This window comes from Pseudomonas sp. 37 R 15 (assembly GCF_900004865.1).
Classification (GTDB): domain Bacteria; phylum Pseudomonadota; class Gammaproteobacteria; order Pseudomonadales; family Pseudomonadaceae; genus Aquipseudomonas; species Aquipseudomonas fluorescens_AM.
Genome location: NZ_CVTV01000037.1, coordinates 1 through 56686, shown reverse-complemented (window position 1 = coordinate 56686; position 56686 = coordinate 1). Strand labels below are relative to the sequence as shown.

The 56686-nt window shown below is 62.0% G+C and carries 50 protein-coding genes (1 of these 50 cut by a window edge); 31 read left to right on the top strand and 19 right to left on the bottom strand.

The window, feature by feature from the left end; translation table 11 throughout:
• Positions 1-428 carry the end of an MFS transporter gene (locus BFQ04_RS28545; RefSeq protein ID WP_083217969.1) on the top strand. The gene continues 901 nt to the left of window position 1, outside the view, so the window shows 428 of its 1329 coding nt (coding positions 902-1329); the start codon falls outside the window, past its left edge; its stop codon occupies positions 426-428.
• A 161-nt stretch (positions 429-589) separates the two neighbouring features.
• Here the strand turns inward: BFQ04_RS28545 and BFQ04_RS11900 are convergent, their stop codons facing one another.
• Positions 590-1192 carry a LuxR C-terminal-related transcriptional regulator gene (locus BFQ04_RS11900; protein WP_065950996.1) on the bottom strand — a complete coding sequence of 201 codons (603 nt, stop codon included), beginning with the start codon at positions 1190-1192 and terminating at the stop codon, positions 590-592.
• 112 nt (positions 1193-1304) lie between these two features.
• Here BFQ04_RS11900 and BFQ04_RS11895 point away from each other — a divergent pair, with 112 nt between their 5' ends.
• A complete protein-coding gene (locus BFQ04_RS11895) occupies positions 1305-2918 on the top strand; it encodes an ATP-binding response regulator (protein ID WP_065950995.1) in 1614 nt (537 codons plus the stop codon).
• Here BFQ04_RS11895 and BFQ04_RS11890 read toward each other — a convergent pair.
• Positions 2908-3243 carry a hypothetical protein gene (locus BFQ04_RS11890; protein ID WP_065950994.1) on the bottom strand — a complete coding sequence of 112 codons (336 nt, stop codon included), beginning with the start codon at positions 3241-3243 and terminating at the stop codon, positions 2908-2910. The genes BFQ04_RS11895 and BFQ04_RS11890 overlap by 11 nt on opposite strands.
• 175 nt (positions 3244-3418) lie before the next feature.
• Between BFQ04_RS11890 and BFQ04_RS11885 the strand changes: the two genes are divergently transcribed.
• Positions 3419-3901 carry a GNAT family N-acetyltransferase gene (locus BFQ04_RS11885; RefSeq protein WP_065950993.1) on the top strand — a complete coding sequence of 161 codons (483 nt, stop codon included), beginning with the start codon at positions 3419-3421 and terminating at the stop codon, positions 3899-3901.
• Between the two features lie 114 nt (positions 3902-4015).
• Here BFQ04_RS11885 and BFQ04_RS11880 read toward each other — a convergent pair whose 3' ends face one another.
• Together BFQ04_RS11880 and BFQ04_RS11875 are read right to left on the bottom strand one after the other, a co-directional pair.
• Positions 4016-4498 (bottom strand): copper chaperone PCu(A)C, encoded by a 483-nt coding sequence (locus BFQ04_RS11880; RefSeq protein ID WP_065950992.1) that lies wholly within the window; start codon positions 4496-4498, stop codon positions 4016-4018.
• Positions 4498-5106 carry an SCO family protein gene (locus BFQ04_RS11875; protein WP_065950991.1) on the bottom strand — a complete coding sequence of 203 codons (609 nt, stop codon included), beginning with the start codon at positions 5104-5106 and terminating at the stop codon, positions 4498-4500. Before BFQ04_RS11875 ends, BFQ04_RS11880 begins: the two co-directional genes overlap by 1 nt.
• A gap of 180 nt (positions 5107-5286) precedes the next feature.
• Between BFQ04_RS11875 and BFQ04_RS11870 the strand changes: the two genes are divergently transcribed.
• On the top strand, positions 5287-5670 hold the full coding sequence (locus BFQ04_RS11870; RefSeq protein WP_065950990.1) for a DUF2946 domain-containing protein: 384 nt from the start codon (positions 5287-5289) through the stop codon (positions 5668-5670).
• A 62-nt stretch (positions 5671-5732) separates the two neighbouring features.
• On the top strand, positions 5733-6278 hold the full coding sequence (locus tag BFQ04_RS11865; RefSeq protein ID WP_065950989.1) for a putative natural product biosynthesis protein: 546 nt from the start codon (positions 5733-5735) through the stop codon (positions 6276-6278).
• Positions 6279-6379: 101 nt separating this feature from the next.
• Here BFQ04_RS11865 and BFQ04_RS11860 read toward each other — a convergent pair whose 3' ends face one another.
• Positions 6380-6856: a hemerythrin domain-containing protein gene (locus BFQ04_RS11860; RefSeq protein ID WP_065950988.1), complete on the bottom strand. Its 477-nt coding sequence runs from the start codon at positions 6854-6856 to the stop codon at positions 6380-6382.
• A 279-nt stretch (positions 6857-7135) separates the two neighbouring features.
• On the opposite strand from BFQ04_RS11860, the gene BFQ04_RS11855 reads away from it, so the two are divergent.
• Entirely contained in the window at positions 7136-7342 is a 207-nt protein-coding gene (locus BFQ04_RS11855) for a hypothetical protein (protein ID WP_065950987.1), read from the top strand.
• A gap of 62 nt (positions 7343-7404) precedes the next feature.
• Here BFQ04_RS11855 and BFQ04_RS11850 read toward each other — a convergent pair whose 3' ends face one another.
• Both BFQ04_RS11850 and BFQ04_RS11845 read right to left on the bottom strand, forming a co-directional pair.
• Positions 7405-7965: a type 1 glutamine amidotransferase domain-containing protein gene (locus tag BFQ04_RS11850; protein ID WP_065950986.1), complete on the bottom strand. Its 561-nt coding sequence runs from the start codon at positions 7963-7965 to the stop codon at positions 7405-7407.
• A gap of 26 nt (positions 7966-7991) precedes the next feature.
• Positions 7992-8495, bottom strand: a complete 504-nt coding sequence (locus BFQ04_RS11845) for a DUF4142 domain-containing protein (RefSeq protein WP_065950985.1) — start codon at positions 8493-8495, stop codon at positions 7992-7994.
• A 196-nt stretch (positions 8496-8691) separates the two neighbouring features.
• Between BFQ04_RS11845 and BFQ04_RS11840 the strand changes: the two genes are divergently transcribed.
• Genes BFQ04_RS11840 through BFQ04_RS11830 form a run of 3 tightly spaced genes read left to right on the top strand, consistent with a single transcriptional unit; the run spans position 8692 to position 10060 of the window.
• Complete coding sequence (locus BFQ04_RS11840) at positions 8692-8901, top strand: hypothetical protein (protein WP_065950984.1); 210 nt, start codon at positions 8692-8694, stop codon at positions 8899-8901.
• A gap of 2 nt (positions 8902-8903) precedes the next feature.
• Positions 8904-9335, top strand: coding sequence for a DNA methylase (locus tag BFQ04_RS11835; RefSeq protein WP_065950983.1), 432 nt, complete (start codon positions 8904-8906; stop codon positions 9333-9335).
• Positions 9332-10060, top strand: coding sequence for a DUF72 domain-containing protein (locus BFQ04_RS11830; RefSeq protein ID WP_232790602.1), 729 nt, complete (start codon positions 9332-9334; stop codon positions 10058-10060). The genes BFQ04_RS11835 and BFQ04_RS11830 overlap by 4 nt, the downstream gene beginning before the upstream one ends.
• Here the strand turns inward: BFQ04_RS11830 and BFQ04_RS11825 are convergent.
• Positions 10028-10810 carry a DeoR/GlpR family DNA-binding transcription regulator gene (locus tag BFQ04_RS11825; RefSeq protein ID WP_065950982.1) on the bottom strand — a complete coding sequence of 261 codons (783 nt, stop codon included), beginning with the start codon at positions 10808-10810 and terminating at the stop codon, positions 10028-10030. The two genes, BFQ04_RS11830 and BFQ04_RS11825, sit on opposite strands and share 33 nt — an antisense overlap.
• 120 nt (positions 10811-10930) lie before the next feature.
• Here BFQ04_RS11825 and BFQ04_RS11820 point away from each other — a divergent pair, with 120 nt between their 5' ends.
• On the top strand, positions 10931-12088 hold the full coding sequence (locus tag BFQ04_RS11820) for an alpha-hydroxy acid oxidase (RefSeq protein ID WP_065950981.1): 1158 nt from the start codon (positions 10931-10933) through the stop codon (positions 12086-12088).
• A gap of 195 nt (positions 12089-12283) precedes the next feature.
• Here BFQ04_RS11820 and BFQ04_RS11815 read toward each other — a convergent pair whose 3' ends face one another.
• The gene (locus BFQ04_RS11815; RefSeq protein WP_065950980.1) at positions 12284-13210 is read right to left on the bottom strand and encodes an alpha/beta hydrolase; all 927 of its coding nucleotides are present in this window, start codon (positions 13208-13210) and stop codon (positions 12284-12286) included.
• Positions 13211-13390: 180 nt separating this feature from the next.
• Here BFQ04_RS11815 and BFQ04_RS11810 point away from each other — a divergent pair, with 180 nt between their 5' ends.
• Positions 13391-13978, top strand: coding sequence for an NUDIX domain-containing protein (locus BFQ04_RS11810; protein WP_065950979.1), 588 nt, complete (start codon positions 13391-13393; stop codon positions 13976-13978).
• A 550-nt stretch (positions 13979-14528) separates the two neighbouring features.
• Here BFQ04_RS11810 and BFQ04_RS11800 read toward each other — a convergent pair.
• The gene (locus BFQ04_RS11800; RefSeq protein ID WP_065950977.1) at positions 14529-15101 is read right to left on the bottom strand and encodes a LuxR C-terminal-related transcriptional regulator; all 573 of its coding nucleotides are present in this window, start codon (positions 15099-15101) and stop codon (positions 14529-14531) included.
• Positions 15102-15247: 146 nt separating this feature from the next.
• Here BFQ04_RS11800 and BFQ04_RS11795 point away from each other — a divergent pair, with 146 nt between their 5' ends.
• The 6 genes from BFQ04_RS11795 to BFQ04_RS11770 all read left to right on the top strand — a co-directional run bounded on the left by BFQ04_RS11795 (position 15248) and on the right by BFQ04_RS11770 (position 21478).
• Positions 15248-16426 (top strand): acetyl-CoA acetyltransferase, encoded by a 1179-nt coding sequence (locus BFQ04_RS11795; protein ID WP_065950976.1) that lies wholly within the window; start codon positions 15248-15250, stop codon positions 16424-16426.
• A gap of 3 nt (positions 16427-16429) precedes the next feature.
• Positions 16430-17959: a class I adenylate-forming enzyme family protein gene (locus tag BFQ04_RS11790; protein ID WP_065950975.1), complete on the top strand. Its 1530-nt coding sequence runs from the start codon at positions 16430-16432 to the stop codon at positions 17957-17959.
• Positions 17960-17992: 33 nt separating this feature from the next.
• Positions 17993-19312, top strand: a complete 1320-nt coding sequence (locus tag BFQ04_RS11785; RefSeq protein WP_065950974.1) for an MFS transporter — start codon at positions 17993-17995, stop codon at positions 19310-19312.
• Positions 19313-19390: 78 nt separating this feature from the next.
• Positions 19391-19945: a histidine phosphatase family protein gene (locus BFQ04_RS11780; RefSeq protein WP_065950973.1), complete on the top strand. Its 555-nt coding sequence runs from the start codon at positions 19391-19393 to the stop codon at positions 19943-19945.
• Between the two features lie 45 nt (positions 19946-19990).
• Positions 19991-20746 (top strand): precorrin-6A synthase (deacetylating), encoded by a 756-nt coding sequence (cobF, locus tag BFQ04_RS11775; RefSeq protein ID WP_065950972.1) that lies wholly within the window; start codon positions 19991-19993, stop codon positions 20744-20746.
• A 12-nt stretch (positions 20747-20758) separates the two neighbouring features.
• Positions 20759-21478, top strand: coding sequence for an alpha/beta hydrolase (locus BFQ04_RS11770; RefSeq protein ID WP_065950971.1), 720 nt, complete (start codon positions 20759-20761; stop codon positions 21476-21478).
• Positions 21479-21609: 131 nt separating this feature from the next.
• Here the strand turns inward: BFQ04_RS11770 and BFQ04_RS11765 are convergent, their stop codons facing one another.
• On the bottom strand, positions 21610-22164 hold the full coding sequence (locus tag BFQ04_RS11765; protein WP_065950970.1) for a hypothetical protein: 555 nt from the start codon (positions 22162-22164) through the stop codon (positions 21610-21612).
• 72 nt (positions 22165-22236) lie between these two features.
• Positions 22237-24045: a monovalent cation:proton antiporter-2 (CPA2) family protein gene (locus tag BFQ04_RS11760; RefSeq protein ID WP_065950969.1), complete on the bottom strand. Its 1809-nt coding sequence runs from the start codon at positions 24043-24045 to the stop codon at positions 22237-22239.
• A gap of 255 nt (positions 24046-24300) precedes the next feature.
• On the opposite strand from BFQ04_RS11760, the gene BFQ04_RS11755 reads away from it, so the two are divergent.
• Together BFQ04_RS11755 and BFQ04_RS11750 are read left to right on the top strand one after the other, a co-directional pair.
• A complete protein-coding gene (locus tag BFQ04_RS11755; protein ID WP_065950968.1) occupies positions 24301-25857 on the top strand; it encodes a DUF726 domain-containing protein in 1557 nt (518 codons plus the stop codon).
• Positions 25858-25895: 38 nt separating this feature from the next.
• Complete coding sequence (locus tag BFQ04_RS11750; protein ID WP_065950967.1) at positions 25896-27215, top strand: Nramp family divalent metal transporter; 1320 nt, start codon at positions 25896-25898, stop codon at positions 27213-27215.
• A 212-nt stretch (positions 27216-27427) separates the two neighbouring features.
• Here BFQ04_RS11750 and BFQ04_RS11745 read toward each other — a convergent pair whose 3' ends face one another.
• Entirely contained in the window at positions 27428-28360 is a 933-nt protein-coding gene (locus tag BFQ04_RS11745) for a LysR family transcriptional regulator (RefSeq protein WP_065950966.1), read from the bottom strand.
• Positions 28361-28475: 115 nt separating this feature from the next.
• Between BFQ04_RS11745 and BFQ04_RS11740 the strand changes: the two genes are divergently transcribed.
• From BFQ04_RS11740 to BFQ04_RS28535, 3 genes are all read left to right on the top strand, one after another.
• Positions 28476-28964 (top strand): DMT family transporter, encoded by a 489-nt coding sequence (locus tag BFQ04_RS11740; protein WP_065950965.1) that lies wholly within the window; start codon positions 28476-28478, stop codon positions 28962-28964.
• 4 nt (positions 28965-28968) lie between these two features.
• The gene (locus BFQ04_RS11735; protein WP_065950964.1) at positions 28969-29424 is read left to right on the top strand and encodes a DMT family transporter; all 456 of its coding nucleotides are present in this window, start codon (positions 28969-28971) and stop codon (positions 29422-29424) included.
• 89 nt (positions 29425-29513) lie between these two features.
• A complete protein-coding gene (locus tag BFQ04_RS28535) occupies positions 29514-29687 on the top strand; it encodes a metallothionein (RefSeq protein ID WP_083217968.1) in 174 nt (57 codons plus the stop codon).
• Between the two features lie 108 nt (positions 29688-29795).
• Here the strand turns inward: BFQ04_RS28535 and BFQ04_RS11730 are convergent, their stop codons facing one another.
• The 3 genes from BFQ04_RS11730 to BFQ04_RS11720 all read right to left on the bottom strand — a co-directional run bounded on the left by BFQ04_RS11730 (position 29796) and on the right by BFQ04_RS11720 (position 32879).
• A complete protein-coding gene (locus BFQ04_RS11730) occupies positions 29796-30824 on the bottom strand; it encodes a purine-nucleoside phosphorylase (RefSeq protein ID WP_065950963.1) in 1029 nt (342 codons plus the stop codon).
• A gap of 14 nt (positions 30825-30838) precedes the next feature.
• Positions 30839-31789, bottom strand: a complete 951-nt coding sequence (locus tag BFQ04_RS11725; protein ID WP_065950962.1) for a nucleoside-specific channel-forming protein Tsx — start codon at positions 31787-31789, stop codon at positions 30839-30841.
• A gap of 172 nt (positions 31790-31961) precedes the next feature.
• Positions 31962-32879, bottom strand: a complete 918-nt coding sequence (locus BFQ04_RS11720; protein WP_065950961.1) for a helix-turn-helix domain-containing protein — start codon at positions 32877-32879, stop codon at positions 31962-31964.
• A gap of 214 nt (positions 32880-33093) precedes the next feature.
• On the opposite strand from BFQ04_RS11720, the gene BFQ04_RS11715 reads away from it, so the two are divergent.
• The gene (locus tag BFQ04_RS11715; RefSeq protein ID WP_065951029.1) at positions 33094-33867 is read left to right on the top strand and encodes an L-iditol 2-dehydrogenase; all 774 of its coding nucleotides are present in this window, start codon (positions 33094-33096) and stop codon (positions 33865-33867) included.
• 66 nt (positions 33868-33933) lie between these two features.
• On the opposite strand, the gene BFQ04_RS11710 is transcribed toward BFQ04_RS11715, so the two are convergent.
• On the bottom strand, positions 33934-34626 hold the full coding sequence (locus tag BFQ04_RS11710) for an NUDIX hydrolase (protein WP_065950960.1): 693 nt from the start codon (positions 34624-34626) through the stop codon (positions 33934-33936).
• 145 nt (positions 34627-34771) lie between these two features.
• Here BFQ04_RS11710 and BFQ04_RS11705 point away from each other — a divergent pair, with 145 nt between their 5' ends.
• The 7 genes from BFQ04_RS11705 (at position 34772) to BFQ04_RS11675 (ending at position 42350) form a co-directional block, all read left to right on the top strand.
• Entirely contained in the window at positions 34772-35419 is a 648-nt protein-coding gene (locus BFQ04_RS11705) for an isochorismatase family protein (RefSeq protein WP_065950959.1), read from the top strand.
• A gap of 11 nt (positions 35420-35430) precedes the next feature.
• Positions 35431-36648, top strand: a complete 1218-nt coding sequence (gene pncB / locus BFQ04_RS11700) for a nicotinate phosphoribosyltransferase (protein ID WP_065950958.1) — start codon at positions 35431-35433, stop codon at positions 36646-36648.
• 1 nt (position 36649) lies between these two features.
• Positions 36650-37465, top strand: a complete 816-nt coding sequence (nadE, locus tag BFQ04_RS11695) for an ammonia-dependent NAD(+) synthetase (protein ID WP_065950957.1) — start codon at positions 36650-36652, stop codon at positions 37463-37465.
• Between the two features lie 117 nt (positions 37466-37582).
• A complete protein-coding gene (locus tag BFQ04_RS11690) occupies positions 37583-38053 on the top strand; it encodes a hypothetical protein (protein WP_065950956.1) in 471 nt (156 codons plus the stop codon).
• A gap of 173 nt (positions 38054-38226) precedes the next feature.
• On the top strand, positions 38227-39588 hold the full coding sequence (locus BFQ04_RS29660; RefSeq protein ID WP_175413279.1) for a hypothetical protein: 1362 nt from the start codon (positions 38227-38229) through the stop codon (positions 39586-39588).
• 172 nt (positions 39589-39760) lie between these two features.
• On the top strand, positions 39761-41116 hold the full coding sequence (locus tag BFQ04_RS11680) for an MATE family efflux transporter (protein WP_065950955.1): 1356 nt from the start codon (positions 39761-39763) through the stop codon (positions 41114-41116).
• Positions 41117-41156: 40 nt separating this feature from the next.
• Complete coding sequence (locus BFQ04_RS11675; protein ID WP_065950954.1) at positions 41157-42350, top strand: MFS transporter; 1194 nt, start codon at positions 41157-41159, stop codon at positions 42348-42350.
• On the opposite strand, the gene BFQ04_RS11670 is transcribed toward BFQ04_RS11675, so the two are convergent.
• Both BFQ04_RS11670 and BFQ04_RS11665 read right to left on the bottom strand, forming a co-directional pair.
• Complete coding sequence (locus BFQ04_RS11670; protein WP_065950953.1) at positions 42329-42682, bottom strand: type II toxin-antitoxin system HicB family antitoxin; 354 nt, start codon at positions 42680-42682, stop codon at positions 42329-42331. The genes BFQ04_RS11675 and BFQ04_RS11670 overlap by 22 nt on opposite strands.
• Positions 42679-42930 carry a type II toxin-antitoxin system HicA family toxin gene (locus BFQ04_RS11665; RefSeq protein ID WP_065950952.1) on the bottom strand — a complete coding sequence of 84 codons (252 nt, stop codon included), beginning with the start codon at positions 42928-42930 and terminating at the stop codon, positions 42679-42681. The genes BFQ04_RS11670 and BFQ04_RS11665 overlap by 4 nt, the downstream gene beginning before the upstream one ends.
• A 209-nt stretch (positions 42931-43139) precedes the next feature.
• On the opposite strand from BFQ04_RS11665, the gene BFQ04_RS11660 reads away from it, so the two are divergent.
• Positions 43140-56686 (top strand): non-ribosomal peptide synthase/polyketide synthase (locus tag BFQ04_RS11660; protein WP_065950951.1); only part of this gene is annotated, 13547 nt, incomplete at its 3' end.

Below are 56686 nucleotides of genomic sequence, written 5' to 3'. Positions count from 1 at the left end.
GGCTCGTCCCGTTCTTGACGAGAAAATTCGCTGACATAGCGTTGCTTTTCATTTCCTATTTTAGCGTGGCGTCGCTGTCTTTTTTGGCATGGCTTGGCTGTTATTATGAATATCAATTGCTTTCTTTAATTGTTTTTGTTCTTTTTTTTCGTGCATTTCTTACGCTGGGTCAAAATATCATCCAGTCAACCGTTCTTGTGATGCTTCCGGAAAATAATCGTGCCACTGCTCTGAGTGCGATACAGGTAATTGTGATAATTATTTATGCTTCTTATTCTCTCTACTTGACATTTGTAGGTATTGAAAGCCCTCCGGAAATACTCATGGAGGTACTGGTGCTTAGTATGTGCTGCCTGTTAGTTGCTCTGATTGTGTATGTTTGCTGTGGTCAATTTAATTTCAAGGATTTAGCGGGTGACTCGGTATGATATGCAGTTGTTTTTCTGATTTCATCCGGCATTAATGTGCCACTGGTATTTGCTCCATTGACGGTCCACCCAAGCATTCTATAAATACAAAGTCCCGCACCCGTCCGGATATTGATCTGCATCAATCGCAACTCACGTTGAGGCATGCGTCACGCAGACGCCTAGAACTCCCCGGAGTATTTCACCGCCGCCGCTGCCCGCGTTGTGACCTTCAAGCTGCGCAGCAACGACGACACATGAATGCGCACGGTAAACGGCGAAATATCCAGGGCCTTGGCGATTTCCTTGTTGGTCTTGCCTTGGGCAATCAGGCGCAGCACGTCCTGCTGGCGGGGTGTGAGCGTATGGGTGTCCAGCGGCAGCAGGCCGGAGGGAGCGAACTTGACCAGCACTTCACCGTCGCGGATCGCCAGCAGGGCCTGGCCGATCTCGTCGGGGGCGATGTTCTTGCCGATAAAGCCGTCGACGCCCAGGGTCATGACCTGTTCGATCAGTGCCGGATCATCCACCATCGATACAACGATTAATGTGGTACGCCGCAGTTGCCGGCGCAGGTCGGCGAGCTGGCTGATGCAGGTCAGGCCGGGAAAGCGCAGGTCGAGGATCAGGGTATCGATGTCGCTTGGGTCGAGCAGCAACCCATGCACCGCATCCAGGTCACCGGCTTCCTGTACCCGGGCCTCGGGCAGCAGGCGTTGCACAGTGCGCGCCATGGCCTCGCGAAACATCGGATGGTCGTCGGCGATGATAATCCGGCCGGTCATGGTGAGCTCCTTGCTGGGCATGGCTGTGTGCAGGCATGCTGTTTTATTATCGGGCCCAATGCCCGCCTCGCTCGTACAAAGGGCCAGGGTTATGACAACAAGGACGTAACCCATGGGTCTCGAGACCAACTCCGAACTCGACCAGGCTAACCTGCGCATTGTGGTGGCAACTATCGCCATTGTGTATATAAGCGTGCTGGGTTTTTTGCCTGGGCATTCGCTGGACACCTTCCTGCCGGTGATCCTGTATATCTTCCTGTTTCTGCTGGCGTCCATTGCCTTGCGCCAGGTGATCGCGCGTTGGCCCGGGCATTACCCGGCGCGACGGATTTTCGGCATGCTCCACGACTACACCGGCACTTCGTTCGGCCTGGTGGTGGGCGGTGAGGCGGCGTTGCCGCTGTATGCTGTGATGGTGTGGGTCAACCTCGGCAACGGCATGCGCTACGGATCGCGCTACCTGGCGATTGCCACGGGGCTGGCGTTGCTGGCGCTGTTGATCGTATACCAGCTCACGCCGTGGTGGCAGGCACAGCCCTTCATGGTGCTGATGCTGATGATCACCAGCACGGTGATTCCGGTATACGCGCATATCCTGCTGGAGCGCACGCGCAAGGCCTCCGAGCAAGCCATCGCCGCCAACCTGGAAAAATCCCGCTTTCTCGCCCAGGCCAGTCATGACCTGCGCCAGCCGATCCACTCCATCGGTCTGTTCACCGCCTGCCTGCGCGAAGCCCGCCTGGGCGATGACGAGCGGCGTCTGGTGGACAATATCGATCGCTCGCTGCTCAATGTCTCGCAGTTGTTCCGTTCCATTCTCGACCTCTACACCCTGGACAACGGGCGTCTGCTGCCCAAACACCAAGTGATCCACTTGGGCGATTTTCTCGCCGACCTGGTACGCCAGAACGCCGAAGCCGCACGCTGGGCGGGCGTGGAGTTGCGCTTGCGACCTTGCGCCCACTGGGTGCTGGTGGATCCGGGGATGCTGGCGACCATGGTGCAAAACCTGCTCTCCAATTGCTTCAAGTATGGCGCGCAACGGCCAGTGCTGATCGGTGCGCGTATTCGTGATAACCGCCTGGTGGTGGAGGTGCATGACCAGGGGCGGGGGATTGCGGGGGAGCATCTGGCCAAGGTCTTCGAAGAGTTCTATCGCGTGCGGCAACTGCGCGACAAGGACGTCGAGGGCGTTGGCCTGGGGCTGTCCATCGTCAAGCGCCTGGGGCAGTTGATGGGGCTGCAGGTGAGCCTGCGTTCGCGGGTGGGCCGTGGCACGTCGGTAAGTCTGCATGGCCTGGCCCTGGCCACTGCGCCGGCTCAACCGGCATTGCGTGACGACGCACGCCAGGCTGGCCTGCTCAGCGGTTTGAAAGTGTGCCTGGTGGAAGATGACCATAACGTGCTGCTGGCCACCCAGGCCCTGCTCGAACGCTGGGGTTGCGAGGTGCAGGCCGAGTCCACGGGACAGGGCTTGGTCAGCGACTGCGACATCATCGTCGCCGACTATGACCTGGGCAACCACGCCACCGGCATCGAATGCATCGACCACCTGCGCCGGCAACGCGGCTGGGCGGTGCCGGCGCTGATCCTCACCGGGCACGACGTGGAGAAAATCCAGGCGGCGTTGCACGACCGTCAGATCGCCATTTTGTCCAAACCGGTGCGCCCTGCGGAACTGCGCGGCGCCCTGCGTGAGCTCAGTCAGGGAAAAACTATTGCATGAATGGCGTCAACCCATTGCCTCGCGCACCCTTGGGCATGCAATAGGCTGCGGGTTTCATCAGGCCAAAGCTGGCAATCGCAAACAAGCCGCCGCTTGCACCGCTAGGCACTGAGCAGTTGTACTCGCCGGACGCAGTGTTGGCCACGTAGTAGGTGCTCATGGAGTCGCTGCGTACATTGGAGACACGTTTGACCGGTTCGCCCAGGTTGGTCTCTGAGAGCTTCTTGAGATGGTCCTCGGTGGGTTTGATATTGCTGCATCCGGCGACAACGATGATCAAGGCGCCGAGCAGAGCAAGGCGCGTTACAGGGGATGAGGGTTTCATAATGCTTCTTCCTTGGGATTGTTTTGGTTTTTCCAGCGCGCAACGACCCCTCGCGCATTGAAGGCGCGGTGTTGGCTGAGCGTTGGAAGTGCCGGGGAATATAGCGCCGGTGGAGGGGCGGGTCGATTAGCACACATGGGCTAATGGCACATTGAGGTCATGGAAGGAGAGAGCTGTGTTGCAGATAAAACGAGCTACGCCAGATGATGCCGACAGCGCGTTCGAGATTCGTCGTGAGGCCATTCTCGGCCAATGCATCGGCGCCTACACCGCAGAGCAAATGGCGCTATGGACGCGTGGCAGTGCGAGCGATGGTTACAGCGTGCTGATGGAAAAGCACTTCTACCTGGGCTGTGTGAACGGCGAGCCAGTCGCCACCGGCATGCTCGATCTTGCCAACCATGAAGTCGGCGCCTTGTTTGTACGCCCCGCATTCACTGGACGAGGGTATGGCAAGGCAATGCTCGATCACTTGGAGACGGTCGCGCGTCACATCGCTGTTGAAGAAGTGGTGTTGGATGCGACGCTCAATGCGGTGAGTTTCTACAAGGCATGCGGGTATGTCGGGGATGAGCAGGCGGTGTATCGCTCGCCGTCGGGGTTGGTGTTGGCGTGTGTGCCGATGGTGAAGCGCCTGCGGCTCATGAGTCAGTCTTGAACCAAATGTGGGAGGGGGCTTGCCCCCGATAGCAGGGTGCCAGTCACCGTATAGGTGGCTGATATATCGCCATCGGGGGCAAGCCCCCTCCCACATTTCTGACCGACCTGGGCTTCAATGCATCTTGCTATGGTCCATTTGGCTATGATCCATCCCATCCAAACCACGCGCTGGCGCCTTCACTTCAATGGTCTGCTCAGCGCCCTTGGCGTCTTTCACCACAAGGGTCAGCGGCACCTGGTCGCCTTCCTTGATCTGGCCGGTCAGGCCCATCAGCATCACGTGGTAGCCATTCGGATCGAGCTTGACGGCTTTGCCTGCGGGCAGGGCTACCGAGTCCACCGGGCCCATGCGCATCACGTCGTCCTGCATGCTCATTTCATGGATCTGCACGTCCTTGGCCACCGGTGATGCCACGCGCAGCAATTGGCTGTCGCTGTCGGCGGTGATGGTCATGAACGCGCCGCTGGAAGGCTGGCCCGGCACGGTGGCACGCACCCAGGCGTCGCTCACTTGCACCTGGGCGCTGGCGTGGGCGGCGAGACCCAGCAGGGTGAGGCCGAGGGTGAGACGCTTGAAGTGTTGAACAGCAGTCATTAGCAGACCTCCATGACGGTGAGCAGGTCTTCTGCGCACTCTTTAGCGGTAAGGGGTGCCTGCAAGCCAAGGCGCAGGTTGCCACGGGTATCGAACACGAAGCTGGTGGCGGTGTGGGACAGGGTGTAGGTGTCGCCGGCGGGAATCTTTTCATAAAAGATCCCGAACTCCTTGGCGGCCACGGCGATTTCTTCCGGGGTGCCGTAGAGGGCTTCGAAACTGGGGTCGAAGGCCTTGACGTATTTGTCGAGTATCTCGGGGGTGTCGCGCTCGGGGTCCAGGGTGATGAACACCACCTGCATGATTTCACCGTCGCGGCCCATCAGCTTCTTGGCCTGGGCGGCGCGCGCCAGGGTGGTCGGGCAGACCGCCGGGCACTGGGTGAAGCCGAAGAACACCACGGGCATCAGGCCACGGTACGAGCTCAGGGTGACGGTTTCGCCGTCGGTGTTCTTGAGCTTGAAGGTGCGCCCCATGATCTTGTCACTGAGGTCCTTGCCGTACTTGAAATTCAGCTTGGGGCTGTAGTCACAGCCGCCCAGCAGGCTGCCCAGGCCCAACAGGCCCATACCGGTCAGCACTTTGCGGCGGGTGAATAACGTACTCATCAACTGTGCATCCTGTGAAACGCCTGAATGGCTCTGGAGTTGCCCACCCGGCTTTGAAAAGGAGTAACGAGAAGGGTGCAGAGTCTAGCAACCCTGGGCACCTCGCGTAATCTGCGACGTTCTGCCACAGGGGCGCGCTGCGCTTCATCCTTTTGTGGCTTCGGTGGTAGAGTCGCGGCCATGAAATCGAGCTGCCCCGACCGTGCGCTGATTGCCTGGGCCCTGTACTTCTGCGTACTGGTGAACCTGTTCGTATGCGGTTTGGGACACGGGCAGATGATGGGCCAACAGCTCAATGGGATCGGTGGTCAGTTCTGTTCGGTGGACGGCGGCCAGCCGGCAGTTTCCGACAAAGGGTTGGCTGACCCGTCTACCAGCAACATCTCGAACTACTTTGCCTGCCCGATGTGCAGCGCCGTTACGGTCGCCGTCGTATTTCTGATCGGCCTGGCGTGGTTGCTGAGCCTCAAGCAACGCCCGCGTCCTGCCCATGAGCGGCGCAATAAGGCACCGCCGCGTTATACCTGGCCATCGGCCAATCCCCGCGCTTCCCCCACCGTCTGACGTGTGTCCTGGGCCTCCTGTAACCGGGAGGCATTCTATCGTCACGACTGTGAGTGCGTTCCATGAACCATCAGTTGCCAGCGCGCGCCCGTCGCTTGGTCAGCAAGGCCGCCGGGCGTTCGCGTGCGGAACCGGCGCTGCCTGACTACCCGAGTAATGCGCGCTGTTTCGTGCATCTGGATGCACGCTTGCTACCCCACTGGCACACCGTGTTCGATGTGTGCCCGGCATTGCTCAAGCTTGATCCACCGGAGGGCTTGAACCTGTTCCGCAGTTTCATGACCTGGGCCTATCGCCACCAGCTACCCCTGGATTGGACTTATCATTTGAACCTGTGCCGCTGGCTGCTGAGTTCACCCTACCGCGCTCGGATCGCTGCTGAATTTATCGACGCCTTGATGGCCGCCGCTGCCGCGCGCTGGGTCCTCACGGACGACAGTGAGGCGGCGGGGATCGTCCTGAGCTGGCGAGGTTCGTTCGTGTTCGATTGGAAAGGGCTCGTCCCGGGCGCTGCAGAGCAGCCCGCGTTACCCGCACCTGGCTGGGATTTCGCCTGGTGTGCCTTGAGTGAGCGAGGGACGTTTAGTAGGTGGTTGCCGGTGCCGTGAAGCGGCCCGCGCTTGGCAGTTGCGATGGATAACGCGACAGGGCCTGTAAACAGGCCCTGTCGCTTGCGCCGATCAAGCGCAGATAAAGCCGCCAATAGGCCCTACGCAGCCAACGGCTTACTCGTCATGGCCTTTTTATGGGCCGCTTTCATCGCTTCCATTTCAGCCCCGAGATCATCCAGCATTGCCTTGCCCAGCAGTTTCCTGGCCTGGGGAAACATCTCGGTTTCTTCTTCTTCGATATGGTGTTCCAGCAGTTCCTTCACCACTTTGACGCGACCGGAAAACTCGGTGGTGGACGGGTCGGTCTGCTTCAGGTCGGGCAGCACCAATGAGTCGACGGTGCGGTGCTCTTCCTTGGCTTCGTGGTACATGATGTCCTGTTCCTTGCCGCCGGCTTTTCTGAAAGCAGGGTAGAGAATTTCCTCTTCCAGCCTGGTGTGCAAAGTGATTTCCATCTCCAGCTTGGCCAGCAACTCGGTACGTTTTTTCACCCCACGTTCGGTGGATTCGCTCAGTTGGGTCAGCAGGGTCTTGACGCGTTCATGGTCAGCTTTGAGAAGGTCGATGGCATTCATGTGGAACCTCACGGGTAATGGTCGGGCATGTCGAAACGCACGCCTCGTGAGTAAGCACAGTGCATCACGCGTACCAACTTTTGCGTATGATAAATTATGTTTAAAATCAAATTGATAGCGTGCTGTCGTCGGTTCGCTGTCGTGCAGCTTGCATGATCGGACATTGCAGGGATTGCACAACGCACAACCGCCGCGACGGGCGAAGTGCGCTGCTGAACAATCCGATGGAACCCCTGACGCATTTACTTGACCTAACCCTTAGACTTCAGGAGGTGAAGCATGCAAATTGAATATATCTGGATCGTACTGGCGGTGATTCTGCTGCTGCTGGAACTGTGGGCCATCAACATCGTGTTGCGCAGTACCGGTGGCTGGGAAACCAAGGGGCTGTGGTTGGTGGTGCTGGTCTTCGTACCGTTGCTGGGGCTGATCGCCTGGGCGATGTTCGGGCCCAAGCGGGAGATGGCGCAACAACGCAAACACTGAAGTATTGAGCTAAAAAAAAACAGGCGCCCCATGGGGCGCCTGTTTTTATTTCGGTGCAGAGATCAGCCCGCGACAGCCTGGGCAATCGCCTCATTGAACGCGGGTAAATCGTCCGGCGTGCGTGAGGTGATCAAGGTCCAGCCATTGGCCTTGCATTCCTGCACCTGGGCGTCGACCACGCTGGCGGCGCCGGCGTTTTCCAGGTCGATACGCACGCTTTTAAACGCGGTCAGGGTCTTGCCTTTGACCACGCCCGCGTCGATCAGCGTCCACGGGCCGTGGCAGATCGCCGCAATGGTCTTGCCGGCCTGGGCGAACTCGCTGATCAAGCGCAGCGCGGCGCTATCCTGGCGCAGGGTGTCGGCATTTACGGTGCCGCCGGGGATGACCAGCGCATCGAAGTCGGCGCCGACCACGTCTGACAGTTGCACGTCGGACGCCACGGTCTGGTCCTTTTCCGTATCGCCCACGAAGGTCTGGGTGATGCCGCCTTTGCTGGAGGCGTGCGTCACGGTCGCGCCGTAGCCACGCAGGGCTTGCAGAGGCTTGAGCAGCTCATCGCGCTCGATACCGGTGTTGGAGGTGATGATCAGGATTTTCTTACCGTTGAGTTGCGCACTCATAAGCGGATATCTCCTGTAGAGGTGGGTTACTTGGCGTATTTGCTTTGCAGCGCCTTGGCCTTTTCCAAGTGAGCTTCAAGGGTCGGCAGGGTCTTGGTGGCGAAAGCCTTCAACTCGGCGTTGTCCGAGGACTCTGCTTCCTTCTTGAACAGTGCGACGGTTTTCTCATGGGCGTCCACTTGGTTGTTGGCGTAGGCCTTGTCGAACGATTCATCGCGCATTTCCAGAATGGCTTTCTTCGCCTTGTCAGTCAGGGCAGCGTCATCCGGCACTTCGATATCGAGTTTTTTCGCCAGCGCCATCAGGTCCTGATTGGCCTTGGTATGGTCAGTAATCATGTGTTGCGCGAAGGTTTTCACATCCGCCGAGCCGCTTTTTTCCAGTGCCAGCTTGCCGGCTTCCACTTCGGTGATACCGCCCTGGGCGGCATTCTCGACAAAGTCGTTGGAGGTGGCGGCCATCGCGGTGGAAATCGAGCCTGCAACCAGTGCGAATGTCAGGCCCATGTGTTTCATCAGTCGAGTCGTCATGGTGTCTCTCCTTGGAAATGGCGTGATGCCGTTACGTGACTGTTGAACCGATGCCCGGGCAAAAGGTTTAAATTTTTTTTACGCGCAGTGACTGAACGGCAGGTGTGGCAATTTCCTTGAACTAATCCAAATTCGCCGGGTTCTGCTGCATAGGGTCGCCGCTGTTGGTGACCTGCCATTACCAGGAGATTGCACTGTGACTGATCACACACCCGCCGATAAGACCCCCGAACCCATCAGTTCCGAAGACGCGCAAAAGGGCAATGCCGACGGCACCAAAGGGCCGACCCTGGAACGTCCGAACCCCAAGACCGAAACCATCGACAAAGTGGTGACACCGACTTCGATCAAGGACCTTGAGCGCCAGACAAACGCCATCAACGAGAAGCTCAGCAAGGGACAGTGAGCATGGCCCGTTCCATCAGCGCGTCGGAACTGGGGATCGAGCTCCAGCCTGACGACGACGGCAGCCTGTTCAAGTGGTTTATCGCCAGTTTCCTGATGGGCAAGCGCATTCAGGCGCCCATTGCCGCCCACGCCTACAAGGTGATCGTTGAAGAGGAGGGCCGCGACACGCCGCGTAAGCTGCAGCACTGCACGTCGCGGGAGCTGGTCGCCATGTTGGGACGCGCGCATTACGTACGTTACGACGAAACCACGGCACAGCGTCTGTTGGACCTGAGTGCGAAACTCAATGCTGATTACGGCGGCAAGATGACACGGATTGTGCAGTTCAGCGATGACCGCCAGGCGTTCGAAAAGCGCCTGGGTGAGTTCGATGGCGTCGGGCCCAAGACCATCGAGATTTTCATGCGCGATGCCGCCACGGTGTTGTTTTGACCGCAGCGCTGTATGTGGGCTGTGCCGGCTGGAGCCTGCCCCGCGAACAGTGGCCGGCCTTCGTTGAACAAGGCACGCATTTGCAGCGCTACGCCTCGCGTTTCAGCGCGGTAGAAATCAACAGCTCATTTTACCGGCCCCACTTGCCAAGAACCTATGAGCGCTGGCGGGAGTCGGTGCCTGCGGGGTTTCGCTTTTCGGTCAAGATGCCCAAGCGGATCACCCACGAGCTGCGCTTGCAGCAGTGCAGCACCGCCCTGGACGAGTTTCTTGCGCAATGCCTGCAACTGGACGAAAAGCTCGGTTGCCTGTTGGTTCAACTGCCGCCGTCCCTGAGTTATGAGCCGCTGGTGGCCGGCGCCTTTTTCGACGCGCTGCGTCAGCGTTTTGCCGGTGCCGTGGTGCTGGAGCCGCGCAATGCCAGCTGGCTCGCGGCTGGGAGTCTGCTGCAGGCATTCGAGATCGGTTGGGTCAACGCCGACCCCGCGGTGATCGCAGCAGGCGATGCCTGGCACGGCGTGCGTTATTGGCGCCTGCACGGCTCGCCCCGCATTTATCACAGCGCCTACGGGCCCGCGCGGGTGCAGGCATATTCCCAGTTGTTGCGCCAATCGATTGAAGAGGGTATTCCCACCTGGTGCATCTTCGATAACACCGCCAGCGGCCATGCGGTCGCCGATGCTCTCGACTTGCTAGACCTCCACCCGGCGCACCTCCAGCCCTAATTGCTCATAAGCCTCCACGTTCGGCGCATCCCATTCGGTAATCAGCGTATGGATACGGCTGCACGGCGCCACCACGAACGGTTCCACCGCGCCAAGTTTGTCCGAGGTGGTCACGGCCACCACGTGGGACGCGCTGTCGAGCAAGGCTTGCTTGACCGCCACTTCAGTAAAATGCAGGGACGTCATGCCCACTTGCGGGTGCAATGCGCACACGCCGGTGAACAACAGGTCGGCCTTGATGCTCTGGATCAGACGTAGCGCTTCATGGCCGCCGGTGGAAAGTGTGGTGGGGTTGAGTTGGCCCCCCGCCAGAATCACGGTCACATGTGGGTGGTCCGCCAGGGCGATAGCGATCATCGGCGAGGGGCTGATCACGGTCAGGTGGAGTGAGTGCGGCAATGAGCGGGCGATCTGCAGGGTGGTGGAGCCGGAGTCGAACAGTACGATCTGGCCATCCTCGACTTGATCCGCAGCCAACTGTGCCAGGCGGCGCTTGGCCTCATTGGTCTGGTCGACACGGGTGAAGAAGTCCTTGCCAGTGTCCCTGGGCCGGGGCAGGGCGCCGCCGTGCACGCGTTGCAACAGACCGGCGGCGGCGAGTTCGCCGAGGTCGCGGCGGATGGTGTCCGGGGACACGGCGAAATGCTCGACCAGCTCGGATGCCGTGACCTTGCCGTCGCGCTCAAGCAGCAACAGGATCTTTTGTTTGCGCAGGGAAGGCAGGTCGATGGCGTGATGGGTGCTTTGCATGTTTGTGCGCTTTGTTGCGGGTTTTTGCGAGATTAAGCGTCGGTCGATATAAACGCAATGGCTGGTTGCCTTGGCGATCGCCGGTTACTCTCTGGGTTCAGTTCAGGGAGAGGTGACCCGATGTCGTTGATCACAACCATCGAAGACTTACGCAAGCTTGCGCAAAAACGTGTGCCGCGCATGTTTTACGACTACGCCGATTCCGGCTCCTGGACTGAGAGCACCTACCGGGCCAATGAAAGCGACTTTGCCCGCATCAAGTTCCGTCAGCGCGTGGCGCGCAATATCGATGAACGTTCGATCCGCGCCAGCATGATCGGCCAGGACATGGCCATGCCGGTGGCCCTGGCACCTACCGGCCTTGCAGGCATGCAGCACGCCGATGGCGAGATCCTGACCGCGCGCGCCGCTGCGGCTTTTGGCCTGCGCTATACCTTGTCGACCATGAGCATCTGTTCGCTGGAAGACATCGCCGAGCACGTCGGCCAGCCCTTCTGGTTCCAGTTGTATGTGATGCGCGACCGCGGCTTTATCGAGCGCTTGATCGAGCGCGCCAAGGCGGCGGGCGTTGATGCGTTGGTGTTGACGCTGGACCTGCAGATCCTCGGGCAGCGTCACAAAGACTTGATCAATGGCCTGTCGGCGCCGCCCAGGCTGACCCTGCCGAACATCCTCAATATGATGACCAAGCCGCGCTGGGTGATGGGCATGCTCGGCACCCAGCGTCGTGGTTTCGGCAATATCGTCGGGCACGTGAAGGGCGTGGCCGACATGAGTTCGCTGTCGGCGTGGACCGCCCAACAATTCGACCCGCGCCTGAGCTGGGACGATGTGGAGTGGATCAAGAAGTGCTGGGGCGGCAAGCTGATCATCAAGGGTATCCTCGATGTGGAAGACGCACGCCTGGCGGCCAATACCGGCGCCGATGCGTTGGTGGTGAGCAACCACGGTGGCCGTCAGCTCGATGGCGCGCCGTCGAGCGTCAGCCAATTGCCGGCGATTGTGGAGGCGGTGGGCAATCGGATTGAGGTGTGGCTCGATGGGGGCATTCGCTCCGGCCAGGACGTACTCAAGGCCATGGCGCTGGGCGCCAGGGGCACGATGATCGGACGCCCGCATCTGTATGGCCTGGGGGCGATGGGCGAAGCGGGCGTGACCAAAGCGCTGGAGATCATCGCCCGTGAGTTGGAGGTGTCGATGGCGCTGTGTGGCTATAACGATATACGCGATGTGAATCGCGAGATCCTGCTGCCGGGCACCTTTCCTGACGGCGTTTGATGCGCAAAAAAAAACAGGAAAAGTAAAAAGAGTTGTCCACGGAAACCGTGGGTATCTCTGTGGATAACTTTGCAAGGCCCCGGCAGCATTGGCGATTTAACCTGCGATCAATATTTGATCAACTTTCAATGACGGCCAATATGGCCAGGGTTTGCGCTTGACAGGCCTTGGCGAAGCCAGTGCCGAAAAGTGCATTTATGAGTCACCGCCTCTGCCTGTGGAGGGGGTGACCACCGGTGACGGCATCGTCGCTTGCATCAGCTTGTCCAGCGCCACGCCATAATTGCGCCCGGCCAGGCTCATGCTGTTGTTATGGCCGGCACCCGGCACCAGTAACAGCCGCTTGGGTTCCTGGGCGGCTTCGAATAATTGCTCGCTGAAGCGCGGTGGAACGTAGCGGTCATCAAGGCCATGCACCACCAGCAGTGGCATGTGAATATCGGCCATCTTGTCGATGGAATCGAATTTCTGCGACAGCAACCAGCGCACCGGCAGTGAGGTATTGGCAACGGCGGTGGCGACATCCCCCAGGGACGTGAACGTGGATTCGATCACCAGCCCGCGCACCGGCAACGGTACCTGCCTGCTCAACTGCGCGGCGAGGTCGATGGCCACCGCGCCACCCAGGGAATGGCCGTAGATCAGGCGTTTGCCGGGGTCCGGTTGCAAGGTTTGAAAGCGCTCCCAGGCGATGCGCGCGTCCTCATACACCGTGGTTTCCGAAGGCAGGTCGCCCCGGCTTTTGCCAAAACCGCGATAGTCGATGGCCAAGACCGAATAGCCCAGCGCGTGCAGCTGTTCGATGCGAAACAGCTGGCCGGTGAGGTTCCAGCGCACGCCGTGCAGATAGAGGATGGCAGGCGCATCCTTGCGTGCGGCCGGGTACCACCAGCCATGGATATTCTGACCGGATTTGAACGTGGCCGGCTTGATATCGAACTCCTGAACGGCGCTGGGCAGGCCGGTGTACCAGCCCGCGGTGCCCGGCTCGATGCGAAACACCAGTTCGCGCTCCTTGTGTTGCAGCACGGCGCAGCCGACCGGCAGGCCGACGATCAACAGGGCCATGCACAGCAGCACAAACCGGCGCAGGCCGCGGCGGGGTATGGAAAAAGATGACATGAAGGTTCCAGTACAAGGGCCAAGTACGGGTTGTACCAGATGCCCCGGGCAGAGCAGAAATTAATGCGACGGCCGTGACGCAGGATTGCTTGCAAAGTGTTGCGGCGAGCTCGGGGGCAACCGGCTTGACGCTGCATGGCCTGCACGAGATGCTCCGCTTCTTTGAGCAAAGGCCCGACCATGGACAACAGCCCCGTGCGCATCACCGCCGAAGAAACCCTTTCGGACAACTGGTACCTCTTGAAGAAATACAGCTTCGATCTGCGCCGTCGCGACGGCAGCTGGCAAGCCCAGACCCGCGAAGTGTATGACCGGGGCAACGGTGCGACCATCCTGTTGTACAACCGCGAGCAGCGCACGGTGCTGCTGATCCGCCAGTTCCGCATGCCGACTTTCGTCAACGACCACGAAGGCTACCTGATCGAAGCGGCGGCCGGGTTGCTCGACAATGCCAGCCCCGAAGAGCGCATCCGCCTGGAAGCCGAGGAAGAGACCGGCTATCGCGTGGGGCATGTCGAAAAAGTCTATGCGGCCTTCATGAGCCCGGGGTCGGTGACCGAGCGTATTCACTTCTTTATCGGCGAGTACCAAGCGGGCGACCGGGTTGGCGCCGGCGGCGGCCTGGTGGAAGAGGGCGAGGATATCGAAGTGCTGGAACTGGGGTTCGAGCAGGCGCTGGGGATGGTGGCCAGTGGGGAGATCGTGGATGGCAAGACCATCATGCTGTTGCAGCACTTGGAACTGCGGATGTTGAAAGAGCGCTGGTAGAGGCATCGCACCTGATGAGCAAAATGTGGGAGGGGCGGTGCGACGATTCGACTTGCCCCCGATCGCCATAGCTATCTACACAACGCTGTAGCGCCCAACCATAACCACGATGCGCAGCGAGCCGCTCTTGATCTGGCTTTTGATCTTGATCTGCTTTTGATCTAGGCGCCCCGTTAAACCACGCTGGCCGAACGCAGGCTTGAATCCGTGGGTAACCCGGCAGGACGCCGGGTTAGCCGCACTGGGCCAGGGATGGCCCATTGCGGCGGCCCACGGATTCAAGCCTGCGTTCGGGCACACCGAGCCTGGGCGAGGTGCCGAGTGGTGGGGCAAGAGCGTTTTGCTTACTTTTGCGCTTTTCAAAAGTGAGCCGCCGTAAGGGCGGAACCCATAGCAGCCGTGACCACAGAAACGGATATGTACTCGGTCCAATCCAACATCCTGGTCGGCCCTGAGGCCGCCATCGGGGGCAAGCCCCCTCCCACATTTGGACCTCGGAGTGTCAGGTAGATACGCGTTGGCTGTTCGGCCGTCACGAGGGCAAGCCCCCTCACGCCACCATAATAATCTTCGACACCAACTCCACCACTGTCTTGGCCTGCAGCTTCCTCATCAACCGCGCCCGATGCACTTCCACCGTGCGGTGGGAAATCCCCAGGCGCAGGGCGATTTCCTTGGATTTGAGCCCGTTCACGATGTGCATGGCAATCTCCCGCTCCCGCGGCGTCAGGTCTCCGGTGCCCTGGTGACAGCGGTCCAGGCGTTCGAAGTGCCAGATCATCAGCTTGAACGGGTCCCTGGGCGTGAGGGTGTAGCCATGGGATTTGGCCCAGAACACCTCGCCGTTGCGATGCTGCATGAAGCGCTCGTCGGAATAAAAACCGTTGTCGCTGTCGAGCAACCAGTCATGGCTGCGCTTGCCGATGGCGTGGTAGTCGGCCTGGGACGGGTAGATCAGCAAGGTCAACTGATTGACCAACGTCTCGCGGGCATAGCCGAACAGTTTCAGGAAGGCGTCGTTGCAGTCGAGTATTACGCGGTTGCTGGTCACCAACTGCGGAGCGGGGGACAGTTTGAACGCCAGGCGTTCGAGGTCTTGCAATGGCTGGGTAAACACGGTCATGGGCATCCTGCCTCGTTGTTCAACTCACTGGCGAATACTTATCCATGTAAAACTACTTATCCATGTAAGTAGTTACACGAATTGGCGTGCGGCCAGAGCTGGGTCATTGTAAGGAAAGTCCGGTTGAAGAACAGAAGAAATTGATTATGCCTGTTGATTGCGTGTCTATCGTTGCCGCTGGTCATTCGCGTTTTGGTCGTCTGGAAGGCACCACGCTGGAGGATCTGATTGTTCAGGTCACGCGTGAGGCCCTCAGCGACGCCGACCTCGAGGCGTCGCAAATCGACGCGCTGTTCCTCGGCCACTTCAATGCCGGGCTGGTGCCCGACGGCTTTGCCGCGTCATTGCTGCTGCAGGCCGACCCCGGGCTGCGCTTCAAGCCGGCCACGCGCTGTGAAAACGCTTGTGCTTCCGGTTCGGCGGCGATTCAGGCCGGGGTCAATGCGATTCTTTCCGGCAGCGCGGAGTTGGTGCTGGTGGTGGGCGCCGAAAAAATGACCCACACCTCCACGGCCGCCGTCACCCAGGCGCTGGCCGGTGCCGGTTACCAGAACGATGCCGCCGAAGCCGGCCTGAGTTTCCCGCAGCTGTTCGGCCGCGCCGCGCGTCAATACGCCGAGCGCTACCACAGCCCGCTGGGCTCGATGGCGGCGATTGCCACCAAGAACCACTCCAATGCCATGGCCAACCCGTTGGCGCAGATGCACCGCGAGATGAATTTCGAGCACTGCAACAACGTGTCCCAGAGCAACCCGTTCGTGGCCGAGTCGCTGCGCCTCACCGATTGCTCGCTGATCAGCGACGGTGCTGCGGCGATCATCCTGGCTTCACCCAAGCGGGCGCGGGCGTTTCGCCGCGATGTGCAGATTCGCGCGATGACCCAGGTCAACGACACCTTGCCCATTGCCCAGCGCGACATCCTTGCGTTTGAAGGCCCGCAGCGGGCGATTCATGCGGCGCTGCGCGGGGCGAATGTAACCCTGGCCGATCTGAGTTTCGCCGAGGTGCATGATTGCTTCACCATCGCCGAACTGCTGATCTACGAAGCCATGGGCCTGGCGCCCAAAGGTGAGGGGCACCGTGTGCTTGACAGCGGTGTGGTGCGTGCGGGCGGGCGCTTGCCGGTGAACCTTTCCGGTGGGCTCAAGGCCAAGGGCCATCCCGTCGGCGCGACCGGTGTCTCGATGCATGCGCTGGCGTTCCGGCAATTGACCGGCGAGCCAATCGGCCTGGCGGTGCCCAACGCGGAGTTCGGGCTGGTGTTCAACATGGGTGGAATGGCGGTGGCCAACTACGCCTCGGTCCTGCACGCGCGCCGGTATTGAGCCATGAACATTGCCAACTGGTTGCACGACACCCAGCGTCGCAGCCCGCAACGTCCGGCGTTGTTCGACGGCTCGCGGCAAGTGGCCGACTACGCCACCTTCGCCGCCCATGTGCGCCAGCGCGCCGCGCACCTGGTAGACCAGCACGGCGTGCAGCCAGGGGATGCGGTGGCGGTGCTGATGAAAAACAGCTGCGACTACCTGGAGCTGCTCTATGCCATCTGGTGGATGGGGGCGGTGGCGGTGCCGATCAATGCCAAGCTGCACCCGACCGAGGCGGCGTGGATCGCCGATAACGCCCAGGCCCGCTTGATCTTTACCGATGGCGGCCGGGTGTTTTCGTCGCATGACCTGCCCCTGTGCTGCGCAGAGCTCGATGGCCATGCGCTGGCGCCGGACCGGGGCTGGCCAACCCTGGAGCAACCGGTGCCGCGCCAGGCCGACGACCTCGCCTGGCTGTTCTACACCTCAGGCACCACCGGGCGTTCCAAGGGGGTGATGCTGTCCCATGGCAACCTGATCGCCATGTCGTTGTGTTACGCCACCGATGTCGACCCGGTGAGCGCCGACGATGCGGCGCTGTATGCCGCGCCGATGTCTCATGGCGCCGGGCTCTATAACTTTATTCACGTACGCTGCGGCGCGCGGCATGTGGTGCCGGCGTCCAACGGGTTTGACGCCGCCGAGCTGTTTGGCCTGGCGGCCGAGCTGGGCGGTGTTTCGCTGTTTGCCGCGCCGACCATGGTCAAGCGCATGGTCGAGCAGGCGCGACGCCAGGGTTACAGTGGCGAAGGCATCAAGACCATGGTCTACGGCGGTGGCCCGATGTACCTGGCCGACTTGCGCGACGCCGTCGACACATTCGGCGCCCGCCTGGTGCAGATCTACGGCCAGGGCGAGAGCCCGATGACCATCAGCGTGCTGCCCCGTGGGCTGATTGCCGACCGCCAGCGCCCCGACTGGGCGACCCTGGCCGCGTCCGTTGGCCATGCGCAAGCCTGCGTGGAAATCCGCATTCTCGATACCGAGCACCAATCGCTGCCCACGGGAACGCGCGGCGAAATTGCCGTACGTGGCGCCACGGTGATGCAGGGCTATTGGCGTAACCCCGAGGCCACGCGCCAGGCCTTGGTCGATGGCTGGTTGCTGACCGGAGATATCGGTTTTCTCGACCCCGCCGGCTACCTGACCCTCACGGATCGCTCCAAGGACGTGATCATCAGCGGCGGCAGCAATGTATACCCGCGCGAAGTCGAGGAAGTGCTGGCCCAGCATCCCGAGGTGTTTGAAGTGTGCGTGGTGGGCGAGCCGGACCCGCAATGGGGCGAGTCGGTGGTGGCATTTGTGGTGACGCGCAGCGGCCAGTCCCTCGACGAAGCCGAGCTGACGGCATGGTTCCTGGCGCGCATGGCATCGTTCAAGAAACCAAAAAAATATGTGTGGCGCAGCGAATTGCCCAAAAACAGCTACGGCAAAATCCTCAAGACCGACTTGCGACAATGGCTCAAAGCGGCGAGTATCGCCGCGCTCTAGCACGGATCGATAAACAGACAAGGAGTCCCCTCGATGGGCAATCACGCGCAAGACACTGTCCGCAAACGCCGCCGTGCGTTTCTCGGTGCCACCTCCGGCCACTTGATCGAGTGGTACGACTACGGCGTCTACGGCTTTCTTGCCGTCTATATCGGCCAGGCGTTCTTCGTCTCCGACGACCCTACCACCAGCCTGCTGGCCAGCTTCGCCGCGTTTGCCCTGAGCTTCTTCATCCGGCCGCTGGGCGGGCTGTTCTTCGGCCCGCTGGCGGACAAGATCGGCCGGCGTAAAACCCTGATCATGGCGCTGGTGATGATGACCGGCTCCACGGTGATGCTCGGTTTGCTGCCCACTTACGCGACCCTGGGCATCGTCGCCCCGATCCTGTTGATCCTGGTGCGCTGCGTGCAAGGCTTCTCCGCGGGCGGTGAGATCGGCACGGTTACCAGTTTCATTTCCGAATACGCCGGCCCCGGCCGACGCGGCTTTGCCACCTGCTGGTTGATGGTTACCGCCGTGCTTGGCCTGTTGCTGGGCGGCGCCGTGGCCAACGGCATGACCTGGGTGCTGGGCGCCGACACGATGCAGGAATGGGCCTGGCGCGTGCCGTTCCTGATCGCCGCGCCCCTGGGCTTCATTTCCATGTACATCCGCCTCAAGCTCGAAGACAGCCCCGAGTTCCTTGCCCTGCAACGCGCCGGGCAAACTTCTCGCGCACCCCTGCGCGAAGTCTGGCAATGGAAACGCGCGGTTGCCCTGGTGTTCTTCATCATCACCCTGCACAGCTCGATCTTTTATCTGGTGCTGACCTTTGCCTCGACTTACATGGCCAAGATCCTCAAGTTCGACAGCGGCACCACGTTGCTCTATGTGTTCGTCGCCAGTTTTTCTGCGGCGTTCGTCATGCCGTTCGGCGGCGCCTTCACCGATAAATATGGGCGTAAGCCGTTCCTGATGGTGATCGGCACGCTGGCGACCCTGGCGATGTTCTGGCTGTTCAAGATGGCACCGACCGCCACGCCGGCAACCTTCTTCGCGCCGTTGATGGCGGTGGCGATTCTGTTCGGCCTGTATGCCTCGTCCACCTATGCGCTGATGAGCGAACTGCTGCCCACGCGCATCCGCTCCACTGGGATCGCCGTGGCATACAACGTGCCGGTTGCGGTGTTTGGCGGCAGCGCGCCGTTGATTTCCACCTGGCTGATCAAGGTGACCGGCGACATTACCTCGCCCTGGTACTTTTATGTGGCGACCGGGGTGGTGTCGTTGATTGCGCTGGTGCTGCTGCGCAAAGAGGACTTCGTGGCCAGCGGCAGCCCGGTGACGGCGCCCGCCGGGGCGGCATTGGCCTGATTGGCACGGTGGTCGGGCGTTGCATCAACGCGTTAACTGCGCCAGGCTTGGCAGCCTCATCCCGGCGGAGTGTATTGCGTGCAGGCTACCCGTTTGACCCTGATCTGCCATGCGGCCACGGCGGCGCAGAAACAGGCATGCTTTGCCGATGACGAGTCGCTGTTCATGGACTGGCAAGGCGCGGAACGCTCTTTGGCAGGTCGTTACCCCAAGGCTGCGCGCCTGGTGTGCGGGCCGGAGGCGCGTACCCGGCAGACGGCGGCGTTGTTCGGCGCGCAGCCGAACATCGAACAGGCCCTGCGCGACCTGGACCTTGGGCACTGGAAAGGCCAGGCTGTGCGCCACCTGAACAGCGATGAATTGAACGCCTGGCTCACCGACGGCGCCCGTGCACCGCATGGCGGCGAGTCGGTGGATCAGCTGTGCGCGCGAGTCGGGCAATGGATCAAGTCCCTCGAGAGCCAACCCGGTCACGTGCTGGCCATCACCCATCCGTTCGTTATCCGCGCCGCGCTGCTGTACGTCATGCGGTGTCCGTTCTCGATGTTCTATCTGATCGACGTTGAGCCGCTGTCTTGTACCGAGTTGCGCTTCAATGCGCGCTGGCGCCTGCGCCTGGAAACTCACGCCTGAGGCCCAGGTCATGGCAAAATCCACGCCCCGCAATGAGAGCAACCCATGAAACGCATCCTGATCATCGGCATCGGCGCCGGCAACCCCGACTACATCACGATGCAGGCCGTAAAGGCGCTGAACCGCACCGACGTGTTTTTCCTGATGGACAAGGGCCAGAGCAAGGACAAGCTGATCGACCTGCGGCGTGAAATCTGCGAGACCTACATCACCGAGCCCGGCTATCGTTTCGTCGAGGCTCAATGCCCTGAGCGCACGCGCGGTGATATTGACTACACCACCGCCGTGCGGGACCTCAACCGCGACAAGCAGAACACCTTCGAGCGTATGATCAACGAGGAAATGGCCGACGGCGAAGTGGGCGCGTTTCTGGCCTGGGGTGACCCGGCGTTGTACGACAGCACCATTCGCATCCTGCAGGCGATCCTGGCCGACGGCCGCTGTGAGTTCGAGTTCGAGGTGATCCCCGGCATTACCAGCGTGCAGGCCTTGGCGGCCCGGCATAAAGTGCCGTTGAACCGGATCGGCAAGTCCGTCGAAATCACCACCGGGCGGCGCCTGGCGGCGGGGCAGGCGAGTGATGCCGACACCCTGGTGGTGATGCTCGATGCCGAAGATTCCTACCGCAGCGTGGCGGATCAGGACCTGGATATCTACTGGGGCGCCTACCTGGGCACGCCGGACGAAATCCTGATCAGCGGCAAAGTGGCTGACGTGGCGCAAGACATCCAACGGGTGCGCAAGGCTGCGCGGCTCGCCAATGGCTGGATCATGGACACCTATTTGTTGCGCAAACCCTGAGGGACCGTTCCTATGCTCAAATTGCTCGCTCTCACCCTGACCTTGCTGGCCGGTGTCGCCCAGGCGGATTCTGAACTGCACACCGACTTGCCGCTGTCGTACCTGGAGCAAACCCAGGGCGATGCACGCAACCAACCGCTGGTGATTTTCCTGCATGGCTTTGGCAGCAACGAGGAAGACCTGTTCGGCATCAAGGATGCGCTGCCTTCCACCTGGACCTACCTGTCGGTGCGTGCGCCGATGCCGGTGGAGCCACGTGGCTATCGCTGGTTCACCAAGACCCCCGGTGACGGGGATTACGATGGAGTGACGGCCGATCTGCACAGCAGCGCCAGGCTGATTGAAGACTTTGTGGTCAAGGCCACCGCCAAGTACCACACCATGAGTGATCGTGTGTTCCTGGTCGGGTTCAGCCAGGGGGCGATCATGTCCTATGAGGTGGGTTTGCGCAGGCCCGAGTTGATGCGTGGCATCGCGGCCCTGAGCGGCAGTGTGTTGCCGGTACTCAAGGCCCAGCTAAAGCCGGATGCGGCGTTAGGCAAGCTGGCCATCTTCATCGGCCATGGCACATTGGACCAGGCACTGCCTTATGCCTCGGGAACGCGGGCGAATGAGGTGCTCGAGGGGTTGGGATTGAAGCCGGAATTTCATGGGTATCCGGGGATGAACCATACGATCAGCGAGGCCGAAGTCCAGGACCTGAAAGCCTGGCTAGAGAAAAGTTTGCAGTGAAACACAGTTGAAAATGTGGGAGGGGGCTTGCCCCCGATGGCGGTATTTCAGTCACGGATGTATCGACTGATTCACCGCTATCGGGGGCAAGCCCCCTCCCACATTGGTGTTGTGTTGCTTGGGAGATTGGCTTACTTGCCGCCGGTAATCTGCTTCACCAGCGCGGCATGCCCCTTCACATCATCCGCCCGCGAAATCGCCTGGATCACCAGCAACTGATTGCCCGAACCGCCGAGAAAGGTGGAGTTCAACGTCTTGCCGCCGCCCTGGGTGGCGGTGCTGTCGACCTGCCGCAGGCCGAGGCCCTTGTAGGTGAGTTTTTTCTCGTTTTGCTTCTTGAAGTCGGGCAGGGCGGCGCTCTGGTTCTTGACGAAATCGGCCACGGCGCCATCGAGGAACTGCGGGTCGTTATCCTTGATGGCTACCCCATCGTTACGCACGGTTTCGGCGACGATCACCACACTTTTCGTGGTGGCGTTGGCATACAGGGTGCCCTGGGTATCGGCGGTGCCATCATCGGCTTTACCAGCGGGCAGGGCGTCGGCGGTGTAGGCCTTGGGCAGGTTGAAGGTGAACTTGCCGCCCAGGGTGGAGATAGTTTGCGTGGTCGCCTTGGAGGCAGCCCATACGCTGCCGGCGGTAAGCGCGAGGGCCAGCAGCAGTGCGGTCTTGGTGAACGTGGCCATGAAGCGCTCCAGAGATGAACGAAATTGCGGCGTATTCTGTCAGAAAAATCGCAAGATCGTTCACCTGCAGCCTCACACCTTGTCGGACTCTTCTTGAAGCCTGTCCATCTCAAACAGGCGCGCCAGTTCGGTACGGGCTTCCTGGGCGGTCTGCATGACTTTGGCCGCATCGTCGTACACCGCATGCTGGGCGGCGAGGACCTGCTGGTCATGGGCCCTGAAACGGTCGATGCGTGCATCGGCCTGGGCCTGGCTCAAACCGAGGCCCACCAGGGTGCGGCGGCTCATCTCCAGGCTGGAGTAAAAGGTTTCACGCACCGGTGAGGCGTCCAGGTCCACCAGGCGGTGTACGTGCTGGCGGTTACGCGCGCGGGCGATGATCTTCATGTGCGGGTAGAGGTTGCGCACCAGTTCGGCGGTCTTGATGTTGATCTCCGGGTCATCCATGGCGATCACGAAGAACTCCGCCTGGTCGACCTTGGCCGCATGCAGGATTTCCGGGCGCTGCGGGTCGCCGTAGAACACCGGCATGCCGCCGAAGCTGCGGGTCAGTTCGATGGTTTCCACCGAGGTGTCCAGGGCGATGAACGAGACGTTCTGCGCACGCAGGATGCGCGCGACGATCTGGCCCATCCGGCCCATGCCGGCAATCACGACGCGCGGTGCATCGCCTTCGATGGCGCGGTATTCCTCGGGTACGTCCACCGGCTTGACCTTGGGCCTGAACAGCTTTGGGCACACCAACAGCAGCAGCGGGGTCACGGCCATGGACAGGGTGATGGTGAGCACCAGCACGTCATACAGGTGCGGCTCGAACAGGCCCTGGTCGCGACCAATCTTGAACACCACGAAGGCAAACTCACCACCGGCCGCCAGCACCACACCCAGGCGGAGGGCGCTTTCACGATTGAGCTCACCCGCCATGCGCCCTACGGCGTACAGCAGCGGCAGTTTCAGCCCGATCAACAGCAAGGTCAGCCCGATCACCACCAGCGGTGTGCTGAGCAGCAGGCTGAGGTTGGCGCCCATGCCCACGCTGATAAAAAACAGACCCAGCAGCAGGCCCTTGAAGGGTTCGATCTGGGATTCCAGTTCGTGACGGTATTCGGAGTCCGCCAGCAGCAGCCCGGCGAGAAAAGCGCCGAGGGCCATCGACACCCCCACCAGCTCCATCAACCAGGCGGTGCCGATCACCACCAGCAGCGCGGTGGCGGTGGACACTTCGCGCAGGCCGGTCTTGGCAACAATGCGAAACACCGGGCGCAACAGGTAGCGCCCGCCGATGATCACCACGGCAATGCTGCCCAGAATCTGCAAGACGTGCTGCACGCCTTGGGCTTCGCTGGCCGGATGATCGCTGCCGGCCAGCAGCGGCACCATGGCGATCAAGGGGATTGCCGCGATGTCCTGGAACAACAGGATCGCAAAGGCCAGGCGCCCATGGGGTTGGTTGAGTTCCTTGCGCTCGGCCAGGCTTTGCAGGCCGAACGCGGTGGAGGACAGTGCCAGGCCCAGACCCAGCACAATCGCGCTATTCCATGACTGGCCAAACAGCCACAGCGCCACTACGCCCATGACCAGCCCGGTGAGCAGCACCTGGGCCAGGCCGACACCGAATACCGCCTTGCGCATCACCCATAAGCGTTTGGGCGAAAGCTCCAGGCCGATGATGAACAGCAGCAGCACCACGCCCAATTCGGAGAACTGCGCCACGCTTTGCGGGTTGCCGATCAGGCCCAATACCGAGGGGCCGATGATCACGCCGGCGAATAGGTAGCCCAGCACCGCGCCCAGTTGCAGGCGCTTGGCCAATGGCACGGCCAGCACGGCGGCGAACAGGAACACCACGGCTGCTTGTAACAGGTTGCCTTCATGGGGCATTGCGAACTCCATTGTCTACTTGAATCAACTGCTGACGCCTTGATAGGCGAGGGCGCTATTAGAACGCGTTTTTACATTTTGAAACTTGTATTTTTGATGCGAAGGTCAACGTATGCCTGGGCTACCCGGTTTAACAGGGCGCTGATAACTTCGCGTGCTGAACAAAATCTGCATGGCGATGCACGGTGTTTTCATCTCGGCTTGATGTGCGCTTTGTTACCATGGCCGCCCCTTGCCACCAGGAGTCACCGGCCCATGCAGCACCAGTGGGATGAAATGCACCGCACCCGCAAGCCTACGTTCGTCCTCTGCGGCGAGCCTCAGGGGGATGTGCTCAATCTCTATGTTCACGGTTATTCGGCATTTTTCAGCCAGCAACAGTTGGCTGGCTTCAAGGCGCAACTGGCGGGCATTGAAGGCTCGACCAACCTGATGTTGTTCTGGCCGGCCGGGCACTTTCTGGAAAACCTGTTTGCACCCTTCAGGGAGGTGATCGCCTCGATGCTTGGCGGGGGTGGCCTGGGCGCGGCGACGGTGGGGGTGGGCAAGGCGATTGCTTACTTTCTCGACCATTACAAAAGTGTCGAGGCGCGTGTCGATGAAGTGGCCAGGACCTTGTTGCCCGAGCTGGCGAGGTACCTGCACGCCGAATCGCTACAGGTGCGGCAAATCAACCTTATCGGTCACTCCCTGGGTGCGAGGATCGTGGTCAAGAGCATGCTGGCCAGCCCTGAAGTCGCGCATGAACTGCCGTTGAACAATCTGTTGCTGATGGGCGGGGCGATCTGTACGTCGAGCCCTTGGGAGGCGGTGACGGCACCGCTCAAGGGGCGGGTGATCAATTGCCATTCCAGTAAGGACTGGGCACTGGCAATGAAGCCGGACACCGAGCGTTGCATCGGCCGCTATGCCATTGCAGTGACGCCGGCCCTGAAAGCCAAGGTCACCAATGTTCACTTGGCCAGCTTCGACCATGCCGCCTACTGGCCGCAATTGAAAACAGTGGTGCAGTACACCGACCTGCTGCAGGAGCGCCGGGGCCTGATCCGCGCCGACCTGCGCAGCCGTGAAGTGCGCTTTGCCGAAGACGACGCGGACTTGTTTCCGATCCTGGCGCAGGCGCGGCCGGATGAGTTGAAGTTTCTCGCGCAGTTGATGGCACAAAAGCACAGCGCCTCGATTGATGCCAGTGTGCGCGAACCGCGCAAGCTCGCCATCGAGTTGCAGCGCATGGGCGGCGACAGTTTTATGAACCTGGGCCGTGGTCACGGCGTGGCCTATCGCCAGATCGCCGAAGCGGTGGCGCAACGCTTGGGCATCAAGTTCGACGATGCCCTTGCCAGCGTTGCCCTTGCGGATATCGAAGCGCAGGTTGCGCAAACACTGATCGAGCAGTACCAGGGCAAACTCAACGCCGCCGACCGCCAGGCGTTCGACGCCGAACTCCAGGCCGCGATGCAGAAAGAGAAAGGCCTGTTCACGCGGTTCAACGTTGGCGGTTCGGCCACCGCCGCCTTGAGCGGCACGGCATTGGCCGGGCTTACCGGGTTTATTGTGCGACGCGGTGCCGCCTCGGCAATTCCGGTGGTGGGCCAGGCGGTGGCGGCCGCGATGTTGCTGGTCAGCGGCGTACGGGCATTCTCCGGGCCGGCTTATTCGATCACAACCCTGGCGGTGCTGGTGGTCGGCGTAATTCGCCAGCGTCTGGAACGTGAGGCGTTGAATCAGGAGCTGGACCTGGTGGTGCAAGTGGTTGAAACGTTTGACTTGCCCCGGGAGACGGTGATGCGCACGGTCGCATCGGACTGCTAAGCTGGCGTCCTGACTTGTGTGTTTGCCTGGGATACCGCGTGAAATTCAGCCTGCCGAAAATTGCTACCGCCCCCTTCTGCCCGCCGGAAGTGGCCGGCTCCGTTGCCGTCGACCCCAAGGCGTCGTTTTTCAAGCGCGTGCTGATGTTCGCCGGCCCCGGCCTGTTGATCTCCATCGGGTACATGGACCCCGGCAACTGGGCCACCGCCATCGAAGCCGGGTCGCGCTATGGCTACAGCCTGTTATTTGTAGTGTTGCTGGCGAGCCTGGCGGGGATGGCGGTGCAGTGCCTGTGCTCGCGGCTGGGTATCGCGACCGGCAAGGACCTGGCGCAACTGTGCCGCGAGCGCTACAGCAAGCGCTCGGCGCGCACCCAGTGGGCGTTGGCGGAAATCTCCATCATCGCCACCGACCTCGCCGAAGTGCTCGGCTGCGCCCTGGCGTTTCACCTGCTGCTCGGTGTGTCGCTGACCACCGGTATCGTCATCACCGCCTTTGATACGCTGTTGATCCTGGCCCTGCAGAACCGTGGTTTCCGCCGCCTGGAAGCAATCATGCTGGCGCTGGTTGCAACCATCGGCGTGTGTTTTTTCATCGAGCTGGTGTTGATCAAACCCTACTGGCCGGACGTGTTCAGTGGATTCACCCCATCCCTGTCCGCCATCAGCGATGCCGCGCCGCTGTACCTGGCCATCGGCATCCTCGGTGCGACCGTGATGCCGCACAACCTCTACCTGCACACTTCCATTGTGCAGACCCGCCTGATCGGCAAGGACCTGGCCAGCAAACAGGATACGGTTAAGCTGGCCCGCATCGACACCATTGGCTCGCTGGCCCTGGCCCTGCTGGTCAACGCGGCCATCCTGGTGCTGGCGGCTGCAGCGTTCTACAAGACCGGCCATACCGACGTGGTGGAGATCCAGGACGCCTATCATCTGCTCGACCCGCTGGTGGGCGGCGCGTTTGCCAGCATCCTGTTCGGCATCGCCTTGCTGGCCTCGGGCCAAAGCTCGACCTTTACCGGCACGATCGCCGGGCAGGTGATCATGGAGGGTTACCTGAACCTGCGCATCCCGTGCTGGCAACGTCGCCTGATCACCCGTGGGCTGGCGCTGATCCCGGCATTTCTCGGGGTGTGGCTGATGGGCGACGACGCCATCGGCAAGCTGCTGATTCTGAGCCAGGTGGTCCTCAGCCTGCAGTTGCCCTTCGCGCTATACCCGCTGATCCGCATGACCGGCGACAAGCAACTGATGGGGCCGTTCGTAAACCGCCTGCCCACACGGATGCTGGCGTGGTTTTTATTTGCGGTAATCAGCGGGGCGAATGCGTGGTTGATTGGGCAGTGGGTGTTCTGAGTGACCTGTGTGCTGCTGGGCCATGACCTAGACCAGAATGTCGCCGCGCTCACATAAACATCGGCGGCATTTCATCGCGCCGATTCGCCGCGCTTTGGACTTACCGATGGGAACAAGCTACGCCATTGCGCGCCCGTGCTTTGGCCAAATATAGCCAAAACTACGTGAGCTATTAAAAACGGCTGAACCACGTGCTCAAGCCGCTCGTTCACTCACCGATCCCAATACGGCACCGTCCCGAAACACTCCACAAAATAATCGATCACCGTCCGCACCTTGAGCGACAGCCTGCGGCTGCCTGGCCATAACGCTGCGATTTGCTGGGGCTCCAGGGTGGTTGCCACCTCGTATTCCGTCAGCACCGCCTGCAAGGTGCCGGCGCGCAGGCCTTCGCCGATCAGCCAGGACGGAAACACCACCAGCCCCAGGCCCTGTTCGGCGGCGTGGGTCAGGGTGTCGGCGTGGTTGCCGGTGATCGGGCCTTTGACGCTGTAGGCGTTCCAGTCGCCCTGGTCGCGACGGAAGAACCAGCGCTCCTGGCCTTTGATGCCCTTGTAGGCCAGGCATTGGTGATTGGCCAGTTCGTCGGGATGACGCGGCGTACCGTGCCGCGCCAGGTAGGCGGGGCTGGCGGCGAGGCGAAAGCGTTGCGGTGCGAAGATCCGCGCCTGCATGCTGGAATCGTTGAGTACGCCGATGCGAAACAGCAGGTCGGTGCCGTCCTGCAGCGGGTCGACGAAGGTGTCGGTTTGCTGGATGTCCAGTTGCAGCTTCGGATAGCGCCGGCACAGTTCTCCCAGCCACGGCGAAAGGTGACGCTGGCCGAACACCATGGGCGCATTGATGCGCACCAGGCCGCTGGGCTCGCTGTCCTGCTCCTGCAGGGCCTGGCTCGCCGTCTCCAGTTGTTCGAGCACCAGCCGGGCGTGGCGCCCGAGCAGGCGTCCGGCTTCGGTGGGGCTGACGGCGCGGGTGTGGCGGTACAGCAACTGCTGGCCGAGGGCATGCTCCATGAGCTGGATCTGCCGGGAGATGGACGAGGGCGCGAGGCCTTCACGGCGGGCAACTTCAGAAAAGCTGCCATGGTCCAATACCGCGACGAACAGGCGCAGCGCCTTGAAACTCAACTCGTTCAAACCCTGCATCGTGGCTCCATGCTGTGCGTTATTCGCAAAGGTGTTGTCTGCATGCTGCCATTTATCGCACAGCTCGACCACCGGATAATGCGCCCCTGTTTTCTTCTTCAAGCGCGGGTGATGTATGCAGGCAAGTTCCATCGCAGATACGGCACAGTCCAGGCCGAAGCGCAACATTCTTCGGTTGCTATTGCTGCCGTTGGTCATCCTGGCAGGCATGGGCCTGTCGGTGGAGGCCGGTTTGCTCGGGCCGTTGGGGGTGCAGGTCGGGCATTTGTGGGCCACGTTGAGCATCTTTGGCGTCGGTTCGGCGATCCTGTTTCTGCTGTTGCTGTTCAGCGGCCCGCAAAAGGGCCCGGGGTTCACGCAACTGCCGCGCTGGCAGTTGATCGGCGGTTTCCTGGGGCCGATGTACGTGGTGGTGCTGACCCTGGCCACGCCTCATATCGGCGTGGCCATGACGATGATTGCGATCCTGTCCGGACAGGTAGGCAAGAGCGTGCTGATCGACCATTTCGGCTGGTTCGGCACGGCGCGCAAGCGAGTCAATGTGGAGCGCTGGATAGCCTTGGCGTTGATTGTGGCGGCACTTGTTCTGATTGCACGAGGGTAAGGCGATGAATCTGATTCTGTTGTTGGTCGTGGTGGTCGCCGCGGGTGCGGTATTGAGCGTGCAGGCTGCCATCAACGGCCGTCTTGGCCAGACCGTCGGGGTGTTGCGCAGCAGCCTGCTGACCTTTGCGGTTGGTGCGCTCACCACTGCGCTGCTGATTTTTTTCTTCGAGCCCGCCCAGGCGGTCAGCCTGCTGGAGGTGCCGAAGTGGCAGTTGACCGGCGCCCTGTTTGGCGTGGTGTACATGATGGTGATGGTCGGCGCGGTGCCTGTGGTCGGTACGGCGGTTGCCACGGTGGCGGTGATCGTGGGGCAATTGGGCATGGGCATGCTGATCGACAATTTCGGCTGGCTCGGCAACCCTGCGATCGAATTGTCCGGCAGCCGGATCGTGGCGATGCTGTGCCTGGCCCTGGCCCTGGTGTTCATGTATCGCAGCAATACACGCCAGGCTGACTGACGGCGCTGAACCTTGGCGCCGCATCTGGAGTCACTGTTTAAGGTGTGGCATTCGCCGCGCCGTGACGACCATGAAGAAGGAGTCTGACCATGCCGGATCAAACCTGTGCCTGCCCACACTGCAAATGCGTACTGGGCGTCGACGCGGTAATGAAGGACGGTAAGGGCTATTGCTGCCAGGGCTGCGCCGAGCATCATGCGCACGGTGAGCCTTGCGCGGCGGCGACGGGTTGCGAATGCGCCAAATCGTCTGCCAACGCCTGAGCTGATTGATCAGCAGGCCCGTGCCCCCCGATAGCGTTGATCAGCCAACCACGTACTGACTGATGCACCGCTATCGGGAGCAAGCCTCCTCCCGCATTTTGAGCTGTATCAGGCCTCTGGAACGCCTTTTTCCCAAGCCGACCAGTTGTTCAGGATCGCCTGTACCAGCGGATTCCCCGTGCGGTACAGGTTCTCCAGCGCCGGTACAAACCCACCCTGATCGGCGTACTTGAGCAGGTTGTCCACTTCGCTGTAGCCCGGGTACGGGCGGTCGAAGTCGGAGCCTGCGCGCACCACCGCCAGGCGCTGGATATCCACCAGCCCTTCGCGACTGGCGCGCAACAGCGCTTCGTAGGTGGAGTTGTCTTCCTGCTGCGTCGTGCAGTATTCGCCCTTGTTGTCCGTGAGCAGTTTGGTCCACACCTCGGCGCGTTCGCTCAGGCGGGTGCCGGAGAACCAGGTGTTGCCCGCCAGGGTGTCGCAGCGTGTGACCTGGGGCGGTTGATTGGCCGGGGCGGCGGGGTAGTGCTTGCGCCAGGCGGCGGACTCTTTGCTTTCAGTCAACTCGACCTTGTGCGACAAGGCAAACGCCTTGGCCTGAAGCTTTGGGTTGAGCTCGAAGACTTCGGTCTTGTAGTCCAGCGGCGGTTTTTCATTGGGCCCCTTGGTGTTGATGCCGATATAACCCGTCGGCCAATCCTTGGGCGCATCCCGGGAATCCAGCTCCCATTGTGTCCCGAATTCCACCAGGTAATGCGCCCAGGCGGCCGTGCCGATCGTGCCGTGCCGGGGGCTGATACCGGCAATCCCGGCGATCAGGAAATAACTCTGGCGCAGGTCGAATTTGGGCGACAGGGCCAGTGCCAGGGTGGAGGCGGCGGCATTGGTCTGGCCCATGCCGGTCACCAGCAGGCACACGTCCTGGGTGTTGCAGCGAATCGCCGGGTACTCGGCGGACAAGCCGGGCACGCGTACCTCCTGTTTGAGTTCCAGGCGATCGATCCAGGTTTGCGCTTCGGGGGCGAACATGGTGATCAGCATCACCTTGGGTTTGATCGGCGCAGCGCTGTCCGCCAGCACCACGTGGGGCAGCAGGGCGAGGCCTGCGGCCATCGAGAGGCGGGTAAAAGTCTTCATCTGCAGCTCCTTGATCAGAATTGGTAGCCCACGCCGGCGTAGTAACCCCAGCCGTCGGAACGGGCGCGAAAGTTGCCTTCGCCGAAATTCAACTCGCTGCCGTCCTCCCAGTTGCCGCCGTTGTGAAAGTAACGGCCGACCAGGGTGAAGCGCAGGTGGGTGAATGAGTAGAGCAATACGTTGGTTGCCACCAGGGAATTGGCGGTGCGCGCCGGGTTGTCCTTGTGCAGGTCCGAGCCGAAATCATAGTTGGTGAAGCCGATGTAGGTCAGCGAGGCACCGTTGTCGAACTTGCCGATGGGCACGATGTATTTCATCTGCGCGCGATAGCCGTCCCAGGAGTACTCGTTACTGGCGCCGTAGTTTTCCCACTGGTAGCGCCCGTAGAAGTTGGCCGACAGGTTGACCCGCGAGTGCGTGTCGATGTCGGTGCCAAGGCCGCTGTACAGGGTGTTGGCGCGATTCTCTTTGTTGCTGCCGTGGTCGTAGATCCAGTCGAACGCCACATACCATTCCTTGAACGGCCCGATCGCCAGGCTGCGACCGGCCAGGTAGTCGATGGAGATACGTGGCTCGTGTTCCATGAACACGGGCGAGCCATGGTCCCACGCGCCTTTGTCGTTACTGTTACCGATGCCGAGGATCTTTGGCACGTCGATGTAGCCGTACAGCTCGAACGGCCCCTTGCGGCCGAAATACTCGTATTCCAGGTAGACGTCGTCCTGGGGCTTGGGGCCGAAGCTGATGTCCTTGCTGCCGATCAGCGTCAGGTCCTGGTTGAACCATTCGGACAGGTAAGCGCCTTTTTTCGCCGGCGGGCTGGCCTCGGGGCTGAGGGTTTCGCCCTGTGCCGAGTCATCCGAAGGTTGGTCGTGCGCCAAAATGGGTGCACTGAGTAGTCCCGTAACGGCGGCCAGTAGCAAGGAAACACCGAAGCAAGCGCGAGGCGTTGAGGTGGGGTGCATTGAAAATCCCTATTCGTACGCGGTTTGAACCCGATTGCTCGGGTGAGGTGAACCTGGTGGCCAAGTTCGTTCCGCAAACGTTTGCACAGGCTGTACCAACTTTAGTCAATCGCCTGAATCGGCTGGAAAAAGGCCGAAATAACCGTCCTTATGATCAGATAATGCCTGGGTGTCATTTATTTGAGGTGGCTGACCAAGTGGCGCCGGTGTCGCGCCGATATTCACTCGGCGTCTGGTTCATCTCGATCCGAAAATGCCGGTTGAAATTGGACAGGTTGGCGTAGCCCACTTCAAAACAGATGTCCGCCACCGACCTGTCGCTTTGCAGCAATAACCGGCAGGCGCGCTGTACGCGAAATTTGCGCATCAGCTCGATAAAACCATGGCCGGTATTGCGTTTGAAAAAGCGCGAGAAGCCCGGTTCGCTCATTTCCAGTTGCCGGGCGATGTCCGACAGGCGCACATCGCCGCTCAGTTCACGCATGAGGTAGTCGAAGGCCTGGTTGATGCGGTCGGCGCTGCGCGGGTCCAGGGTCGGGGCGTAGCGCGGGCTGGCCAGGACCTTGATCTGTCGGGGCGGGGCGTTCTTGAGGGTGTCGAGCAGTTGCAGGAACAGCACCAGGCGTTGCAGGCCCTGGGCGTTGCCGATGGCTTCCATCAGCTGCGCCGCTTGCACCGCTGTTTCGTGCTTGAACTCAAGGCCGCGTCGCGCCTGTTCAAACAGCGGCTGCAGGTCGCCAAGTTCCGGCAGGGCCTCGCGCAGGGCAAGAAGGGCGGCGCCGTCAAATTGCAGCACCACGTCACGACCGCGCTGGCACTCGCCGGGTGCCAGGTCGCCAATCCAGTCGTGGGGCAGGTCGGGACCGATCAACGCGACATGCCCGGCACCGAATGCACCAATATAGTCGCCGGCCACCAGCTTGCCGCTGCCGTGGCGGATCAGGTGGATTTCGAATTCGGGGTGGTGATTCCAGCGCGCCAACTCCATCGGATAGTCATGCTCGAACCAGCGAAAGCAGTGCTGCGGCTCTGGCAGGATCACTTCACGTTCGGCGCGGCGTTGCTCGAACAGGGGAGCGCGGATGGGCATGTGGCTGCCTCTTGTATGTTGGATAACCGCCAAAATACGCGCCTTGGCAGGCTCGGCGCTACCCACGGTGCTATCTGGCACTGATACTTTTTTGCACGCTTGAGGTCGGTTAAAAAAGTACCGGTCGGACGTGTGCGGTGCGTTTGTGAGAGGTCGGCTCCAACTGCTGTAATCGTCCCGGCAGGAATCCGACATGATTGCAGAGGACATCGCCATGAAACGACTTGAAGGTAAAAGCGCACTGATCACTGGATCGGCGCGCGGCATTGGTCGCGCGTTTGCCCAGGCCTATATCCGGGAAGGCGCGACCGTCGCCATTGCCGATATCAACCTGCAGCGCGCCGAGCAGACGGCTGGCGAACTGGGCCCCCAGGCTTACGCGGTGGCAATGGACGTCACCGACCAGGCCTCCATCGAGGCGGCGATCGGCGCCGTGGTCGCCCGTGCCGGCAAGCTGGATATTCTGATCAATAACGCAGCACTCTTCGACCTGGCACCCATCGTCGACATCACTCGCGACAGCTATGAACGGCTGTTTTCGATCAACGTCGCCGGTACGCTGTTTACCTTGCAGGCCGCCGCGCGGCAGATGATCCGCCAGGGCCATGGCGGCAAGATCATCAACATGGCCAGCCAGGCCGGACGACGCGGCGAGGCGCTGGTGGCGGTGTATTGCGCGACCAAGGCGGCGGTGATCAGCCTGACGCAATCGGCGGGGTTGAACCTGATCAGGCAGGGCATCAATGTCAATGCCATCGCCCCGGGGGTGGTGGACGGTGAGCACTGGGATGGGGTGGATGCACTGTTCGCCAGGCATGAAGGCCTGGCGCCGGGCGAGAAGAAGAAACGGGTAGGGGACGAGGTGCCTTACGGGCGCATGGGCACGGCGGAAGACCTGACCGGCATGGCGATCTTTTTGGCGTCGAAAGAAGCTGACTATGTCGTCGCACAGACCTACAACGTCGATGGCGGCAATTGGATGAACTAGCGGCGTGCACCCATCAACACGGTGGGCGCGGACAAGCAGCCCCACCGTAGATATGCGTTGTTCAGGTCATTCGGCAAAGCTGCGATCAAAGAAGTAGATCTCTCCTGGCTTCAACATGTCCACCGTCGCCTGGGGCCGGCCGCCTTCACCCTGCTTTTTGCGCCCGGTTTCACGCAGATACCCGGCCTCGGTCAGTTTCAGCAAGCGCTGGCGGATACTGGTCTTGAGCACCGGCCGGGCGAGCACCAAAGAAAAAATCGTAGTCGCCTCCGGTGCGCTGAACTCACGCCCCAGGAACATCAACGGCAGGCTGCTGTACAGCGATTTGGAAAACAATCGCTCCTGCACGGCCGCCACAAGGCTGTTGTGATCAAACGGTAACTTGATACTGCCATCGGCTACCGCATTCAACGAATACCAGGCCTGATGGCCGCCCAGCGCGACTTCTTCGGCCACGATCCCCAGGTAGTAAGTGGACGATGACCAGCAGCGCGGGTCGCGAAATGCATCGCCCACGGTGCCCACCTGTTCGTTCCAGACCAGATCGAGGCCGACCTTGTCACTGGAGCGAAGCCGCTCCACCGCATCCTGCAGGCTCAGGTCCTGCACATCGCCATTGACCACCACACCCGGCAATGCCCAGTGTCCGGCAAAGGGCTCGGCATCGCGCTTGTTGAGCAACAGCTTCAATTCCCCGCAGGCACGGGAGTAACACACGACGCACAAGTCGACGGTGTGCAGGTAGGGGCTCAATGGCATGTGACGTCCTTCTTACAACGTAGGCACCTAGTCTAACGCTTCGGACAGATATGTCATGTACTCGAACTGAGGCAGTCGTGAAAATACTTGTTGTCATGAAAGTACATGACGTGTACTTTTGTTTCCAGGCCACCGGAGAATCACCATGACCCTCGCGAAAACCGCCATTGCTTCATTCGATGTGGATGCCCAGAAGAGTTTCACGCCGTTGTGTCCCGACGAATTGCCCGTCGCCGGCGGCCATCTGATCGGCACCGAACTCAACTACATGGCCAGCCTCGCCGGGCGACGCATCGGCAGCAAGGACGCCCACACGCCACAGGCGCCCTGGGTGGTCGCGCAGCACAGCCAGATGCTGCAATCCACCGGCCTGGCTCACGCCGATGTCACCTGGGTCAGCCACTGCGTGCCGGGAACCGAGGGCTTCACCTTGCTGGCTGAACTGCCCAGCCCCTATGACTACGACTACTTCGTCTGGAAGGGCGTCGAGCCCGACCTGCACCCCTACGGCGCCTGCTACCACGATCTGCACGACAAACTGTCGACCGGCGTCATTGAATACCTCAAGGCCCAGGGTATCGTCCGCGTGCTTGTCGGTGGTCTGGCCCTGGACTATTGCGTCAAGACCACCGCCTTGCAACTGCTCAAGGCCGGGCTGCAGGTGGTGCTGCACCTGCCGGCGTGTCGAGGCATCACTGAGGAGGGCGGTGCACAGGCCGTCAATGAGTTGCTCAAGGCCGGTGCTGCCATCAGCCGCACCCGCGAAGAACTGGCCGCGATGGCCACGCGTTAAGGAGATCCACCATGGAAAGCGCCTATGACAACGAGTCCCCGGTCATCCAGGGCTTGCTCGACACCGATTACTACACCTTCACCATGATGCAGGCGGTGCTGCACCAGCACCCGAATGTGGACGTGGAATACAACTTCATCGTCCGCTCCAGGGAAAAACTCGGCCATCTGATCCCGTCGTTGCGAGCCGAGCTGGAAAAGCTTGCCGGCCTGCAGATGCGTGAAGGCGAGCTGCGCTTCCTGTTCAACCCGCGCTTTCGCGAATACCTCACGCCGGATTACGAGCGCTTCCTCGGGCTGTTTCGCTTCAACCTGCGTTATATCCACGTCAGTGAAGTGGACGGGCAATTGAACATCCGGGTGATCGGCCCGATGCTGCACTGCATCATGTTCGAGCAACCGGTACTGGCGCTGGTCAGCGAGCTGCGCAACCGCGACAAGTACCCCGACGTCACCCTCGAAGACGTCACCCGCAAGCTCTACCAGAAGTTCGACTGGCTGGAGAAAAACCTCAGCCGTGATGAGCTCGCCGACCTGCGCGTCTCCGACTTTTCCACGCGCCGGCGCCTGTCATTCAAGGCCCAGCGTGAAGTGGTGGACATCATGCGCCGCGACTTCCCCGGCCAGTTCCTCGGTACCAGCAACGCACACCTGGCCTATGAATTCGACTTGCCGCTGATCGGCACCATGGCCCACCAATGGCTGATGGTGCACCAGCAACTGGGGCGTTTGCGCGAAAGCCAGAACGCCGCACTGGAAAACTGGGTGCGTGAGTACCGTGGCCGGCTTGGTATGGCCCTGACCGATTGCATCAGCACCGATTTCTTCCTCAAGGATTTCGACCTGTACTTCGCCAAGCTCTACGACGGTCTGCGCCAGGACTCCGGCGACCCCATCGTGTGGGCCGACAAGGTCCTGGCCAGATATAAGGAACTCGGTATCGACCCCATGACCAAAGACCTTATGTTCTCCGATGGTCTGAATTTCGAAAAATGCCTGCCGATCCTGCGGCATATCCGCGGCAAGGCCCGGTTCGGCTTTGGCATGGGCACCAGCCTTGCCTGTGATGTGGACGGCGTGGAGCCACTGAGCATCGTAATGAAGCTGGTGCGGGTACACGGTGAGCCGGTCGTGAAATTTTCCGATGACCCGGTCAAGAACGTCTGCGAAGACCCGTCGTTTTTGCAATACGCGGCACAGGTATTCAACGTTGGTAGCGTGGAGGTATGACATGCACACTCAAGAACGGATCGCCCGTGAGCTGAACGTCGACCGCTCGCTGGTCACAGGTGGCGAGCCTCGGGAAATTCAACGGCGCATCGATTTCATCAAGCGTTCGTTGCGCGCTTCCGGCTGCAAGGCGCTGGTGCTGGGTATCAGCGGCGGTGTCGACTCCTTGCTCGCAGGCCGCCTGTGCCAGCTGGCAGTGCAGCAACTGCGCGACGACGGCTACGCTGCACGCTTTATCGCCATGCGCCTGCCCTATAAAACCCAGGGCGACGAACAGGATGCCCAGGCCTCCGTGGATTTTATCCTGCCGGACCATATCGACACACTGGACATCGCCGCCAGTGTCGACGGCCTGATGGCCAGCCTGGCCGCGCCACAAGCCAGTGCCGCACAACGCGATTTCATCAAGGGCAATGTCAAGGCCCGCGCGCGCATGGTCGCGCAGTATGCGCTTGCCAACCTGCACAATGGCCTGGTGGTCGGCACCGACCAGGCGGCCGAAGCGCTGATGGGTTTCTTCACTAAATTCGGCGACGGCGCCTGCGACCTGGCACCGTTGTCCGGCCTGACCAAATCCCAGGTGCGCTTGCTTGCCACTGCCCTCGGCGCGCCGGCGAACCTGGTGCAAAAACCGCCGACTGCGGATCTTGAAGAACTGGCACCGGGGAAACTCGATGAAGATGCCTATGGATGCTCGTACGCAGAGATCGACGCGTACCTGATGGGCGAGCCGGTGAGCGAGCGGGTGAGGGCGATTATCGAGGCGGCGTACGGCCAGACAGCGCATAAACGCGCGCTGCCGATTGCCCCGCAGTAGGCGCGGGCTGGAAGCCATATCAGGAAGTGTCCCGCCGTGAAATGGAATTTTCCCTACATTCCTTAAGGATAGGGATTCTTTACGCTCTGAACTTTCAATGAGTTCAGGATCAAGGGAATGGCTTCCAGCGTACTGAAAGCGCGTGATTCAATCGCCAGCGTGTTGCGCCGCTACCTGGCAGTGGTGGTCGGCACAACGGCCATGGCGATTGTGTCAGGCATCCTGGTGACGGTATTGGATGATTCGACCTGTCTGCGCAGGCTCGACCCGTCGCTCAAAGCGCAGATGTCAGGGTGGAGTCTGGCCGCGTTGGCGACTGTTGCAGTGTTTTCCAATGTCATGATGGTATGCGGGCGGCATTGGGCGGGCATTGTCCTGGCAGGCTATTTTGTGATGTGTCTGATGCTGGTGGTACCGACCCTTCAGTACCATCCCCATACCTTGGCCTATTCGATGGGTATCGTATGTCCGCTGTGCGGATTGCTTCTGCTCAATACCGAACGCCACCGCGAGATGCGCCAGACGCTGTTAGAGCTGCGTGTTCAGCGCAACGGCGGTGGCGATCGGGCCGCAGATCAATCCGTTTGATCCTGCACGTCGCCGGCCCTCGCAGGGGGGGGATGAGTAGTCCAATTCTGATGCGAGAAAACCCTATGTCTGTTTGGAACTGCACTGTTTTCAGTTGCCACCAAAAGGCAGCTGAACCGAGCGCTTGTTTGTTAGGTCAGGCCGTTGTCACGTCCAAGACATGAGGTGTTGCCATGATGAATACTTACTTGAACCAACCGTTCTATTCGCCTCCGCCCGCGCAGAACTACGATTTCTCGTCAGCGGGGAATGGGCGCAATGCGATGGAGAACATGCCCGGCGCAATGACCAGCAATTATTCCCATTCGGCCGTTGCAGATTTGCTGCGTCAAAACTTCGAGTATTTCACATCGCCTGGAACTTCTTTCGCGTCGCGAGACTCGCTGGCTGATGTGGCCAATCGTCCATTGGGAAACGGCGGTTATGATGACCAGATGACGTTGCTTGCCAGGGATATATTGGGTCGGCCCGGTCTCGCAAGCCTGTTTGATGGTGTTCAAAATGGCGCTCAGGAAGATGGCCTGATTAACCGCGAGGATATGCAGCTCGCTATCGGTCAGTTGTCTCAGCAAGAGGCAAGTGGGTATTCCCCAATGTCAGGCAATCGGTTCGCTGTGGGGAATAACGGCGCGATGCAACAGCCGGGCAACGGGTTTTCAGGGAATTACAACGGCGCGATGCAACAGCCAGGCAACGGGTTTTCAGGGAATTACAACGGCGCGATGCAACAGCCCGGCAATGGGTTTTCAGGGCGTTACAACGGCGCAATGCAACAGCAAAGAATAAATCAGCAATTTTCTCCCCAGTTTAACGCGCAACCTGCATCCGGTGGGCCGCGAGGCATGGAAGGCTGGCAGTCGCAGCAGCCCCAGATGCGCGCGTATGCATCGCAACCGCCGTCTTATATGGGCGCGCAAGGTAACCAGCAATGGAGCCCGTTGATGGCCGGTGGTCGACCCTATGCCAATGACAGTGACGAATCGTTCTCGGCCAAGGTGCTTTCTCATTTCGGCGCCCTGCAAGACCCCGTGTCGGGGGGAATCACTGACGCGTCACTGAGCGCTGCGGCTTCGGGGTATACCCAGGGCGGCCGGCCTGTCAGTCAGGCGGATATGTTGGTTGCTCAGGAATTGATGGAACGAGGTGATTTGTTCAAGACCCTGGACCAGGGGCGCAGTGGCAAGCTCGACGGCGCTATCTCTCGGCAGGATCTGGGTGATGCATCGAGTCAGTACCGCACTGTCAGCGACGAAGGACTTCTTCAGGCGGTGAAGGACAATTTCAGACAGTTTACCGCCGGTGGGGATGACAATTACAGTAACGTCAACGAGCTCAAAGAGGCGGCAGGTCTCGTCCCGTCCGACCGAACATTCAGCCCGCAAGCACGTGAAGTGGCGTTTGAGTTGCTCAACCGCCCGGGACTGCTGCGAGAGCTGGATATCGGCACCAACAGTAAAGGGGGCGTCGGTTACGAAGACCAGCGTTTTGATATGGCTAATATCGACTATATGCTCCAGAAAAAGTCGTTCGTGTGATTCAATTCTTGCGCTGACGCGTTTGCTGGTAATCTTTGCGCCTCTGCGGGCGAGTAGCGTCGACTGATCGCTGAAGGCTGTTTCCTGTCAGTCAGGAGGCAGCCATCGGCGCCGGCGCCAATACACTCAAGCAGTTGACGAAAACTACCGGCATTCAAGGCCCCGGATCATCATGCAAGTCACCCAGCAACGACCGTTGTGGCAGGTTTATTTATTCTTTCTGGCACCGATGGTGCTCTCCAACTTCCTGCAAAGCTTCTCCGGTACGCTCAACGGCATCTACGTTGGGCAGATGCTCGGTACCCACGCGCTGGCGGCGGTGTCGGGCATGTTCCCCGTCGTGTTTTTCTTCATTGCCCTGGTGATTGGCTTGGGTGCCGGCGCCTCGGTGTTGATCGGCCAGGCCTGGGGCGCCCGGGAGACGGGACTGGTCAAGGTGATCACCGGCGCCACGCTGACCCTTGGCGCACTGATAGGCGTGCTCGCGGCCGTACTGGGGGGGCTGTTTGCGCGCCCTGCGTTGCAGGCCTTGGGAACCCCCGTCGACGTGCTGGACGATGCGGTGGATTATGCCCAGGTGATGATGCTGATCATGCCGCTGCTGCTGGTGTTTATCCTTTATACCCAGCTGCTGCGCGGCGTCAGCGACACGGTGTCGCCGTTGTTGGCACTGATGGTGTCGACGCTGGTGGGTTTGTTGCTGACGCCGGCGCTGATCCGCGGTTGGATCGGCCTGCCGCCCATGGGCATCCAGAGTGCGGCGTACGCCGGGCTGGCGGGGAATGCCCTGGCGATGCTGTTCCTGATGCTGCGCCTGCGCCACAAGCACCATGTGATGGCGCCGGATCGCGACATGCTCGCGGCCCTGCGCCTGGACCGGGCGATCCTCGGCAAGGTCCTGCGCATCGGTTTGCCTACCGGCTTGCAGATGGTGGTGCTGTCGTTGTCCGAATTGGTCATCCTGGCGCTGGTCAACGGCCATGGTTCCCAGGCAACGGCGGCGTACGGCGCGGTGACGCAGATCGTCAATTACGTGCAGTTTCCGGCGCTGTCGATTGCCATCACCGCCTCGATCCTGGGGGCGCAGGCCATTGGCGCCGGGCGCCTGGAGCGCATCGGGCCGATCCTGCGCACCGGGCTGTTGATCAACACCGTTCTCACCGGTGGCCTGATCGTGCTCGGCTATGGGTTGTCGCATTGGCTGCTGGGTCTGTTCATCACCGACGCCGCCGCGCGCGTCAACGCCGAGCACCTGTTGCACATCATGCTGTGGAGCATCCTGGTGTTTGGCTTCCAGGCCGTGATCGGCGGCATCATGCGCGCCAGCGGCGTGGTGTTGATGCCGGTCGCCATCTCGATTTTCTGTGTGCTGTGCGTGGAATTGCCGGTGGCGTACCTGTTCAATGCGCACTTTGGCCTGGAAGGGGTGTGGATGGCGTTTCCGGTGACTTACCTGGCGATGCTGGTGTTGCAGACGGCCTATTACCGGTTGGTATGGCGGCATAAGCAGATCAAGCGGCTGGTGTGATACAAGGTTGCCCCACCCAAGGAGAGAAGGCGCTTCATCAATGGCAAATCCCTACGCCGCATTGTTCCAGGTGCCTGGCGCTCGCGCGTTTGTGCTGGCGGGCATGCTGGCACGCATGCCGATCTCCATGACGGGTATCGGCCTGATCACCATGCTCTCGCAGGTGCATGGCGGTTATGGCCTGGCGGGCGCGGTGGCGGCGGTATTCGCGTTGGCCACGGCACTTTGTGCACCGCAGGTATCACGTCTGGTGGATCGATACGGCCAGGGCAGGGTGCTGCCTATCGCGGCGCTGATCGGTGGTGGCGCGTTGTTGATGGTACTGCTGTGCACGCGTTTGCAGGCGCCGAACTGGACGTTGTTTCTGTTCGCCGCGCTGGCCGGCTGCATGCCCAACATGTCGGCCATGGTGCGGGCGCGCTGGACCGAGTTGTACCGCGGTCAGCCCAGGCTGCAAACCGCTTTCGCCCTGGAGTCGGTGCTCGATGAGGTGTGCTTTATCATCGGCCCGCCCATTTCGGTCGGTCTGAGCGTGGTGCTGTTTGCCGAGGCCGGGCCTTTGGTGGCGGCGCTGTTGCTGGCGGTGGGCGTGACCACTTTCGTGCTGCAGCGCGAGACCGAACCGCCGGTGCATCCACACCACGACCACCATGGGCGCTGGCTGATTGCCTCGCCTTCGGTGCTGATCCTGATGACCCTGTTGCTGGCCATGGGGGTGATTGTCGGTGTGGTGGATGTGGTCAGCGTTGCCTTTGCCCAGCATCAGGGCCAACCCGCAGCGGCGAGTATCGTGCTATCGGTGTACGCCATCGGCTCCTGCCTGGCCGGCCTGGCTTTCGGCACGCTCAAGCTCAAGGCCTCGTTGCCCCGACAGTTTCTGTTCTGCGGCGTGGCCACGGCGTTGACGACATTGCCGTTGCTGTGGGTGACCGATATTCCGGGTCTGGCCGTGGCGATCTTTATCTCCGGTCTGTTCTTCGCCCCAACCCTGATCGTGTCCATGGCGCTGGTGGAGCAGGTGGTCCCACCGAGCCGCCTCACCGAAGGCATGACCTGGCTGATCACCGGTCTGAGCATTGGCGTGGCCATTGGCGCCGCAAGCTCGGGCTGGATGATTGACCACGCTGGCGCCGCCAGCGGGTTCTGGGTGGCGCTGGCGGCGGGGCTGGTGGTGTTGGCTTCGGCTGTGCTGGGGTATCGGCGGTTGGGTAGTCAGCCAATCGCCGGGCAATGATGTTGTAGAAACTCATTCAGCGCTTGGCGTGTCAGGTCGTTCAACGTCACTTTCTTACGGTTCGCCGCCAAGGCTGCAGCCAAGTGCAGGTCATGGCCGACGCGTACGTTGAAGGAGCCCTTGCAAGGCTTTTCCGGTGTTTGCCCCAGGGCCTGGCAGGTTGCGAGGTAATCGTCCACCGCCTCTCTGAAGGCTGCGTCCAATTCGGCGACGGTTTTGCCTTCGTAGCTCACCAATGCCTTGATGAACAGGATTTTGCCGAACAGGCAGTTGTCCTCGAGGCTGGCTTCGATGGAGCCGATGTAGCCTTTGTGTTTCAGCTGGTTGTTCACTGAAGCAGTTCTCCTGATTTCAATTGTTCGATGATTTGGCGCCGAATGTAGTGTTTCAGTTCGTTGCCGGGGTGAGGCTTGTGCAGGGTGATCAGTGCACTGGGGTCGCCGATATCGAATTTGACCCGGCTTCCAGCCCCTTCAATCTGTGTGTAGCCCAGTCGGCGTAACAGCGTTACGAGTTCAGACCAGGTGAATGCCATGTGCTCGTTGAGCAGTTTGGCCAGCAGCTTTTCATTTTTGGACACGGCGTTCCCTGCGTGTAACTAAATGTAGTTGCAAAAAGTGGTGTGCGTCAATGCTAGCTCGGGCAGCCGGGTCTTTCTTGAGATTGATGTAACCCTTGATGACACCTCGCCTTCAGCCCCTCACTCCTCGCTAATTTTTCCCTTTGCGGTTCGTTTTATAGGGACGACGTGCCTTTGTGCTTCCTGCCTATTGCTCCGGACTCCAACAAATGAATGCTGAAGACTCCTTGAAACTTGCTCGCCGGTTTATCGGGTTGCCCCTGGAAAAACGCCAAGTGTTCCTGCAGGCCCTGCAGAAAGAAGGCGTGGATTTTTCCCGGTTTCCGATTCCGGCGGGGGTGGAGGCAGAGGATCGCCAGGCGCTGTCCTACGCGCAGCAACGCATGTGGTTTCTCTGGCAGTTGGACCCGCAAAGCGGCGCCTATAACTTGCCCGGCGCCGTACGCTTGAAGGGGGCGCTGAGCCTGGACGCCCTGGATCAGGCGTTCGCCAGCCTGGTGGCGCGCCACGAAACCTTGCGCACGGTGTTTCAGCGGCAGGCGGATGAGCGTCTGGTCCAGGTCTCCATCGAACCGTCACGGGTAGTGGAGCACCTGGACCTCAGCACCTTGGCACCTGGTGACCGTGAGCAGGCAGTCAACGCGGCAGCAACGCGTCAGTCGCTGTTGCCGTTCGACCTGGAACACGGCCCGCTGCTGCGCGTGCAGCTACTCAGGCTCGATGCACACGAGCACGTGTTGCTGCTGACCTTGCACCACATCGTCTCCGACGGCTGGTCGATGAATGTGTTGATTGACGAGTTCATCCGTTTTTACGATGCCCATGAACGCAACGAGGCGCCGCAACTGCCTGCACTGGCGATCCAGTACAGCGACTACGCCCTCTGGCAGCGCCGCTGGCTGGAAGCCGGCGAGCAGGCGCGCCAGCTGCAATACTGGCAGGCGCGCCTGGGCGATGAACACCCGGTGCTGGAGCTGCCGACTGACCGTCCACGACCGGCCATGCCCAGTTATCAGGGCACGCGACACACTTTCGAGGTCGACCCGGCGCTGGCCACGCAACTGCGCACGTGCGCGCAAAAGCACAACGTCACCTTGTTCATGCTGCTGCTCGGCGCGTTCAATGTGCTGCTGCATCGCTACACGGGGCAGGGCGATATTCGCGTCGGCGTGCCCATCGCCAACCGCAATCGCACTGAAGTCGAAGGGCTGATCGGTTTCTTCGTCAATACCCAGGTGCTGCGCACCGAGCTGACCGGGCAAACCCGTGTCGCCGAACTGCTGCAAGGCATCAAGGAACACGCCCTGGGTGCCCAGGCTCATCAGGAGTTGCCCTTCGAACGCTTGGTGGAAGCCTTGAAAGTCGAGCGTAGCCTGAGCCATACGCCGCTGTTCCAGGTGATGTACAACCATCAGCCGCTGGTGGCGGATATCGCCTCCGTCAGCACCGCCTCCGGCCTGGAACTGGCCCTGGTGGAATGGCAAGGTCGCACCACGCAGTTCGACCTTACCCTCGACACCTATGAAAAATCAGGCACCTTGCATGCCGCGCTGACGTACGCCAACGACCTGTTCGACGCGCCTTCCATCCAGCGCATGGCCCGCCATTGGATCAGCTTGTTGCAGGCGATGGTGGCGGACGGTGAACAGCGCATCGGCGAGTTGCCGATGCTGGGCGCTCAAGAGCAGCAGGGGCTGGTCAAGGCCTGGAACCAGACAGCCCGGCCGTACCCAACCGAACGCGCGATCCATCACCTGATTGAAGACCAGGCCCAACGCACGCCGGATGCGCCAGCGCTGGTATTCGGTGAGGTCGCCCTGACCTATGCCCAGCTTGACGCGCGCGCCAACCAATTGGCCCATGCATTACGCGAGCGAGGCGTCGGCCCGGACGGGCTGGTGGGTATCTGTGCCGAGCGTTCCATCGACATGGTCGTGGGCCTGTTGGCCACCCTCAAGGCAGGCGGCGCCTACGTCCCGCTGGACCCTGAATACCCTGGGGAACGCCTGGCCTACATGATCGAAGACAGCGGCATCACGCTGCTGCTCAGCCAGCAAAACCTGTTGGCGCGACTGCCGACCGCAGGGATCCAGGTGATTGCCCTGGATCAGCCGGCCGACTGGCTCGACGCCTACAGCACCGCGTCCCCGAACGTCACCCTCCATGGGTTGAACCTGGCCTATGTGATCTACACCTCCGGCTCCACCGGCAAGCCCAAGGGCGCCGGTAACAGCCATCGTGCGCTGGTCAACCGTCTGTGCTGGATGCAGCAGGCCTATGCACTCGATGGCAGCGACGCGGTGCTGCAGAAAACGCCGTTCAGCTTCGACGTTTCGGTGTGGGAGTTTTTCTGGCCGCTGATGACCGGCGCGCGCCTGGTGGTCGCCGCGCCGGGGGAGCACCGTGAGCCGGCACGTCTGATCGAGACCATCGAGCGGCACGCCATCACCACCGTGCACTTCGTGCCGTCCATGTTGCAGGCGTTCATCCATGAGCCAGGCGTAGACGCTTGCGCCAGCCTCAAGCGCATTGTCTGCAGCGGCGAAGCGTTGCCGTTGGACGCGCAGCGCCAGGTGTTCGCCAAGCTGGCGAATGCGGCCTTGTACAACCTCTACGGCCCGACCGAAGCCGCCATCGATGTGACCCACTGGACCTGCATCGACGAGGGCGCCGACAGCGTGCCCATTGGCCGGCCGATTGCCAACCTCGGCACCTACGTGCTCGATGCCCAGCTCAATCCGGTACCGGCCGGTGTCTCGGGCGAGCTGTACCTGGGCGGCACCGGGCTGGCGCGCAGTTACCATCGCCGCCCGGCGCTGACCGCCGAGCGCTTTGTGCCGAGCCCATTCGTGGCCGGCGAGCGCCTGTACCGGACCGGTGACCGTGTGCGTCAGCGCGCCGACGGGGTGATCGAATACCTCGGCCGCCTCGACCACCAGGTCAAGCTGCGCGGTTTGCGCATCGAACTGGGCGAGATCGAAACGCGCCTGATGCAGCACCCGCAGGTGCGCGAAGCCGTCGTCTTGGTACACGGCGGCAAGCAGTTGGTGGCTTATCTGGTCCTTGAAGGCGATGCCCCTGGCGACCTCAAGGCATGGCTGCTCGGCAGTCTGCCGGAATACATGGTGCCGACCCATTTCATCACGCTGGCCAAGCTGCCGGTGACCGCCAACGGCAAGCTCGACCGCAAGGCGCTGCCGCTGCCGGACGCTGCGCCGCAGCAGGCGTTCGCCGCTCCGCAAAACGCCCTGCAACAAGCCTTGGCCGCGATCTGGAGCAGCGTGTTAGGCATCGAGGCCGTCGGCCTGGATGACAACTTTTTCGAACTGGGCGGCGATTCGATCATTTCCATCCAGGTGGTCAGCCGTGCCCGCCAGGCCGGTATCCGCCTCAGCCCGCGCGACCTGTTCCAGTACCAGAGCATCCGCAGCCTGGCGATGGTGGCGAGCTTCGATCAACTGAGCGCTATCGATCAAGGCCCGGTCAGCGGTGAGGTCATCCTGACGCCGGTGCAGCAGGGCTTTTTCGCTCAGGCGATCCCGGCGCGTCAGCATTGGAACCAGTCATTGCTATTGACCCCGCGTGACACCCTGGAGTCCGCCCGGCTCGACGCGGCGGTGATGCAATTGATCCAGCATCACGATGCCCTGCGCCTGCGCTTCGTGGCGCAGGCCGAGGGTTGGCAGCAGCATCACGCCGCGCAGGTCGGCGCATCAGTGTTGTGGCTGGCGCATGCCGGCAGCGACGCCGAATTGGCCGCGCTGTGCGATGAGGCCCAGCGCAGCCTCGATCTGGAGCAGGGCCCGCTGCTGCGCGCGGTTCTGGTCGACATGGCCGACGGTACCCAGCGTTTGCTGTTGGTGGTGCACCATCTGGTGGTGGACGGGGTGTCCTGGCGCATCCTGCTGGAAGACCTGCAACAGGCTTATCGCGAACAGACGTTGCCGGCAAAGACCAGTGCCTACCAGCACTGGGCGCAGCGGCTGCAAGACCATGCGCAGGCCCTCGATCACCAACTGTCGTACTGGCAGGCGCAATCGATCGATGCCGAGTTGCCGTGCGATCACCCGGAGGGCGGCCTGCAAAATCGCCTGGGGGCCAAGCTGGAAACGCGCCTCGATGCCGAGCATACGCGCCAGTTGCTGCAAGAGGCGCCGGCGGCCTATCGCACCCAGGTCAACGACCTGTTGCTCACCGCCCTGGCGCGGGTGGTCAGTCGTTGGAGCGGTCAACCCGCCGCGCTGATCGAATTGGAGGGGCATGGTCGCGAAGACCTGTTCGAGGGCATCGACCTGACCCGCACCGTCGGCTGGTTCACCAGCCTGTTTCCGCTGCGCCTGCAAGCCGATGGCGAGCTGTCCGGCGCAATCAAGGCGGTCAAGGAGCAGCTGCGCGCCGTCCCCGACAAGGGCCTGGGCTATGGCCTGCTGCGCTACCTCGGCGCGCCGCAAGTCCGCGAATCCCTGGCCGGGCTGGCCGCACCACGCATTACCTTCAATTACCTGGGCCAGTTCGACCGCCAGTTCGATGAGTCGGCGCTGTTCGTGCCGGCCGGCGAGGGCAGTGGCCAGGCTCAGGACCCTGATGCGCCGCTGGCCAACTGGCTGACGGTGGAAGGGCAGGTGTATGGCGGTGAGTTGGCCTTGCAGTGGGGCTTCAGTCGCGAAATGTTCGACACCTCGACCATCCAGCGCCTGGCGGATGAATACACCGCTGAACTCAAGGCCCTGATCGAACATTGCTGTGCCACGCCGGCCGGGCAGGTCACGCCAGCGGATTTCCCCCTGGCACGCGTCACCCAAGCGCAACTGGATGCATTGCCGGTGGCCGGGCCGGCCATCGCGGATGTTTACCCGCTGTCGCCGATGCAGCAGGGCATGCTGTTCCACACGCTGTTGGAGCCCGAGGCCCAGGCCTATATCAACCAGCTGCGGCTGGACATCGACGGCCTCGATCTGCTCGCGTTCGGGCGCGCCTGGCAGGCCGCGCTGGACCGCCACGACATCCTGCGCAGCAGCTTCCATTGGCTGGGCCTGGACAGCGCGCATCAGGTGATCCAGCGCCAGGTCGACCTGCAACTGCAAGTGATTGAAGACCCCCATGCCGATTTCGATGCCCTGGCCAACGCCGAGCGTGAGCGCGGCTTCGAACTCAACGCCGCGCCGCTGTTTCGCTTGAGGCTGGTGCGTGGTGCGGGAACCACCTGGCACCTGATTTTCACCAGCCACCACATCCTCATGGATGGCTGGAGCAACGCCCAGTTGCTCGGCGAAGTGCTTGCTCATTATGCGGGCCAGGCCGTGCCTGCACCGCTCGGGCAATTTCGCGATTACCTGGGCTGGCTGCAACAGCAAGGCAACGGCGAAGCATTCTGGAAAGCCGAGCTGGCGCCATTGCAGGCGCCGACGCGATTGGCCCAAGCGCTGCGCGCGCCGGTTGAAGGTTCGGGTACTGCGGAGCATCACGTCGTGTTGGGCAGTCACTTCACTCATAACCTCGGTGAGTTCGCCCGCCAGCACAAGGTGACCCTCAATACCCTGTTGCAGGGTGCCTGGAGCCTGCTGCTGCAACGCTACACCGGGCAGGCTTGCGTGGCCTTCGGCGCCACCGTGGCCGGGCGTTCCGCGCCGTTGCCGGGGATCGAGCAGCAGTTGGGCCTGTTCATCAATACCTTGCCGATCATCAGCGCCGCCTCGCCGGCGCAGTCGGCCGCCAGTTGGCTCAGCCAGTTGCAGGCGCAGAACCTCAGCCTGCGTGATCACGAGCATGTGCCGCTCTACGACATCCAAGGCTGGGCCGGCCAGCAAGGCGCCGCGCTGTTCGATACCCTGCTGGTGTTTGAAAACTTCCCGGTGGCCGAAGCCCTGAAACAAGGCGCGCCGGCCGGCCTGACCTTCGGGCCGCTGCATAACCATGAACGCACCCATTACCCATTGACCCTTGGTATCGAACTGGGCACCGGCCTGCGCCTGGAGTTCAGCTACGACCGTGCGCAGTTCAGCGCGTCTCAGGTCACGCGGCTGGGGGACAACCTGCAGCATCTGCTGGCGCAACTGCTGGCCGACGCTCACATCCCCCTGGGCAATCTGCGCCTGCTTGACGCCACCGTGCAGCGCGATGTGCTTGCCCTCAGCCAGTTGCCCGCCACCGCCCGACGTGATCAACACGCCCATGAGCGCATTGCTGCCCAGGCCCAGGCCACGCCGGACGCCCTGGCAGTGCAGGCCGGCAGCGAACGCTTGAGCTACGCCCAACTCAACGCACGAGCCAACCGCCTGGCCCACCGCCTGCTGGAACTGGGCGTCGGCCCCGGCCAGCGCGTGGGCCTGGCGTCGCGGCGCGGTCCGCAACTGATCGTCAGCCTGCTGGCGGTGCTCAAGAGCGGCGCGGCCTATGTGCCGCTGGACCCGAAATACCCGACCGAGCGCCTGGCCTACATGCTCGCGGACAGTCGCCTGGACCTGCTGCTCAGCGAAACCGGCTTGCTGACCGATGTGCCGTTGCCGGCCGGGCTGACCCGTGTCGAGTTCAGCGCCACAGGTGTTGAGTTGGCCGACTGCCCGGCAACCAATCCGCCCAATCACGCCGCAGCGGCGGACCTGGCGTACGTGATCTACACCTCCGGCTCCACTGGCCAGCCCAAAGGCGTGGCCATCGACCATGCCGCCCTCGGCCAGTTCTGCGACAGCGCCGTGGTGTACAGCCAGTTGAGCGCACAGGACCGCGTGCTGCAGTTCGCGACCTTCAGCTTCGACGGCTTTGTCGAACAGTGCTACCCGCCGCTGTGCGTGGGCGCGGCGCTGATCATGCGTGGCGATGACCTGTGGGACGCCGGGCAACTGGCGCGGGAGATCGTCGAACAGGGCGTGACCCTGGCCGACTTGCCCGCCGCTTACTGGTACCTGCTGGCCAAGGAATGCGCCATGGACCGTCGCGCCCTGGGCCAGTTGCGCCAGGTGCATGTGGGCGGTGAAGCGATGTCCGTCGAAGGCCTGCGCGCTTGGCATGCCGCCGGATTGGGCGCTGTGCGGCTGGTCAACACGTATGGGCCGACCGAGGCAACAGTGGTGTCCAGCGTGCACGCGTGCCAACTGGATGATGCCAGCGACGCGTTCGGTGTGCCGATCGGGCACGCGATTGAAGGGCGTTCGCTCTACGTGCTCGACAGCAGTTTCCAATTGCTGGCGACCGATGGCGTGGGCGAATTGTGCATCGGCGCCGAAGCCGGCCTGGCCCAGCGCTATTTCGACCGCCCGGCGCTGACCGCCGAGCGCTTTCTGCCCGACCCGTTTTCCGCCGTCCCCGGTGCGCGGCTCTACCGCAGTGGCGACCTGGCCCGTTATAACGAGGCGGGTGCGCTGGAGTACGTCGGGCGTATCGACCATCAGGTGAAGATTCGCGGCTTGCGTATCGAAATCGGCGAAATCGAGGCCGGCCTGCAAGCCTTGCCGCAGGTGCGTGAAGCGGCAGTACTGGCGCTGCCGAGCGCAACGGGCACGCAGTTGGTGGCGTACGTGGTGCCCGCTGAGGGCATCGCCTTGGACACACAGGCACTGGCGGCCCGTTTGCGTCAGTCGCTGCCGGAGTACATGGTGCCCGGGCAGTGGGTGGTGCTCGATGCCTTGCCGTTGAACAACAACGGCAAGCTTGACCGCCGCGCACTGCCGGCGCCGGACCTGAACCCGTACACCCAGGCCTACGTGGCGCCACAAACCGCGCTGCAGAGCCAGTTGGCGGCGATCTGGCAGGCGGTGTTGCAGGTTGAGCAGGTCGGCCTGGAGGATCACTTCTTCGAGCGCGGCGGCCACTCGTTGCTGGCCACCCAGGTGATCTCCCGGGTACGGCATGCGCTCAACCTGGAAGTGCCATTGCGTACGCTGTTCGAACAGCCGACCCTGCACGCGTTTGCCGACGCCTGTGCGGCGTTGCAGATGAGCACGGCGCAGCCGTTGGTGGCTATTGAACGCGGCGGGCCGCTGGCGTTGTCCTTCGCCCAGGAACGCCAATGGTTCCTCTGGCAACTGGACTCCGCCAGCGCGGCCTATCACGTTCCCACCGCCCTGCACCTGCGCGGTCAGCTGGACATCGCCGCGCTGGAGCACGCGTTCCAGGCCCTGGTACAACGCCATGAGCCGCTGCGCACCACCTTTGTGGAACAGGGCGAGCAGACCTTGCAAGTCATCCATCCAGCGCTGGCAGTGACCATCGAGCGCCAGCGCATCGATGTGAGGGCGATCGAACAGGCGGTGGCCGAGGAAATCCAGCGCCCCTTCGACCTGCGCAGTGGCCCGCTGATGCGCATCAAATTGCTGGAAGTGGCGGCGCAGCATCATGTGCTGGTGGTCACTCAGCATCACATCATCTCCGACGGTTGGTCGATGCACGTGATGGTCGATGAGCTGGTGGCGCTCTACCAGGGCGACTGCGCATTGCCGGCGTTGCCGATCCAGTACGCCGACTATGCCCAATGGCAGCGTGACTGGATGGCGGCCGGGGAAAAACAGCGCCAGCTCGATTACTGGTGCGCGCGCCTGGGCAGTGAACACCCGGTGCTGGAGCTGCCTCTGGACCATCCGCGCCCGGCAGTGCAAAGCCATTGCGGCGCGCGCCAGAAGATCCATCTGGACAGCACGCTGGTGGCCGAACTCAAGGCGTTGGCCCAGCGTCAGGACGTGACCTTGTTCATGCTGTTGCTGGCCTCGTTCCAGACCGTGTTGCATCGCTACAGCGGTCAGTCCGAGATCCGTGTCGGCGTGCCGATCGCCAACCGCACGCGCCTGGAAACCGAACGGCTGGTGGGTTTCTTCGTCAACACCCAGGTGTTGCAGGCCCAGTTGCAGGGGCAAATGCCCTTTGCGCAGTTGCTGGCCCAGGTCAAGCAGCGCGCCCTCGAGGCCCAGGCGCATCAGGACTTGCCATTCGAGCAACTGGTGGAAGCCTTGCAGCCCGAGCGCAGCCTGAGCCATAACCCGCTGTTCCAGGTGATGTTCAACCATCAGGACAGCCTGCGCGCTGGCCCCGTGCACGTGCCGGGCCTGGCATTGCAGGCGCTGGACTGGGCCGCCCACACCACTCAGTTCGACCTGAACCTGGAAACCGAAGAGTCCGAAGATGGCCTGTGGGCGTCGCTGACGTACGCCACCGACCTGTTCGAGCCGGCGACCGTGGAACACCTGGCCGGGCATTGGCATAACCTGCTGCGCGCCGTGGTGCGCGATGAGTCACAGGCGCTCGACGAGCTGGCGATGCTCAGTGCGCCGCAGTGGCAGCAGATGGTGGAGGCGTGGAACCACACGCCAGCCGATTACCCGCGCGAACAGTGCGTGCACCAGGTGTTCGAGGCGCAAGCGCTCGCCCGCCCGGATGCCATCGCACTGCGCTTCAATGACGTCAGCCTGAGCTACGCCGAACTCAACCGCCGGGCCAATCGCCTGGCGCACCGGTTGATCGCGGCGGGCGTCGGCCCCGACGTGCTGGTGGCGGTGCATGTGGAGCGCTCCCTGGACATGGTGGTCGGCCTGCTGGCGACCCTCAAGGCCGGTGGCGCCTATGTGCCACTTGATCCGCAGTTCCCGGCGGACCGCCTGGCGTTCATGCTCGAAGACAGCGATGCCCGGGTGCTGCTGACCCAGGCGCATTTGCGCGATCGTCTCCTGCAGCCCCAAGACCTGCAGGTGTTGCTGACCGACGACTGCGACGGTGACGCACACAATCCGCAGGTAGACATTACGCCGCAGCACCTGGCCTACGTCATCTACACCTCCGGCTCCACCGGCACGCCCAAAGGTGTGATGGTGCGGCACCAGGCGTTGTGCAGCTTTACCTGCGGCATGGCCGATACCTTGTCCATTGGCGGCGATGCGCGCCTGTTGTCGTTGACCACGTTCTCATTCGACATCTTCGCCCTGGAGCTTTATGTGCCGCTGAGTGTCGGCGCGACGGTGCTGTTGAGCGAGCAGGCCATGGCCTCCGACCCGGAAGCCATCCTCGACCTCGCCCACGGCCAGGCGGCCAGCGTGCTGCAGGCCACGCCGTCGACCTGGCGCATGCTGCTCGACAGCCCGCGTGCGCACCTGCTGCGCGGTATCCAGTGCCTGTGCGGCGGCGAAGCGCTGCCGGCTGACCTGGCCCAGCGCCTGCTCGATCTGCAAGGCCCGGTGTGGAACCTCTACGGGCCGACGGAAACCACCATCTGGTCGGCGGCCCATCGCTTGCACGAGGCGCAGCCTTTTGTCGGACGGCCCATCGCCAATACCTCGCTGTTCATCCTCAATGCCGGGCTTACCCCCTGCCCGCAGGGCGCGGCCGGCGAGCTGCTGATCGGCGGGGTCGGCCTGGCGCGTGGTTATCACGCGCGGCCGGCGCTCACCGCCGAGCGTTTTGTACCGGACCCGTTTGGCGCGCCTGGCGCACGCCTGTACCGCACCGGCGACCTGGCGCGTTACCGCGCAGACGGCGTGGTCGAGTACATCGGCCGCGTCGACCATCAGGTCAAGGTGCGCGGCTTCCGTATCGAGCTGGGTGAAATCGAAGCCTGCCTGCGTGAGTACCCAGGTGTGCGTGAAGCCGTGGTGCTGGCGGACAACGACCGCTTGATCGCCTACCTGGTGACCACCACGACGGTGGATTCACAGGCCTGCAAAGCCGCGCTGCGCGAGCGGCTGCCGGATTACATGGTGCCGTCGCACTTGCGGGTCCTCGAGCGCCTGCCGCTGACTCCCAACGGCAAGCTTGACCGCAAGGCCTTGCCCAAGGTCGATGCCGGGCAGTTGCACAAGGGGCACCTGGCGCCCGTGACCGCGCGCGAACAACAGGTCGCGGCGATCTGGGCCGAGGTGCTGGAGGTGCCGCAGGTCGGCCTCGACGATCATTTCTTCGAGCTGGGTGGGCACTCCCTGCTGGCCACGCGGGTGGTGTCGCGGGTGCGTCAGGCGCTGGCGCTGGAAGTCGCGCTCAAGACCCTGTTCGAGCAGCCCTTGCTCGGCGATTTCGTGCGCGCTCTGGGCGAGGAGGGCAGCACCGCACCGGCGCTGCTCAAGGCTGACCGTACGCACCCCTTGCCGTTGTCCTATGCCCAGGAGCGTCAATGGTTCCTCTGGCAACTGGACCCGCACAGCGCCGCGTACCACATCCCCAGTGCCTTGCGTCTACAGGGCCCACTGGACCAGGTCGCACTGCAGCGCAGTTTCGACACCTTGTTGGCCCGCCATGAAAGCCTGCGCACTCACCTGCGCCAGGAGGCCACGGGCGCGGTGCAGGTCATCGAAGCGGTCGGCCGGATCGAGATCGACCGGGGCGCCTGCGAGTATGCCGACCTCAAGGCCACCGTCGCCGCCGAGGTCGCACGCCCCTTCGATTTACTGCGCGGGCCGCTGTTGCGGGTCACGTTGTTGCGCCTGGCCGAGGACGACCACGTGCTGGTGCTGGTGCAGCACCACATCGTCTCCGATGGCTGGTCGATGCAATTGATGGTCGAAGAACTGGTGCAGCTGTACGCCGCGTTCAGCCAGGGTCACACCCCCGATCTGCCGGCGTTGCCGATCCAGTACGCCGACTATGCCGTATGGCAGCGCAACTGGATGGAGGCCGGCGAGCAAACGCGTCAACTGGCCTATTGGCGTGAACAGTTGGGCGGCGAGCAGCCGGTGCTGGAGCTGCCGTTCGACTTCCCGCGCCCGGCGTTGCCAAGCCATCGCGGTGCGCGCCTGGGCATCGACTTGGCGCCAGGTCTGCTGGAAGGCCTGCGCACCCTGGCCCGCAACGCCGGCGTCACCTTGCCGATGGTGTTGTTGGCGTCCTACCAGGCGCTGTTGCATCGCTACAGTGGCCAGGAAGATGTGCGCGTCGGCGTGCCGGTTGCCAACCGCAACCGCCTGGAAACCGAGGGTCTGATTGGTTTCTTCGTCAACACCCAAGTGCTCAAGGCTGACCTTCACGGGCAGATGAGCGTCGAGCAACTGCTGCGCCAGGTGCGCCAGCGCTCCCTGGACGCCCAGGCCCATCAGGACCTGCCGTTCGAACAGTTGGTGCAAGCGCTGCATCCGGAACGCAGCCTCAGCCTGAGCCCGTTGTTCCAGGTGCTGTTCAACCACCGCGTAACGTCCGCCGAGCGTCAGTTGCAGCAACTGACCGACCTGCACATCGAGGTCCTGGGCTGGGATGACGGCGTGGCCCAGTTCGACCTGGCGCTGGACGTGGAAGAAAGCCCGACGGCGCTGCATGCCTCCCTGAGCTATGCTACCGACCTGTTTGCGCCCGCCACCATCGCGCGCATGGCCGGGCATTGGCAGAACCTGTTGCAGGCGATGGTGGCCGATCAGACTCAAGCCATCGGCCAGTTGCGCGTGTTGGATCAGCACGAGCAGCAGCACATCCTGCAACTGTGGAACTGCACCGATGCCGGCTACCCGTCCCAGCGGCTGGTGCATGAGTTGGTCGCCGACCGTGCCCGGGAGACTCCGGATGCGGTGGCGGTGAAGTTCGATGCGCAAACCCTCAGTTACGCTGAGCTCGACACCCAGGCCAACCGCCTGGCCCACGCACTGATTGCGCGTGGCGTCGGCCCGGAAGTGCGCGTGGCGATTGCCATGCCGCGCAGTGCCGAGATCATGGTGGCGTTCCTCGCGGTGCTGAAGGCCGGTGGCGTGTACGTGCCGCTGGACATCGAATACCCGCGTGATCGCCTGCTGTACATGATGCAGGACAGCCGCTCGCGGTTGCTGCTGACCCACTCGACGGTGCAACAGCGCCTGCCGATTCCGCAAGGCCTGCAAGCCCTGGCAGTGGATCAGCTACAGGACTGGTCCGATGACAACTACACGGCGCCGAACGTCGCCCTCGACGGCAACAACCTCGCCTACGTGATCTACACCTCCGGCTCCACCGGCATGCCCAAGGGCGTGGCGGTGTCCCACGGACCGCTGGTGGCGCACATCATCGCCACCGGCGAGCGCTATGAAACCCGCCCGGCCGATTGCGAACTGCACTTCATGTCCTTCGCCTTCGACGGTTCCCACGAAGGCTGGATGCACCCGTTGATCAATGGCGCCAGCGTGCTGATCCGTGACGACAGCCTGTGGCTGCCCGAATACACCTATGAACAGATGCACCGGCACAACGTGACCATGGCGGTGTTCCCACCGGTGTATCTGCAGCAACTGGCCGAACACGCCGAACGCGACGGCAACCCTCCGGCGGTGCGCGTGTATTGCTTTGGCGGTGATGCCGTGGCGCAGGCCAGCTATGACCTGGCCTGGCGTGCGCTGAAACCGACCTACCTGTTCAACGGCTACGGCCCGACGGAAACCGTGGTCACGCCGCTGCTGTGGAAGGCGCGCAAAGGCGACCCGTGCGGCGCCGTCTACGCGCCCATCGGCACCTTGCTCGGCAACCGCAGCGGCTACGTGCTGGACGCGCAACTCAACCTGCAACCCATCGGCGTGGCCGGCGAGTTGTACCTGGGTGGCGAGGGCGTGGCGCGGGGTTACCTGGAGCGTCCGGCGTTGACCGCCGAACGTTTTGTGCCGGACCCGTTCGGCAAACCCGGCAGCCGCGTGTATCGCAGCGGCGACCTGACCCGTGGGCGCCCGGATGGCGTGGTGGATTACCTGGGGCGCGTCGACCATCAAGTGAAAATCCGTGGCTTCCGTATCGAGCTGGGCGAAATCGAAGCGCGCCTGCGCGAACAGGACAGCGTCGGCGAAACCGTGGTGGTGGCCCAGGAAGGCCCGACCGGCAAGCAGTTGGTGGCCTACGT

What these genes read in the sequence shown, in the direction of transcription:
- BFQ04_RS11900 (WP_065950996.1), bottom strand. Translation starts at nt 1,192, where the DNA reads ATGACCGGCCGGATTATCATCGCCGACGACCATCCGATGTTTCGCGAG.
- BFQ04_RS11895 (WP_065950995.1), top strand. Translation starts at nt 1,305, where the DNA reads ATGGGTCTCGAGACCAACTCCGAACTCGACCAGGCTAACCTGCGCATT.
- BFQ04_RS11890 (WP_065950994.1), bottom strand. Translation starts at nt 3,243, where the DNA reads ATGAAACCCTCATCCCCTGTAACGCGCCTTGCTCTGCTCGGCGCCTTG.
- BFQ04_RS11880 (WP_065950992.1), bottom strand. Translation starts at nt 4,498, where the DNA reads ATGACTGCTGTTCAACACTTCAAGCGTCTCACCCTCGGCCTCACCCTG.
- BFQ04_RS11875 (WP_065950991.1), bottom strand. Translation starts at nt 5,106, where the DNA reads ATGAGTACGTTATTCACCCGCCGCAAAGTGCTGACCGGTATGGGCCTG.
- BFQ04_RS11870 (WP_065950990.1), top strand. Translation starts at nt 5,287, where the DNA reads ATGAAATCGAGCTGCCCCGACCGTGCGCTGATTGCCTGGGCCCTGTAC.
- BFQ04_RS11865 (WP_065950989.1), top strand. Translation starts at nt 5,733, where the DNA reads ATGAACCATCAGTTGCCAGCGCGCGCCCGTCGCTTGGTCAGCAAGGCC.
- BFQ04_RS11860 (WP_065950988.1), bottom strand. Translation starts at nt 6,856, where the DNA reads ATGAATGCCATCGACCTTCTCAAAGCTGACCATGAACGCGTCAAGACC.
- BFQ04_RS11855 (WP_065950987.1), top strand. Translation starts at nt 7,136, where the DNA reads ATGCAAATTGAATATATCTGGATCGTACTGGCGGTGATTCTGCTGCTG.
- BFQ04_RS11850 (WP_065950986.1), bottom strand. Translation starts at nt 7,965, where the DNA reads ATGAGTGCGCAACTCAACGGTAAGAAAATCCTGATCATCACCTCCAAC.
- BFQ04_RS11845 (WP_065950985.1), bottom strand. Translation starts at nt 8,495, where the DNA reads ATGACGACTCGACTGATGAAACACATGGGCCTGACATTCGCACTGGTT.
- BFQ04_RS11835 (WP_065950983.1), top strand. Translation starts at nt 8,904, where the DNA reads ATGGCCCGTTCCATCAGCGCGTCGGAACTGGGGATCGAGCTCCAGCCT.
- BFQ04_RS11825 (WP_065950982.1), bottom strand. Translation starts at nt 10,810, where the DNA reads ATGCAAAGCACCCATCACGCCATCGACCTGCCTTCCCTGCGCAAACAA.
- BFQ04_RS11820 (WP_065950981.1), top strand. Translation starts at nt 10,931, where the DNA reads ATGTCGTTGATCACAACCATCGAAGACTTACGCAAGCTTGCGCAAAAA.
- BFQ04_RS11815 (WP_065950980.1), bottom strand. Translation starts at nt 13,210, where the DNA reads ATGTCATCTTTTTCCATACCCCGCCGCGGCCTGCGCCGGTTTGTGCTG.
- BFQ04_RS11810 (WP_065950979.1), top strand. Translation starts at nt 13,391, where the DNA reads ATGGACAACAGCCCCGTGCGCATCACCGCCGAAGAAACCCTTTCGGAC.
- BFQ04_RS11800 (WP_065950977.1), bottom strand. Translation starts at nt 15,101, where the DNA reads ATGACCGTGTTTACCCAGCCATTGCAAGACCTCGAACGCCTGGCGTTC.
- BFQ04_RS11795 (WP_065950976.1), top strand. Translation starts at nt 15,248, where the DNA reads ATGCCTGTTGATTGCGTGTCTATCGTTGCCGCTGGTCATTCGCGTTTT.
- BFQ04_RS11790 (WP_065950975.1), top strand. Translation starts at nt 16,430, where the DNA reads ATGAACATTGCCAACTGGTTGCACGACACCCAGCGTCGCAGCCCGCAA.
- BFQ04_RS11785 (WP_065950974.1), top strand. Translation starts at nt 17,993, where the DNA reads ATGGGCAATCACGCGCAAGACACTGTCCGCAAACGCCGCCGTGCGTTT.
- cobF (WP_065950972.1), top strand. Translation starts at nt 19,991, where the DNA reads ATGAAACGCATCCTGATCATCGGCATCGGCGCCGGCAACCCCGACTAC.
- BFQ04_RS11770 (WP_065950971.1), top strand. Translation starts at nt 20,759, where the DNA reads ATGCTCAAATTGCTCGCTCTCACCCTGACCTTGCTGGCCGGTGTCGCC.
- BFQ04_RS11765 (WP_065950970.1), bottom strand. Translation starts at nt 22,164, where the DNA reads ATGGCCACGTTCACCAAGACCGCACTGCTGCTGGCCCTCGCGCTTACC.
- BFQ04_RS11760 (WP_065950969.1), bottom strand. Translation starts at nt 24,045, where the DNA reads ATGCCCCATGAAGGCAACCTGTTACAAGCAGCCGTGGTGTTCCTGTTC.
- BFQ04_RS11755 (WP_065950968.1), top strand. Translation starts at nt 24,301, where the DNA reads ATGCAGCACCAGTGGGATGAAATGCACCGCACCCGCAAGCCTACGTTC.
- BFQ04_RS11745 (WP_065950966.1), bottom strand. Translation starts at nt 28,360, where the DNA reads ATGCAGGGTTTGAACGAGTTGAGTTTCAAGGCGCTGCGCCTGTTCGTC.
- BFQ04_RS11740 (WP_065950965.1), top strand. Translation starts at nt 28,476, where the DNA reads ATGCAGGCAAGTTCCATCGCAGATACGGCACAGTCCAGGCCGAAGCGC.
- BFQ04_RS11735 (WP_065950964.1), top strand. Translation starts at nt 28,969, where the DNA reads ATGAATCTGATTCTGTTGTTGGTCGTGGTGGTCGCCGCGGGTGCGGTA.
- BFQ04_RS28535 (WP_083217968.1), top strand. Translation starts at nt 29,514, where the DNA reads ATGCCGGATCAAACCTGTGCCTGCCCACACTGCAAATGCGTACTGGGC.
- BFQ04_RS11730 (WP_065950963.1), bottom strand. Translation starts at nt 30,824, where the DNA reads ATGAAGACTTTTACCCGCCTCTCGATGGCCGCAGGCCTCGCCCTGCTG.
- BFQ04_RS11725 (WP_065950962.1), bottom strand. Translation starts at nt 31,789, where the DNA reads ATGCACCCCACCTCAACGCCTCGCGCTTGCTTCGGTGTTTCCTTGCTA.
- BFQ04_RS11720 (WP_065950961.1), bottom strand. Translation starts at nt 32,879, where the DNA reads ATGCCCATCCGCGCTCCCCTGTTCGAGCAACGCCGCGCCGAACGTGAA.
- BFQ04_RS11715 (WP_065951029.1), top strand. Translation starts at nt 33,094, where the DNA reads ATGAAACGACTTGAAGGTAAAAGCGCACTGATCACTGGATCGGCGCGC.
- BFQ04_RS11710 (WP_065950960.1), bottom strand. Translation starts at nt 34,626, where the DNA reads ATGCCATTGAGCCCCTACCTGCACACCGTCGACTTGTGCGTCGTGTGT.
- BFQ04_RS11705 (WP_065950959.1), top strand. Translation starts at nt 34,772, where the DNA reads ATGACCCTCGCGAAAACCGCCATTGCTTCATTCGATGTGGATGCCCAG.
- pncB (WP_065950958.1), top strand. Translation starts at nt 35,431, where the DNA reads ATGGAAAGCGCCTATGACAACGAGTCCCCGGTCATCCAGGGCTTGCTC.
- nadE (WP_065950957.1), top strand. Translation starts at nt 36,650, where the DNA reads ATGCACACTCAAGAACGGATCGCCCGTGAGCTGAACGTCGACCGCTCG.
- BFQ04_RS11690 (WP_065950956.1), top strand. Translation starts at nt 37,583, where the DNA reads ATGGCTTCCAGCGTACTGAAAGCGCGTGATTCAATCGCCAGCGTGTTG.
- BFQ04_RS29660 (WP_175413279.1), top strand. Translation starts at nt 38,227, where the DNA reads ATGATGAATACTTACTTGAACCAACCGTTCTATTCGCCTCCGCCCGCG.
- BFQ04_RS11680 (WP_065950955.1), top strand. Translation starts at nt 39,761, where the DNA reads ATGCAAGTCACCCAGCAACGACCGTTGTGGCAGGTTTATTTATTCTTT.
- BFQ04_RS11675 (WP_065950954.1), top strand. Translation starts at nt 41,157, where the DNA reads ATGGCAAATCCCTACGCCGCATTGTTCCAGGTGCCTGGCGCTCGCGCG.